General features: G+C 58.1%; 55 protein-coding genes, 2 pseudogenes and 1 riboswitch (1 of these 58 running past the window's edge). Of the genes and pseudogenes, 23 read left to right on the forward strand and 34 right to left on the reverse strand.

Annotated features, from left to right (window positions below):
• A pseudogene (locus H522_RS22505) lies at positions 1-175 on the forward strand (IS1634 family transposase); the annotation flags it as partial.
• Positions 176-343: 168 nt separating this feature from the next.
• On the opposite strand, the pseudogene H522_RS18110 reads toward H522_RS22505, so the two are convergent.
• Both H522_RS18110 and H522_RS0107280 read right to left on the reverse strand, forming a co-directional pair.
• Positions 344-823 (reverse strand): annotated as a pseudogene (locus H522_RS18110) (sigma-70 family RNA polymerase sigma factor).
• A gap of 247 nt (positions 824-1,070) precedes the next feature.
• Positions 1,071-2,675, reverse strand: a complete 1,605-nt coding sequence (locus H522_RS0107280; protein WP_026961825.1) for an APC family permease — start codon at positions 2,673-2,675, stop codon at positions 1,071-1,073.
• A gap of 179 nt (positions 2,676-2,854) precedes the next feature.
• Here H522_RS0107280 and pyrD point away from each other — a divergent pair, with 179 nt between their 5' ends.
• Entirely contained in the window at positions 2,855-3,958 is a 1,104-nt protein-coding gene (gene pyrD, locus H522_RS18115) for a dihydroorotate dehydrogenase (quinone) (protein ID WP_051344007.1), read from the forward strand.
• Between the two features lie 48 nt (positions 3,959-4,006).
• Here the strand turns inward: pyrD and fabI are convergent, their stop codons facing one another.
• Entirely contained in the window at positions 4,007-4,750 is a 744-nt protein-coding gene (gene fabI, locus H522_RS0107290; RefSeq protein WP_420535275.1) for an enoyl-ACP reductase FabI, read from the reverse strand.
• Between the two features lie 241 nt (positions 4,751-4,991).
• On the opposite strand from fabI, the gene H522_RS0107295 reads away from it, so the two are divergent.
• Positions 4,992-5,600 carry a superoxide dismutase gene (locus H522_RS0107295; RefSeq protein ID WP_026961827.1) on the forward strand — a complete coding sequence of 203 codons (609 nt, stop codon included), beginning with the start codon at positions 4,992-4,994 and terminating at the stop codon, positions 5,598-5,600.
• A gap of 67 nt (positions 5,601-5,667) precedes the next feature.
• Here the strand turns inward: H522_RS0107295 and yfbR are convergent, their stop codons facing one another.
• Positions 5,668-6,258 carry a 5'-deoxynucleotidase gene (yfbR, locus tag H522_RS0107300; protein ID WP_026961828.1) on the reverse strand — a complete coding sequence of 197 codons (591 nt, stop codon included), beginning with the start codon at positions 6,256-6,258 and terminating at the stop codon, positions 5,668-5,670.
• A gap of 63 nt (positions 6,259-6,321) precedes the next feature.
• Complete coding sequence (locus H522_RS21465; protein ID WP_155836259.1) at positions 6,322-6,492, reverse strand: hypothetical protein; 171 nt, start codon at positions 6,490-6,492, stop codon at positions 6,322-6,324.
• Positions 6,493-6,686: 194 nt separating this feature from the next.
• Here H522_RS21465 and iadA point away from each other — a divergent pair, with 194 nt between their 5' ends.
• Positions 6,687-8,024: a beta-aspartyl-peptidase gene (iadA, locus tag H522_RS0107305; protein ID WP_035453016.1), complete on the forward strand. Its 1,338-nt coding sequence runs from the start codon at positions 6,687-6,689 to the stop codon at positions 8,022-8,024.
• Positions 8,025-8,044: 20 nt separating this feature from the next.
• Here iadA and H522_RS0107310 read toward each other — a convergent pair whose 3' ends face one another.
• Positions 8,045-9,013: a 2-hydroxyacid dehydrogenase gene (locus tag H522_RS0107310; RefSeq protein ID WP_026961830.1), complete on the reverse strand. Its 969-nt coding sequence runs from the start codon at positions 9,011-9,013 to the stop codon at positions 8,045-8,047.
• 78 nt (positions 9,014-9,091) lie between these two features.
• Between H522_RS0107310 and rnz the strand changes: the two genes are divergently transcribed.
• On the forward strand, positions 9,092-10,018 hold the full coding sequence (rnz, locus tag H522_RS0107315; RefSeq protein WP_026961831.1) for a ribonuclease Z: 927 nt from the start codon (positions 9,092-9,094) through the stop codon (positions 10,016-10,018).
• 2 nt (positions 10,019-10,020) lie between these two features.
• Here rnz and H522_RS0107320 read toward each other — a convergent pair whose 3' ends face one another.
• Positions 10,021-10,686: a sulfite oxidase-like oxidoreductase gene (locus tag H522_RS0107320; protein WP_026961832.1), complete on the reverse strand. Its 666-nt coding sequence runs from the start codon at positions 10,684-10,686 to the stop codon at positions 10,021-10,023.
• A gap of 168 nt (positions 10,687-10,854) precedes the next feature.
• Here H522_RS0107320 and H522_RS0107325 point away from each other — a divergent pair, with 168 nt between their 5' ends.
• Entirely contained in the window at positions 10,855-11,502 is a 648-nt protein-coding gene (locus H522_RS0107325; protein WP_026961833.1) for an SGNH/GDSL hydrolase family protein, read from the forward strand.
• 110 nt (positions 11,503-11,612) lie between these two features.
• Here H522_RS0107325 and H522_RS22320 read toward each other — a convergent pair whose 3' ends face one another.
• Positions 11,613-12,947 carry a C40 family peptidase gene (locus tag H522_RS22320; protein WP_051344009.1) on the reverse strand — a complete coding sequence of 445 codons (1,335 nt, stop codon included), beginning with the start codon at positions 12,945-12,947 and terminating at the stop codon, positions 11,613-11,615.
• 397 nt (positions 12,948-13,344) lie between these two features.
• On the opposite strand from H522_RS22320, the gene sigK reads away from it, so the two are divergent.
• On the forward strand, positions 13,345-14,085 hold the full coding sequence (gene sigK, locus H522_RS18125; protein WP_051344010.1) for an RNA polymerase sporulation sigma factor SigK: 741 nt from the start codon (positions 13,345-13,347) through the stop codon (positions 14,083-14,085).
• A 207-nt stretch (positions 14,086-14,292) separates the two neighbouring features.
• On the opposite strand, the gene H522_RS0107340 is transcribed toward sigK, so the two are convergent.
• The 3 genes from H522_RS0107340 to H522_RS0107350 form a co-directional block, all read right to left on the reverse strand.
• Entirely contained in the window at positions 14,293-14,997 is a 705-nt protein-coding gene (locus tag H522_RS0107340; protein ID WP_026961834.1) for a pirin family protein, read from the reverse strand.
• A 198-nt stretch (positions 14,998-15,195) separates the two neighbouring features.
• Complete coding sequence (locus H522_RS0107345; protein WP_026961835.1) at positions 15,196-16,002, reverse strand: ABC transporter permease; 807 nt, start codon at positions 16,000-16,002, stop codon at positions 15,196-15,198.
• Positions 16,003-16,018: 16 nt separating this feature from the next.
• The gene (locus H522_RS0107350) at positions 16,019-17,632 is read right to left on the reverse strand and encodes a glycosyltransferase (RefSeq protein ID WP_026961836.1); all 1,614 of its coding nucleotides are present in this window, start codon (positions 17,630-17,632) and stop codon (positions 16,019-16,021) included.
• A gap of 213 nt (positions 17,633-17,845) precedes the next feature.
• Here H522_RS0107350 and H522_RS0107355 point away from each other — a divergent pair, with 213 nt between their 5' ends.
• Positions 17,846-20,377 (forward strand): YfhO family protein, encoded by a 2,532-nt coding sequence (locus H522_RS0107355; RefSeq protein ID WP_026961837.1) that lies wholly within the window; start codon positions 17,846-17,848, stop codon positions 20,375-20,377.
• A gap of 122 nt (positions 20,378-20,499) precedes the next feature.
• Here the strand turns inward: H522_RS0107355 and H522_RS0107360 are convergent, their stop codons facing one another.
• Genes H522_RS0107360 through H522_RS18135 form a run of 3 tightly spaced genes read right to left on the reverse strand, consistent with a single transcriptional unit; the run spans position 20,500 to position 25,406 of the window.
• Complete coding sequence (locus H522_RS0107360) at positions 20,500-21,711, reverse strand: S1C family serine protease (RefSeq protein ID WP_162143490.1); 1,212 nt, start codon at positions 21,709-21,711, stop codon at positions 20,500-20,502.
• Between the two features lie 57 nt (positions 21,712-21,768).
• Entirely contained in the window at positions 21,769-23,856 is a 2,088-nt protein-coding gene (locus H522_RS18130) for a dynamin family protein (protein WP_081411961.1), read from the reverse strand.
• Complete coding sequence (locus H522_RS18135) at positions 23,853-25,406, reverse strand: dynamin family protein (RefSeq protein WP_051344012.1); 1,554 nt, start codon at positions 25,404-25,406, stop codon at positions 23,853-23,855. The genes H522_RS18130 and H522_RS18135 overlap by 4 nt, the downstream gene beginning before the upstream one ends.
• A gap of 214 nt (positions 25,407-25,620) precedes the next feature.
• Between H522_RS18135 and H522_RS20440 the strand changes: the two genes are divergently transcribed.
• Complete coding sequence (locus tag H522_RS20440) at positions 25,621-25,995, forward strand: hypothetical protein (protein ID WP_051344013.1); 375 nt, start codon at positions 25,621-25,623, stop codon at positions 25,993-25,995.
• A gap of 125 nt (positions 25,996-26,120) precedes the next feature.
• Positions 26,121-27,170 (forward strand): tetraprenyl-beta-curcumene synthase family protein, encoded by a 1,050-nt coding sequence (locus H522_RS0107380; RefSeq protein ID WP_051344014.1) that lies wholly within the window; start codon positions 26,121-26,123, stop codon positions 27,168-27,170.
• Positions 27,171-27,175: 5 nt separating this feature from the next.
• Here H522_RS0107380 and folB read toward each other — a convergent pair whose 3' ends face one another.
• Both folB and H522_RS0107390 read right to left on the reverse strand, forming a co-directional pair.
• Positions 27,176-27,541 carry a dihydroneopterin aldolase gene (gene folB, locus H522_RS0107385; RefSeq protein WP_026961840.1) on the reverse strand — a complete coding sequence of 122 codons (366 nt, stop codon included), beginning with the start codon at positions 27,539-27,541 and terminating at the stop codon, positions 27,176-27,178.
• Positions 27,542-27,561: 20 nt separating this feature from the next.
• Positions 27,562-28,371 carry a glycosyltransferase family 2 protein gene (locus H522_RS0107390; protein WP_162143491.1) on the reverse strand — a complete coding sequence of 270 codons (810 nt, stop codon included), beginning with the start codon at positions 28,369-28,371 and terminating at the stop codon, positions 27,562-27,564.
• A gap of 188 nt (positions 28,372-28,559) precedes the next feature.
• Here H522_RS0107390 and H522_RS18145 point away from each other — a divergent pair, with 188 nt between their 5' ends.
• Complete coding sequence (locus H522_RS18145; protein ID WP_051344015.1) at positions 28,560-29,012, forward strand: OsmC family protein; 453 nt, start codon at positions 28,560-28,562, stop codon at positions 29,010-29,012.
• A 52-nt stretch (positions 29,013-29,064) separates the two neighbouring features.
• On the opposite strand, the gene H522_RS18150 is transcribed toward H522_RS18145, so the two are convergent.
• From H522_RS18150 to H522_RS0107410, 3 genes are all read right to left on the reverse strand, one after another.
• Entirely contained in the window at positions 29,065-29,952 is an 888-nt protein-coding gene (locus H522_RS18150) for a YihY/virulence factor BrkB family protein (RefSeq protein WP_245578053.1), read from the reverse strand.
• 71 nt (positions 29,953-30,023) lie between these two features.
• Positions 30,024-31,010, reverse strand: a complete 987-nt coding sequence (locus tag H522_RS18155; RefSeq protein ID WP_051344017.1) for an RluA family pseudouridine synthase — start codon at positions 31,008-31,010, stop codon at positions 30,024-30,026.
• 121 nt (positions 31,011-31,131) lie between these two features.
• Positions 31,132-31,365: a NifU family protein gene (locus tag H522_RS0107410; RefSeq protein WP_026961842.1), complete on the reverse strand. Its 234-nt coding sequence runs from the start codon at positions 31,363-31,365 to the stop codon at positions 31,132-31,134.
• Between the two features lie 408 nt (positions 31,366-31,773).
• Between H522_RS0107410 and H522_RS0107415 the strand changes: the two genes are divergently transcribed.
• Together H522_RS0107415 and H522_RS21025 are read left to right on the forward strand one after the other, a co-directional pair.
• Positions 31,774-32,031: a hypothetical protein gene (locus tag H522_RS0107415; protein WP_026961843.1), complete on the forward strand. Its 258-nt coding sequence runs from the start codon at positions 31,774-31,776 to the stop codon at positions 32,029-32,031.
• A gap of 30 nt (positions 32,032-32,061) precedes the next feature.
• Positions 32,062-32,262 (forward strand): DUF378 domain-containing protein, encoded by a 201-nt coding sequence (locus H522_RS21025; protein ID WP_081411965.1) that lies wholly within the window; start codon positions 32,062-32,064, stop codon positions 32,260-32,262.
• Here the strand turns inward: H522_RS21025 and H522_RS18160 are convergent.
• The 4 genes from H522_RS18160 to H522_RS18175 all read right to left on the reverse strand — a co-directional run bounded on the left by H522_RS18160 (position 32,170) and on the right by H522_RS18175 (position 36,500).
• Positions 32,170-32,796, reverse strand: a complete 627-nt coding sequence (locus H522_RS18160; protein WP_051344018.1) for a DNA-3-methyladenine glycosylase I — start codon at positions 32,794-32,796, stop codon at positions 32,170-32,172. The two genes, H522_RS21025 and H522_RS18160, sit on opposite strands and share 93 nt — an antisense overlap.
• 125 nt (positions 32,797-32,921) lie before the next feature.
• Positions 32,922-33,587, reverse strand: coding sequence for a GNAT family N-acetyltransferase (locus H522_RS18165; RefSeq protein WP_051344019.1), 666 nt, complete (start codon positions 33,585-33,587; stop codon positions 32,922-32,924).
• Positions 33,588-33,649: 62 nt separating this feature from the next.
• Complete coding sequence (locus H522_RS18170) at positions 33,650-34,213, reverse strand: hypothetical protein (RefSeq protein ID WP_051344020.1); 564 nt, start codon at positions 34,211-34,213, stop codon at positions 33,650-33,652.
• Positions 34,214-34,325: 112 nt separating this feature from the next.
• On the reverse strand, positions 34,326-36,500 hold the full coding sequence (locus tag H522_RS18175) for an ATP-dependent helicase (protein WP_081411975.1): 2,175 nt from the start codon (positions 36,498-36,500) through the stop codon (positions 34,326-34,328).
• A gap of 414 nt (positions 36,501-36,914) precedes the next feature.
• Here H522_RS18175 and folE point away from each other — a divergent pair, with 414 nt between their 5' ends.
• Both folE and H522_RS0107445 read left to right on the forward strand, forming a co-directional pair.
• Complete coding sequence (gene folE / locus H522_RS0107440; protein WP_035453067.1) at positions 36,915-37,511, forward strand: GTP cyclohydrolase I FolE; 597 nt, start codon at positions 36,915-36,917, stop codon at positions 37,509-37,511.
• Between the two features lie 6 nt (positions 37,512-37,517).
• Positions 37,518-37,907 carry a hypothetical protein gene (locus H522_RS0107445; protein WP_026961845.1) on the forward strand — a complete coding sequence of 130 codons (390 nt, stop codon included), beginning with the start codon at positions 37,518-37,520 and terminating at the stop codon, positions 37,905-37,907.
• Here H522_RS0107445 and H522_RS18180 read toward each other — a convergent pair.
• Together H522_RS18180 and metX are read right to left on the reverse strand one after the other, a co-directional pair.
• Positions 37,888-38,946: a homoserine dehydrogenase gene (locus tag H522_RS18180; protein ID WP_081411967.1), complete on the reverse strand. Its 1,059-nt coding sequence runs from the start codon at positions 38,944-38,946 to the stop codon at positions 37,888-37,890. The genes H522_RS0107445 and H522_RS18180 overlap by 20 nt on opposite strands.
• Positions 38,943-40,187 carry a homoserine O-acetyltransferase MetX gene (metX, locus tag H522_RS18185; protein WP_051344021.1) on the reverse strand — a complete coding sequence of 415 codons (1,245 nt, stop codon included), beginning with the start codon at positions 40,185-40,187 and terminating at the stop codon, positions 38,943-38,945. Before metX ends, H522_RS18180 begins: the two co-directional genes overlap by 4 nt.
• 165 nt (positions 40,188-40,352) lie before the next feature.
• A riboswitch (SAM riboswitch) is annotated at positions 40,353-40,472 on the reverse strand.
• A gap of 100 nt (positions 40,473-40,572) precedes the next feature.
• Here metX and H522_RS18190 point away from each other — a divergent pair.
• The gene (locus H522_RS18190; RefSeq protein WP_051344022.1) at positions 40,573-41,376 is read left to right on the forward strand and encodes a CDP-alcohol phosphatidyltransferase family protein; all 804 of its coding nucleotides are present in this window, start codon (positions 40,573-40,575) and stop codon (positions 41,374-41,376) included.
• On the forward strand, positions 41,373-42,560 hold the full coding sequence (locus H522_RS0107465; RefSeq protein ID WP_026961846.1) for a glycosyltransferase: 1,188 nt from the start codon (positions 41,373-41,375) through the stop codon (positions 42,558-42,560). Before H522_RS18190 ends, H522_RS0107465 begins: the two co-directional genes overlap by 4 nt.
• On the opposite strand, the gene H522_RS0107470 is transcribed toward H522_RS0107465, so the two are convergent.
• The 7 genes from H522_RS0107470 to H522_RS0107500 form a co-directional block, all read right to left on the reverse strand.
• On the reverse strand, positions 42,555-44,129 hold the full coding sequence (locus H522_RS0107470; protein ID WP_035453022.1) for an acetate--CoA ligase: 1,575 nt from the start codon (positions 44,127-44,129) through the stop codon (positions 42,555-42,557). The two genes, H522_RS0107465 and H522_RS0107470, sit on opposite strands and share 6 nt — an antisense overlap.
• A 185-nt stretch (positions 44,130-44,314) precedes the next feature.
• The gene (gene hemQ / locus H522_RS0107475) at positions 44,315-45,061 is read right to left on the reverse strand and encodes a hydrogen peroxide-dependent heme synthase (RefSeq protein ID WP_026961848.1); all 747 of its coding nucleotides are present in this window, start codon (positions 45,059-45,061) and stop codon (positions 44,315-44,317) included.
• Positions 45,062-45,076: 15 nt separating this feature from the next.
• Positions 45,077-46,261, reverse strand: coding sequence for an acyl-CoA dehydrogenase family protein (locus H522_RS0107480; RefSeq protein ID WP_026961849.1), 1,185 nt, complete (start codon positions 46,259-46,261; stop codon positions 45,077-45,079).
• Positions 46,262-46,300: 39 nt separating this feature from the next.
• Entirely contained in the window at positions 46,301-46,636 is a 336-nt protein-coding gene (locus tag H522_RS0107485; RefSeq protein WP_026961850.1) for a thioredoxin family protein, read from the reverse strand.
• Between the two features lie 72 nt (positions 46,637-46,708).
• A complete protein-coding gene (locus H522_RS0107490) occupies positions 46,709-48,010 on the reverse strand; it encodes an MFS transporter (RefSeq protein ID WP_051344023.1) in 1,302 nt (433 codons plus the stop codon).
• Between the two features lie 92 nt (positions 48,011-48,102).
• Positions 48,103-49,620 carry a carboxypeptidase M32 gene (locus H522_RS0107495; protein ID WP_026961852.1) on the reverse strand — a complete coding sequence of 506 codons (1,518 nt, stop codon included), beginning with the start codon at positions 49,618-49,620 and terminating at the stop codon, positions 48,103-48,105.
• A 120-nt stretch (positions 49,621-49,740) separates the two neighbouring features.
• A complete protein-coding gene (locus H522_RS0107500; protein WP_026961853.1) occupies positions 49,741-50,520 on the reverse strand; it encodes an SDR family NAD(P)-dependent oxidoreductase in 780 nt (259 codons plus the stop codon).
• Positions 50,521-50,660: 140 nt separating this feature from the next.
• Between H522_RS0107500 and H522_RS0107505 the strand changes: the two genes are divergently transcribed.
• The 3 genes from H522_RS0107505 (at position 50,661) to H522_RS0107515 (ending at position 53,752) form a co-directional block, all read left to right on the forward strand.
• Positions 50,661-50,990, forward strand: coding sequence for a hypothetical protein (locus tag H522_RS0107505; protein ID WP_026961854.1), 330 nt, complete (start codon positions 50,661-50,663; stop codon positions 50,988-50,990).
• Between the two features lie 368 nt (positions 50,991-51,358).
• Positions 51,359-52,966, forward strand: coding sequence for a glucose-6-phosphate dehydrogenase (gene zwf / locus H522_RS18195; protein WP_051344024.1), 1,608 nt, complete (start codon positions 51,359-51,361; stop codon positions 52,964-52,966).
• Positions 52,967-53,146: 180 nt separating this feature from the next.
• On the forward strand, positions 53,147-53,752 hold the full coding sequence (locus H522_RS0107515) for a cyclase family protein (protein ID WP_035453081.1): 606 nt from the start codon (positions 53,147-53,149) through the stop codon (positions 53,750-53,752).
• 176 nt (positions 53,753-53,928) lie between these two features.
• On the opposite strand, the gene H522_RS0107520 is transcribed toward H522_RS0107515, so the two are convergent.
• Together H522_RS0107520 and gnd are read right to left on the reverse strand one after the other, a co-directional pair.
• Positions 53,929-54,180: a hypothetical protein gene (locus H522_RS0107520; protein WP_026961856.1), complete on the reverse strand. Its 252-nt coding sequence runs from the start codon at positions 54,178-54,180 to the stop codon at positions 53,929-53,931.
• Between the two features lie 35 nt (positions 54,181-54,215).
• Positions 54,216-55,112 (reverse strand): phosphogluconate dehydrogenase (NAD(+)-dependent, decarboxylating), encoded by an 897-nt coding sequence (gene gnd, locus H522_RS0107525; protein ID WP_026961857.1) that lies wholly within the window; start codon positions 55,110-55,112, stop codon positions 54,216-54,218.
• 189 nt (positions 55,113-55,301) lie between these two features.
• On the opposite strand from gnd, the gene H522_RS0107530 reads away from it, so the two are divergent.
• From H522_RS0107530 to mnmA, 3 genes are all read left to right on the forward strand, one after another.
• Positions 55,302-55,856 (forward strand): mismatch-specific DNA-glycosylase, encoded by a 555-nt coding sequence (locus H522_RS0107530; RefSeq protein WP_026961858.1) that lies wholly within the window; start codon positions 55,302-55,304, stop codon positions 55,854-55,856.
• 88 nt (positions 55,857-55,944) lie between these two features.
• Complete coding sequence (locus tag H522_RS20445; RefSeq protein ID WP_051344025.1) at positions 55,945-56,445, forward strand: HAD family hydrolase; 501 nt, start codon at positions 55,945-55,947, stop codon at positions 56,443-56,445.
• A 99-nt stretch (positions 56,446-56,544) separates the two neighbouring features.
• Positions 56,545-57,671, forward strand: the 5' portion of a protein-coding gene (mnmA, locus tag H522_RS18205) for a tRNA 2-thiouridine(34) synthase MnmA (protein WP_051344026.1). Its footprint extends 13 nt past the window's final position; 1,127 of the gene's 1,140 nt are visible here — the first part of the coding sequence; it begins with the start codon at positions 56,545-56,547; its stop codon lies beyond the right edge, outside the window.

Consider the following 57,671-nt stretch of genomic DNA (forward strand, 5'->3'; position numbering starts at 1 on the left):
ACCCACGGGTATCTCCGTGATCGACATGTTCGAGGGGATCTGCACGATGGATATTGAAATTCATGGTGAACGCCATCGAATCACCAATACCCATCTTGAGCCACAGTTGGAACGGGTACTGTCTTTCCTGGATATGGACCTGAGCATCTTTGGAGTTGCGAAAAAATCGGCCTGATGGGCGATTGCGTCAGCACGCCCGGCGTTTCCAAATCCGATCAAATTTCCAAATGATCGCACTTTCATAGAACCATATAAAGGGAACGGCGGAGAGCAGGGTTGCTGTATCAAGGCAAGATATTGAGTTTCCAGTCAAGAGCCGATTCTTAGGCGCGGAATCTGTGTTTCACAGACTCCCATCCCCCTCCAGAAGACGCTTCAACATCGCTCTCCCACGATGCAAACGCGTACGAATGTTTTGATCCGTCGTATTCAAGACTTGAGCAATTTCTTGACTCGTTAATTCGTGGCGATAGAAGAGAATCAACACCTCAGAGTATTTTTCGGGCAATGAATGAACCGCCGCCCATAACGAGTCCCTCTAAAGTTTGCGCGCGACTGCTTGTTCCGGCGTATCGTCTGCGGTCACGAGGTTGAGATACTCTTCGTCCGCCACGACTCGTTGAACCGGCCAGGACCGGAGATGGTCCTTGCATCGATTGGCTGTTATCGTCAAAAGCCACGTCTTTACACTGCTTTCTCCACGAAACGTGCTCATTTTGGCAAATGCACGAAGGAACACGTCTTGCGTAATATCTTCCGCCTGATGATAGTCACGGACATAAGAGTAGGCAAGATTCAGCACATCCTGGCCGTAAAGGTGCATCCACTCGTCAAGTACACGAACCGGGTTGACTTGCGGGGTGTCAGAAGCCTCAAACAAGCGATGCCACACCCCCCGTGTCAACTGATTAGACGTCAACCCTTGCCGCAGTGTTACAAGGTCACCATTGAAGTTTCTTCAGATTGACGTTTCCCAACACCATTGAAGTTTCACAAGACCACGTCCTGCACACAAAAGTGCGGCCCACAGGCAGTGCCCGGGACCGCACGTCGAAAATGACGTCTACGTGTTATACGTTAGCTGCTTTCACGGCTAGATCCTCTTCATCGTCACTATCAATCACGGGTTGAGGCAACGCGCTGGCAACGGCCCAGTAGTAGATGAGGAGCGCACCAATCGCCACAACCAAGAGGTCCCATCCGTACGGGATGATGGGCTGTTTCATGGGACCGAAGGAACCAATGTAGGACATGACCATCATGAAGACGTAGTATACAACCAACCAAATTCCGGCCCGCCACTCGGATTTCAATTTCTGATGCCAACTCGCGTCGCGATCCATGAAGGCAAAGTACAAGACGAGCGAGGCCAACGTCATCCCAATCAGAATGCTGTTGTTATTCCAACCGCCCCAGTAGATGATGAAAGAGCCCGCAATAAAGGCCAGAGGCGCAATCACCGACAGACCCGCCAGCCGAAACGGACGATGGATGTCCGGCGAAGTCCTGCGTAAAGACGCAGCCGATATAGGGCCGCACACATAGGTCAATACCGTGGCGCCGGTCACCGCACCGACCAAGCCGCCCCAGACGCTGTAATTCTCGGGCAATACCCAGACAATCGCCAGAATAACCGAAAGCCACAGAGCGCCGCGGGGAATGCCGGTTCTGCGGTCGACCTTGCCAAACAGCGAGTAGAACAACCCCGTCTTGGCCCAGGCAAACAGAACGCGCGTCGTGCCTGAGACGTAAATGTTACCCGTTCCCGACGGAGATATCACGGCATCGATAAACAAGACATTGGCCAACCACAACATGCCGAGCGAAGTCGCCAGTTCTGCATACGGCGCTTCAGAGAACTTCAGGTGCGCCCAACCACCGGATTTCGCCAGCACGTCTGGCGGAACCGCGCCGATAAACACCAACTGCAAAGCGATATAAAGTAGTGCGCTGACCGAAATGGCGAGGATAATCGCCAAGGGAATGTGCCGCTGCGGATTCTTCGCTTCAGAGCCAAAGTCGACCGCCTGCCGCCAACCCAGAAAGGCAAACGCAATGCCCGATACGGCGACCGCCTGCATAACGCCTTTGAATCCACCCGGACTCGCTCCGCCGACCGAATAGTTGCCTCCGTGAAAGCTGAAAAGGAGTACGATTAACGTTAAAAGCGGGACGATGAATTTGATGGCGGTTACGATAGAATTGACTTTACCAAATACGTTGACACTCCAATAATTCAGTAAAAAAAAGACGACCAAGAGCGCGATCTCTAAAATATACCCCCACACGGAGGGACCACCGCTGCTCGTAGCCAGCGCCGGCAGCCAACGCGAAGCATACCCGCGCACCGCCTCCACTTCCACGCCGGCTACGCTGGAGTATGCCAGCATGGCCGCAAACCCGGTCAAGTAGCCGGTCAAACTTCCATGGGTGTAGTTCGGATATCGAACAAATCCCCCAGCCCGAGGCAGCATACCACCTAATTCGGCATATGTGAGACCAAGTAAAATGAATGCCACTGCTGCGATAACCCACGCCAGCCAGGCGCTTGGTCCAGCATAGACGGCAGCGCCTTGCGCTGCGAACAGCCAGCCAGAACCGACGATGGACCCCACCCCTAGAAATGTGAGGTCGAGCAGGTTCAACTTTTTCTTGAACGAAGTTGACCCAGCCATAGGTTCTCTCCTTTCGAGTAAAAAAAACAGGATGACTGCTTAATACCATCATTATAGATGTGTTATTCAGATAAATCAAACCCACAATCGCATCTCCCATCGAGATTTGTCAATTTCGGTCGTACCACGTATATTGGAACACGAAGATGCGCGTATAAACGTGATCCCAGGAGGCTGTCATGTACTCTTTCCTGCGCCGAGTACTATTCCGGTTGGAACCGGAACTCGCCCATAAAATCACCCTACATACCTTGTCCTTGATGCCCAGTGTCGCCCGGCTCTTTGCGAGCTCCCCTTCCCCAGCCCCACAGCTCTCGCAGACTTTGTGGGGATACAAATTTTCACATCCCGTTGGCTTGGCGGCAGGCCTAGACAAGGACGGGATCGCCATCGATGGATTGTTGGCGTGCGGGTTTTCGTTTCTAGAAGTGGGGACCGTGACACCGCGTCCCCAACCCGGGAACGCCAAACCGCGTCTATTCCGGCTGCGGGAAGATGAAGCCCTAATTAACCGCATGGGGTTCAACAACCAAGGCGCAGCGTCGTTGCGCAAAAACCTTCTGCGCCGGCGCCGGCGCGGCATTATTGGGGTGAACTGCGGCCGCAACAAGACCACACCCAACGAATTGGCCGCAGAAGACTACCTGCTTTCGATGGAAACCGTCTATCCCTTGGCCGACTACATCGTGATCAACGTAAGCTCGCCGAATACGCCGGGGCTTCGCGACCTGCAGGCGGAAGCGTCTTTGCTTCCGTTGGCCGAAACCGTACTGAGGAAACGGGACGAGCTGCATCAAGCCAGTAACGCCTTGGCTGCACATCGCCCACCGGTGCTGGTGAAATTGTCCCCAGACTTGGCGGATGACGCACTCGTGCAACTGGCAAAACGATTGACTGAAATCGGGATTGACGGGTTGATTGCCACCAATACCACCATTCGTCGAGACGGGTTATCGTCGGTGCATCAGAGCGAGAGCGGCGGACTTAGCGGCAAGCCTCTGCGCAGCCGTTCGACACAGGTTGTCTCCCTGTTATACCAAGCGATTGGACAAACCGTCCCCATCATCGGCTGCGGCGGCGTTTCCTCAGCCTTCGACGCGTACGAAAAAATCTGCGCTGGCGCAAGCCTGATTCAGATTTATACGGGATTCATCTATCAAGGTCCCGGGCTTGTCCGGAACATTGTCGAGGAACTTCCCAAGCTACTGGAAAGGGACGGATTTGACCACCTCCGGCAAGCCGTAGGATGTCGGTCGGCCGAGATGGCAGAGAGGGTGGACTAAGTCGCATCCACCCTCTCCGAATCATTGGGTCTGTTCAACACCGACTCGTTAAACCCCGATGATATGATAGCCGGCGTCGACGTGGATGACCTCACCCGTCACGTTGCGAGACAGGTCTGAAAACAGGAAAGTCGCCACATCACCGACCTCTTCCGGATCGGTCGCGCGTCCTAATGGGGCACGCTCGGCCAACACGTGCAGCATCTTATCGAATCCGTGCACACCCTTCGCGGATACGGTGCGCACGGGGCCGGAGCTGATGGCGTTGACGCGAATGTTGTCCTTGCCCAAATCCTTGGCGAGATAGCGCATGCTGGCGTCCAAAGCGGCTTTCGCGACACCCATCACATTGTAGCTTTCCACGACGCGTTCCCCGCCGAGATAGGTTAAGGTAACCAAGGAACCGCCCTCTTTCATCAGCGGCCGCGCTCGCCGAGCGGACGCCACAAACGAATAGGCGCTGATGTTTTGCGCAAGCAGGTACCCGTCCCGAGAGGTATTCACATACTCCCCTTGCAACTCTTCGCCTTTGGCAAAGGCAATGCAGTGCGCCAATCCATGCAAAACGCCGACCCGTTCGCCGATTTCAGCAAACGCTTTGTCCAACTGTTCATCATCGCTGACATCACACTGAACGATTGGGAACTCCTCATTCGGCATGGCTTCGTCCAGAAGTTCTTGAATTTTTCCGCGTTCGCGCTCGCTTAAGCACGTAAACACCAACCGAGCACCATATCGGTACGCCGACTTGGCGACTCCCCAGGCGATGCTGCGCTTGTTCGCGACCCCCATCACCAGGATGTTTTTTCCCTGCAACAGTGTCAAACTGTTCACCCACCTGTACAATTTACTTACTCTTCGCTGGACGCACGGAATCCGTTGTCCACTTCTTTCTATGTATACCATCAATACCGGCCCCGGGCAATTCGGTCTGTCCGCGAGCAAAGTTTCCGACTCGGTGGAAATAGTCTGTCCGTTGCGGTAAGATGGGTGGTGAAGCTTGCACCCATTACACTACATAGGAGGGATTGTCATGGCTCACCAATTGCCACCTCTTCCGTATGCGTTCGACGCTTTGGAACCGCATATTGATGCTTTGACCATGGAAATCCATCATGACCGTCACCACGGAACATATGTGAATAACCTCAATGCCGCCCTTGAGGGGCATCCAGAGTTGCAGGAAAAAAGCATTGAGGACCTTCTGAAGGGCATCAACTCTGTTCCGGAGTCCATCCGCACAGCGGTTCGCAACAACGGGGGCGGGCACGCCAACCACAGCTTGTTCTGGGAGATCCTCAGCCCGAACGGCGGTGGCCAGCCGACTGGAGCCGTAGCGGACGCCATCAACTCCACCTTTGGCAGCTTCGAAAAGTTTAAGGATGAATTTTCGAAGGCAGCCGCTGGGCGGTTTGGCAGCGGCTGGGCGTGGTTGGTTGTCAATGGCGGGAAGCTCGAAATCATCAGCACCCCGAACCAGGACAGCCCGTACATGGAGGGCAAAACTCCAATTTTGGGCCTGGACGTCTGGGAGCACGCCTACTACCTGAAGTATCAAAACAAGCGCCCTGACTACATCGCGGCGTTCTGGAACATCGTCAACTGGGCCGAGGTCAATCGCCGGTACGAAGCGGCGAAGTAAGAGCCCAAACGTTCCCGAGCAAAAGGAGGGAGCTATGCACCGCTCCCCCCATTTGTTTTCTCCCCATCTATTGCAGATACCGATACTCATCAATACTGTGCTCAAACGCCGGCAAAAACCGTTCCATGAAATATTGGACAGCCGGCATACTCTCCGCCATCGCCTGCACTTGAGCCTCAATTTGACGCGCCGCTACGGCAAACTCTTGATTGCCGCGCCGGACCTCAAGTTTGCACTTGCATAACGCGTCCAGTTTGTCTGCGGCATGAACATAAGACGCAACCTGCTCATCCGTGCGGTCGAACGCGGAAGTGTATGCAGCCTGCAGCTCTTGTGGAAGGGTGTCAAGCAACTGTTTTTCGGCAATGTGCTCCAAACGAGCGAACGTTTCGGCTACCTCGTCGTTATATTTCTTCACCGGGGCCACGACATCGGTCAGAATGGCCTCCGAAGCGTCGTGATACAGGGAGGCCGCTATCACCTTACCGACGTCGGTTTTCTGCCCATATACCACTTCATCGATCACGCACAACGCATGTGCAATCAACGCGACGCCAAAGCAGTGCTGCGCCACATCCTCGGTCTGCAAGGCCATCATCCCACTCCAACGCATGGTTGAACGCAGCCGATGTAATAAGGCAAAAAATACACTTTGCATTGTAAACCTTCGCCCCTGTCCGAAATTGAAATGGGAATGAAACAATTCCTAGAGCAACTACGTCTACGTTAGCGAATCCAAATCGCCTTGCATACTGACATGGCCCATCCGATTGGAAGGTTGACGACCAACCGCACCCTGGGTGCCGACGCTCGATCCGGCTACCGCTACACGCCTGGGCATCATTCCGAACACCGTGGTCATCCACAAGGAATTGGTCACCATTGGTTTCACTCGGAAAAACCCCAGGTCATTCCGCGGGTTCAGCAAGTGATGCCTGCACCCGCACCGCAAAATAACAGTATGACCGACGGACGAGGCGACACGTCTTGTCCCCATTGTCAGCTTGCCCGCATCCACGGTTCGATCCGTCCGTACACGGGTAAGCTACACACGATGAACCATCCATTTACAGGAGGGATCCCGGTTTGTCGCTGCTGACCCTCATCAAAGGCGCGACGGTGTATGCTCCGATGCCGTTGGGAGATAAGGATATTCTTTTGGCCGGGCGACAGATTATTGCCGTCGCAGACGACCTGTCACTACACGGCGCGGTACCGGAGATTCAAGAGTTGGACGGGCGAGGATTATATGCCTTTCCCGGATTGATTGATCAGCATGTCCACATGGCCGGCGGTGGTGGCGAGGGCGGTTTTCACTACCGAACGCCGGAAATTGCGCTCAGCCACCTGACCACCGCAGGTGTCACCACCGCCGTTGGCGTCCTCGGAACGGACGGCGTCACGCGCACGACGCGGGAGCTCTTGGCTAAGGCGAACGGATTAGACTTTGAAGGCATCACCACCTACATCTACTGTGGTGCGTATCAGGTTCCGACGCGCACGATTACAGGGATGCCCCGGTCCGACATCGTGCTCATCGATAAGGTGATTGGCGTCGGTGAAATCGCGATTTCCGATTCGCGTTCCAGCCACCCAACCCGGCACGAGATTGCGGAATTGGCCAGTGAAGCACGAGTTGGCGGGCTGCTCGCGGGCAAGGCCGGCGTCGTTCATCTGCACGTAGGGGACGATGACTCGAAGCTGGACATCTTGTTTGAGGTCTTGGCGCAGACCGAATTGCCCCATTCTGTGTTTGTCCCCACCCACCTCAACCGCAATCCCGATTTACTCCGGGAGGCAATCCGCTATGGGAAACAAGGCGGCTTTGTGGACGTTACATCCGGCATCCGACCGGATGAACACGACCACATTTCTGTCAAACCCGCTAAGGCCCTCCGCCAGCTGCTGGACGCGGGTGTCCGCCCGGGGCTGATCACCATGAGTTCGGACAGCAACGGCAGCTCACCCATCTTTGATGACCGGGGAAAACTGGTGGCCATGGGCATCGGATCGATCGCAACCCTGTGGGAGGAGACGCGGGACGCCATCGTCGAGGAAGAGATTCCGATTGAGACGGCTGTCGGAATTGTCACCCGCCACGTCGCTCGCGTGCTCAAACTCGGCCACAAAGGGATGATTCACCCCGGCCTCGATGCAGACCTTGTGCTTACGGACGAGAAGTTTCAGATTCAACACGTGTTTGCTAAAGGGCGTCTAATGGTTGAACACGGAAAACCGGTGGTCTTTGGTACCTTCGAAAACGCATCCGCCGTTCCCGGAGCGCCGGACAGCAAGGCATCCTCCGGCAAAGAAGACCATGGGCGGGGGCGCCACATGCTCAGCCCAGACGAGGGCGATCCGGACGACTTCCCGGACCGAGACGAGCGCCAGCTTAACACTCGACGGCGCCACTACTGCTGCTAATCCGCGAACCGTTGGGAAACCTACGGCGCACGCACGGGGGTTTTTGCTGGTTGCCCATTCAGCACCGCCAACAGGTTGTCTACGGCCAGATGGGCCATCGCGAGGCGCGTGTCAATACTCGCGGATCCGATGTGCGGCAGCAGCACTACGTTATCCAACTGCATGAGCGGATGGTCTAACGAAAGCGGTTCCTCCTGGAATACATCCAATCCGGCGGCAAAGATCTGCCGATTCGTCAATGCCTCCACCAAGGCGGCTTCATCGACAATCGGTCCGCGCGCCGTATTGACGAACACGGCATTCGGCTTCATGCGGCGAAAAGCGTCTCGATTGAACATCCCCCGCGTCTCTGGCGTCAAAGGGGCCAAGGCGACCACAAAATCAGCCTGCGCCAAGAGCTCTTCAAAGCTACAATAGGTCGCCCCATACGCTTCTTCCGCATGCGGCCGGCGGTGTCGGTTGGTATACAGGATGCGCATACCAAAACCTTGCGCCCGGCGCGCCACCGCCTCGCCAATCCGGCCCATGCCGACGATGCCCAAGCATTTTCCATATACGTCCACCCCAGTATAGGCCATCAGGCTCCAGGCCCGCCACTCACCTTGGCGCAGGCTCCGTTCTGCGTCCAATAGGCGCCTGGCGGCCGCCATCAGTAGGGCAAACGTTAAATCCGCGGTCGTCTCGGTCAATACATCCGGAGTGTTCGTCACGTAGATGCCGCGCCGCTCTGCCTCCCCGATATCGATGTTGTCATATCCCACCGCCAGGTTGGCAATGACCTTCAGTTGCGGCCCAGCCGCATCCATCACCTCGGCATCAATTTTATCCGTAAGCAGGCTCAAAATTCCGTCTACACCTTGAACACGCGCGAGCAATTCGGATTTCGGAACGGGCACGTCTTCGTTCGGGTAGAATGAGAGTCGAACGGCCGTGGACAGGCGCGTCAAAACCTCTTCCGGCAGGCGACGGGTCACGTAGACACTTGGCAATTTTTCGTGCCTCCTTTTCGGATTTGTATGACTCCGTCAAGAAACCTTAGAATTTACGGCGGCATTGGAGGAATGGACATGCACATCTACTTTCTCGGCACCGGGGCGGGGATTCCCAGTAAGCGGCGGAATGTGACGTCCATCTGTCTCCGCCTCGAACCTAAACTTGGACAAATTTGGATGTTTGACTGTGGCGAAGGGACTCAGCACCGCGTCCTGGAGAGTCCCATCCGCCTGGCGAAACTGACGAGGGTATTCATCACCCATCTGCACGGGGATCATCTCTACGGCCTACCCGGGCTTTTGTCCAGCCGGTCTTTCCAGGCCCCTGACCGTCCGCTTTGCCTCTATGGCCCTCCGGGTCTCGAACGCTACCTGGAAGTGAGCCTTAAGAGCAGCGGCACCCACCTGACCTATCCCTTGCAGGTGGTTGAGCTAAAGAATGGACAAACGCTGACCGTAGACGGGTTTACAATTCACGTCCAACCCCTCCAACATGGCCTGCCCTGCTTCGGATACCGGATTGAAGAACCGCCCCGGCCAGGACGACTGCGCCATGACAAGCTCGAAGCCCTGAACATCCCTCCCGGACCAGTTTATAAAGAGCTCAAACAGGGTAAAACCGTCACCTTGCCTGACGGGCGCGCCATCAATGGCAAGGAGTTTGTCGATCCGCCCATACCCGGCCGCGTCGTCGCCCTTCTCGGGGACACAAGCCCTTGTTCCCAGGCGGATGAATTGGCCGCCCATGCGGATGTCCTCATCCATGAAGCGACGTACGATGCCCGCGACGCCGCCCTAGCGCACATGCATCAGCATAGCACGAACCTGGATGCGGCCAGGCTGGCAAAACGAGCGCGGGTGAAACGGTTGATTCTCACCCATCTCAGCTCCCGCTATGACGAACGTGCCGAGCAGCGACTACTCGAAGACGCGCGGGCGATTTTCCCCGCGACCGAACTCGCCTCGGACCTCTCCGAATTCGCCGTGGAATTCACCCACTAGCGTCAGCGCGGCGGAACCATCCCCCGGCGAACACGCGACCGAATGGTCCGATAGTAGTCGTCGGTCGTAGGGCCGGTCCCCAACCACTCCGGGTCGTCCCGAAAACGCTGCTCGCGCCAAGGGTCCCCGTACAGGTGGTATCCGTATTGCTCCCAAAAGCCAGGCTTATCCTGGGTCAGAAACTCAATCCCGCGCACCCACTTGACACTCTTCCAGAAATACAAATGGGGGACGACGAGCCGCAGGGGCCAACCGTGCTCCGGAGTAAGTTCGCGTCCCTCGTGGCGGTAGGCAAACAGTACATCATTCTGGAGCAAGTCGTCCAACGTGAGATTAGCCGTGTACCCCTGTTCCCCGTGAACCAAGACGTACTCTGCGGACGGGTCCACGTCGACCAACCGCATCACGTCGCGAAAGGCCACTCCCTCCCACCGGTTATCGTAGCGCGACCAATGGGTGACGCAATGGATATCCGATACAGACTCTGTCTTCGGCAGTGCCAGAAATTCAGACCAAGTCAACCGTTTGGGCGCCTTCACACAGCCAAAGATGTGAAAATCCCACGTGGCCAGATCCACGTGCGGCACCTCTCCCACGTGCAAGACCGGCCACTTCTCTGTCAAAAATTGTCCTGGCGGAAGCCTGTTTGCCTGATTCGCGTTCTCCATGCCGCTTGCCTCCCCAAGAATGATCAATCCGTGGCTAGACCTCACCGGTACGTATGCGCGCGATACGTCCACGCCTGGCCTCTGGCGTAGATTTCCTGTTGCCCCCGTTCACGTGTCGTGATCGTCATCTAGGATTTCAACATTCAATGAGGCCAGGAGGCGAACCGTATGCACTGGTTTACAACTCTCGGGGACTCCATCACCGCCGGTGAGGCAGCCACATCCCCAAGCAAAGCATACCCTGCATTGACCGCCACGCTGCTGAGTCAGACCGGCCATCCAACATCCGGCCACGTGCTTGCAGAACCCGGATGGACAAGTGCCTCCCTGGCCGCCGCTGTCATGGATAATCCACCAGATCCACTCGCGCAGTCTGCCTCAGTCATCATCTGGGTAGGGGGCGATGACTTGGCCTACGCCGGATTGCGTCTGCTTCAAGGGGCTCCGCGTACAGTCGTAGCGGCATCGCTTCGCACCTATGCACTTCACGTCAGCGTGTTGTGCCGCTACATTCACCAGGTGAGTCAAGCGCGAATTTTCCTTTGCACACAATACAACCCGTTTCCCAACTCCCCACCCGCGGTGGAGGCCATCAGCGCGTTAAACCAAGTCACCGCAACGGTCGCTCATCGTGCAAAGGCCGGCTTGGTGCCTGTCCATACCTGGTTTGCGGGCCGTGAGAAAGAGCTTATCGCGCATTATCGCACCGGACGGCTGGAAGACGTCCTGACCACAGCCAACCTGCCCATTCACCCAAACAATACGGGCCATCGCGTGATTGCGCAACACTTGGCTTACATCCTACGACAAGGCTAAGGCGGCCCGGCATCCCGAAAGGGATACGCCAAGCCGCCCTTGCTCCTTGCCCCATGCGATGCCGACTGTGCTGAGTCGATGAGCCGCTGCACTCAAAAACTCACCATTCGTCAATGCACGATTCGCCGAGCGCCTATGTAGTACGAAGCCCAATAACCTGAGAAGATATTCGCGATTTTCACGCCACTGCGCGGGGACTGTGCGCTGACCATATTCCCGTCGCCGATGTAGATGCCGACATGGGATGCGCCAGCGCCGTCCGTGCTAAAGAAGACCAGGTCTCCAGGCTGCAAATTCGATTTTGCCACCGGTTCCCCCATCCCAAATTGCGCGTAGGAGGAATGCGGCATGCTGATTCCAAAACGGTGATAGACGTACATCACCAAACCGGAACAGTCGAAGGCATTCGGCCCAGCAGCCCCCCAGACATACGGGTAGCCTACAAACGATTCTGCGTAGACCGCGATGTCGCTTCCGTTCCCAGACACAAGCGGCTGACTCGGAGACGCTGGCTGTGAAGGCTGAGAGGATGAGCCATTCCCGCCGTCCGAAGACTGGTGATGAGGGGTCGAAGTTGTCGTTGCCGTTACCGCCGACCTCGGAGGCGCTGGCTGTGAAGGCTGGGAAGATGAGCCATTCCCGCCGTCCGAAGACTGGTGATGAGGGGTTGAAGTTGTTGTTGCCGTTGCCGCCGACTCAGCGGCTGTCCGCTGCGCTTCCTGCTTCAACGCGTTAATTTCATCTTTCGTCGAGCTGATTTGATTTTGCAGTTGAGCCTGGCGCAACTTTTGCCAATCCAACCCACGGCTCACCATCAACAACGACTTCTTCTGCTGGTTTTGCAAGGCCACATTCTTGTCGCGCAACTGTTGCAACTGTTGTACTTTGGCGCTCAACTCCCGGAAGGAAGCCTCTTGCTCGCGTTCTTGAGCCTGTAGTTGAACCTGTAGTTGAGCTACCTGGTCGGCCAGTTGCTTTTCGCTCTGAGATACCTGCGAAAGCGCCTGCAGACGAGTCAACAAATCGTCCCAGGAGGTGGACTTGAACAGCACCTCTAAATACGGAACCTGTCCGTACTCATAGGCACCCCGCAGTATCTCTTGCAACTTTTTCTTATCTTCTGTGAGTTGTTTCTTGTTTTCGGTAATTTGGTCCATCAAGCGATCCAATTTTGCGCGGGTCTCATCGACCTGCTTCTGATTCTCTTCAATCTGCTGATTCATCGAGTCAATGTTCGCTTGATATTTGTCAATCTGACTTTGAATCGTATTCGCTTTTTGCTGTTGACGGATAATTTCACTGGATACCTGGCTGGCCTGAGACTGCAACTGGTTGAGTCGCTGCTGCTTTTCGCTCAAGGTGTCCGCCTTGACCTGCGGGATGAGTGCCGACACCGCAACCAGGGCACCGCTCACGGAAACCATCAGCTGTTTGCGTAACCGCAAGACGCCAACCCCTTCTCCCAAGATTCCACCACAACCGGTAGTGGTACGAAATGAATTGGTTCCTTCACGTGACTCGCAAACCTACCAAAGCGAGCAAATTGGGATACCAGGGATATGGTTTCGACGTAAGTCGAGAAATTCCTCCTGCGACCGTCGGGAATTTCAAAGTGTCTCGGTTTCGTCATCGAAATCGACAAATCGGGACAGTAAAAATGGTGATCTCCATGAGGCACACGAGTGTCGAACGATACAACCGGGATGATAATGAAACCGCCCGGAGGATAGTTGGGACCTTAGAAGACATCCGCATGCTGATGTCAACTTGCGCCCAAACCATTCCCCACAAAGCCGCATACACTAACGTATCCTGAGCCCCACACGCGGAGGTGTCGCGCGATTGCTATCGTTGGCCTATACCGCCCTTTCGCTTCTGCGTGACCTGACCCTGGTGACGGGATACGTCAACCAGTCATTCCCACAACCGTTGTCCAAAGAAGAGGAACAAGCCTATTTCGAGCGGTGGCAACAGGGAGACCGTGAGGCCTACCAGACTCTCATCGAACACAACCTGCGCCTGGTGGCCCATGTCGCCAAGAAGTTCGACTCCTCCGGAATCGATCACGATGATTTAATCTCCATCGGTACGGTTGGCCTGATTAAGGCAGTTGAGACGTATCAACCGGCCAAAGGAACCAAGTTTGCAACATACGCGGCGCGCTGTATTCAAAACGAAATCCTAATGCAGTTGCGCGCACTCAAAAAAACCCGTAAAGATGTATCCCTTTACAGCCCCATTGGCACGGACAAAGAAGGGAACGAAATTACAATTTCAGATGTTTTAGGGTCCGAACCGGATGAGACGGAAGAAGAAGTAAATAAACGGATCGAAATCCGGAACATGATGAAGTTGATGGATATTCTCGACGAGCGGGAGCGGAAAGTGATTGAACTCCGGTTCGCGCTCGCGGACGGGCGCGAATGGACACAAAATGAGGTCGCGGAGGAACTGGGCATCTCCCGGTCGTATGTCTCCCGTCTAGAAAAAAGGGCGCTCCTGAAGATGTTTCATCAGGCCTTTACAGGTCAACGCAAACGGCGACCTTTTGTCTATCGGCCACCCTCGGACGGGACGCGCTAACGGAGCATACGTCTGTCCAGTGGGCTGTCCCCAGCCCTATCGTGAGATGGGAAGGAGACAGCCTCCCTCCCTTAAGAACGCGAAATCCTCGGCGGGTTTGACGTTACCCTCATTCATGAACCACGGGCTGCCGTTGTTCACGTTGATAATCTACTCCGCAACAGTTAAAATGCGTGTTTACTAAGTGGCGTTTCATTCGGTGTTTGTTTAACAAAGGTCAATCAACAGAAAATGTGCACCCGCATCGGTTTGAATGTTCAATTCGGTGGTATCTGTAATCCGCGCGGAGTCCCGTTTTTTTAAAGGTATGTTCTGATTTAATGTCAGGTCTCCCTCAATGACAAACAGGAAGATTCTCCGATTTGGCTCTTGACGATACGTCAGTGCCTTAGCTGCTTCTAATTCCGAGAGATACATGGTCATGTCTTGATGGATATAAGCCACGTTTTCCCCTAACGAACGGTTCGACACGATGGGTAATAAGGCATTTTTCATTTTTGCTTCATCGTAAGCGATTTGTTCATAGGAAGGGGTCAATCCTCTTTCATTCGGTTCAAACCAAAGTTGCAAAAAGTTCACTTCTTCGGTGGCCGACGGGTTCATTTCGGAATGCACGACTCCAGTGCCCGCGCTCATGCGTTGAATGTCCCCGCACTTGATGACTTCGGTCGTTCCCGTGCTGTCTTGGTGTTGCAATTGCCCTTTTAATACAATCGACACGATTTCCATTTCGCGATGCGGATGCGGTCCAAATCCAGTTTCCGGAGCCACCGTATCGTCATTCAGTACACGCATGGGTCCGAAACGCGTATTGTTGGGATCATAATAATTCGCGAACGAAAAGCTATGGTATGTCTTTAACCATCCATGATCGGCCGCAAAACGGGACTCTGCCGGATACACTTTGATCATCATCCGTAACCTCCCAACAACACAACTATAGCACCTAGCGCAATCAACTCGTTACGAGCCTACATCGAATCTACCCGTGTTGATTCACGACGCTGTTATCAAGACATGCGAGCGGGCCACAAAAACGCGGATGCAAGCCGTCAACGGGCGTCGAGTCCATCGACGCCTGTGCGCTGCGAGGCTTGTTGCGTACAATGGTCATACATAGTCCATGAGACGGTGGCGAAACTGCATGTGCACCGTGGCCCCCAGCATAAAGACGACGGCTACAAATAGCCAGAAATAAAGGGTGTATTTCCAATGCATAACCGGATACCAGCATGTCCCCAAGAGAGCAGCTCGGTAGCCCTCCACGACATAATCGAGCGGATTGAGCAACATGACTTTATGAAGCAAACCCGGCAGCCCATCCGACGGCCACAACAAAGGCGTGAAATACAGGAGTACCCGCAAGATGGACTGAACAATCTGCTGAACGTCACGCACGACGGTGGCCAGGGTGGCCGTCAGCAGAGACAGAGACACCAGTAGCATGACCAAGGAAAACATAAAGTAGACCAGTTGTAGCACGTACAGTGTCGGCGCGTGTCCGGTCGCCGTAAAGATGACCAGGACAATGCCGAGCAAAATCCAATGCTGATATAGATTCTTCACGATGACAAACGTAGGCACAACGCTAATTGGAAAACTCATTCGCGCCACGGTCTGCAGCCGCGAATGCAGGGCCCGCGTTCCTTGCCCCAACGCCGCGTTAAAGAAGAACCAAGCCACCATGCCGGACAACATCCAGACGAAATAAGGCACATTATCCACGCTGTGCCCGCGGCGGATGCCGATGCCAAACACAAACCAATAAATACCAATTTGAATCAGCGGGTTGATAACTTCCCAGAGAACACCCAGATACGCGTTCATATGCTCGGTCTTGAATTCAAAACTGGACAGGCGGCGAATCAAGTACAAGTTGCCAAGATGCTCGCGAAGCACCGCAACAGATGACCACACGTCTCGTTCACTTCCTTCAACCCTGCGTAGAGGGGGTCTGAACCGAAGACGGCTCCGGTTGGGTTGCCAAACGGACGCTTTGGCTATCCCGGCCTGCCAACGCCGAAAACAGTTGTTCCCACATCGGGCCAATCACCCGCTCCGAATACCGGCTCTCAATGTCCCGCCGCGCCCGTCGTCCCATCTCCCGTGCACGCTCCGGGTGATCCAAGAGCTCGCGAATGCGGTCAGCCAACTGCTGGCGATTGCCCGGAGGGATGAGATAACCCGTCTCCCCGTCGCGAATGACATCCCGAGGCCCATAGTTGATGTCATAACTGATGACCGGCGTCTCATTCCACATCGATTCCAAAATGACCATGGGGAACCCCTCAAATTTGGAAGTCATAATCATCATCGAAGCCCCGCGAAACGCGGTTTCCACCTGGGTCAAATAACGCATCAAGCGGACGTTCTCGCCACACCCCAGTTCAGCCACGAGTTGCTCGAGTTCAGCACGGCAGGGACCCTCCCCGTAAATCTCCAGCACGGCATCGGGCCTTCCCTGCATGGCCTGGTGAAACGCAAGAATGGCTTCTTCAATCGCCTTTTCCGGATTCAGTCGAGTCACCATGACCACTTTCTGAGGATTCCGTCGGACGGAGACGTCGGCCATTTTCGTCACCGAGTGCGGGATAACGAATACGTTCTTACGCGGACCAAACTGCGTGCACACATCCTGAAACTGGGATGTGGTAGGAACGACCAACGCATCGATGTCGTCTAGGTGCTGAAGAATCGGCTGATAACTCTTCTTCACTGGACTCCCCAGTGTATACGGCGCGTTCAGGTGCGTCGAATGGGTTGGAAATATGCGATAGCAGACATCTTTGGCCGTCGCCAACACCTTTGGCGCGGAACCGATGCCGTCGCATATGATGAACGGACGCTGCGGCTGACGTCGACAGAGTTGGTTCAACCAATCGACATGAAAAGAAAACTCATCTCGAAACAACCGTTCCTCCCCGGCGTGCCGGTCGTACAAGGTAATTCCGGCCAGCTGGCCGTTCTCTGTATACCAGCGCCTGAGAAACACATAGCCGTCCGCGGTGCAGTATTCCGCCTTCTTCACCGCCCCGCTGTTTGGATCGAGGTGCTGCCGAATGTGGACAAATCCTTGTCGATTGTACAATAAACGCACAACCGGGCGATCCGCTTCATCGTAGTACTCAATGGCTTGCAGACGCTGCTTTTTATCCCATTGTTTGGTCTTGACCAGGCGTCCCCTATGGTAATACCGAGCTGTGACTGCCCCTCGCGTCTCTTCCCGTAAGACCCGAAAGCCGCGTTCCTCCAACCGCGCTGCTCGACGGTACCGCCAGCGGGTAAACGTGGGATACTGCACGCTCATCTGCGCCCTCAGGTCGTCGTAGATATTTAAAATGCCGACATTCTCTCCAAGCCGGCCCAGTTTACGCAATTGTCGACCAATGCCGATGTAATCCGCTTCGTCCAGAGTGATGAGAGCCACTTGGTGTCCCCGTTCACTCAACATCTTGGAACGGTTGAGCATGACCCGCGTCATACCGCCGGTTTCGACGCGAATCCCATGCATCAACATGAACACCCGATAGATGTTTGCTTCGTTCACGCTGATTCCCTCTCTTTAAGAGACTGTCCGGACATGACCGTACAAGCCCGTCTTCGACCACGACAAGCCTACGGTACAAACCTCAAACGGATTTCAAAGCGAGTGGAGACTGTATGAAGGAGTGTCGATTGGCAGTGACTGGACAATTCCCCCGGAAATCCTGGTAAGATAATCCGAGACGGGACAATGGAGACAACCAAGGAGGTTGGCTTGTTGAGGATACGTCTGGACGTGGTTCGTCACCATGCACCTGCGCTGGTCTTGCTCGTGGCCGGGATAATGCTCGCCTATCCGGAGTGGCTGACACCCGAATCCCCGACTCTGGATGACCTGTCCAACTTAAACATGCCCCAGCGTATGTTCTTGACCTGGGCCTACCAACACTTCATCGTGCCACTGTGGAATCCATACAGCTTTGCCGGGCAACCCTTTTTGGCCGCAGGCCAATCCGGGCCGTTCTATCTACCCAACGTACTCTATCTTTGCTTGCCGATTGCCCGGGCCTGGCAGGCCTCCACCCTGCTGCATGCGATGCTATGTGCGCTCGGCATGTATGGTTTGGCCTACCATCTCACCAAAGGTCGCCTGGCTGCCTTCGTCAGCGCGCTGTCGTTTGCCACCTGCGGCTTCTTTCTCGGCCATCAGATTCACACCCAAATGTTTGACGCGTTTGCCTGGTTGCCCGTGATTGTGCTGCTGCAGGGGCGGTTATGGGTGCATCCAACACTGCCGCGAGTCGCGGCCTTCGCGGCTTGCCTGGCGATGCAGGTGTACGCAGGACATCCGCAGATGGTGTTCTATACCGTCATCGCGCTGGTCATTGACCTAATCCCGCGTGTTCGGAAGGCCACTCTGCGGCAATGGATGAGCTGGCTGGGCGGGGTTGCACTGGCACTTTCGTTGTCGGCTCCCCAGTGGGCAAACACTCTGAATCTCGTGACGTACTCCGACCGAGTGCATGTAAGTGCCGCCTTTTTATTGACCGGATCGCTCTCGCCATGGGCGTTCGTACAGTGGCTGGTGGCGGATTCTGCGGGGGGAGGATGGAGCGGACAACCGTTCTCAGCCGCCCGGTTTTTCCACCTCTATGGCTTGCAGTTTTGGGAAAGCTGGTGCTCCATCGGTCTCATCACGTTTGTGTTCGGCCTCACGGCCGTATTTGTGGGCTGGCGCCGGCACCCGGTTGTGCGGCCGTTGGCGCTCGCGGCGTTGGTTACGGCGCTGTTCGCCTTAGGGGGATACGGGCCCTTCGCCTGGTTCCTGGTCTATGTACCGGGCTTCCACCTGTTTCGAGTTCCCGCGCGTTACATCGGTCTGTGCGACTTTTATCTCAGCCTCCTGGCCGGCGTCGGCTTCAGCCTGTGGCAAGCGGGCGCCAGCCGCCAGTCCTTGGCCCGCGCCTGCCGCTGGGTGTGCTTGGTGTCCGCCGTCCTGCTCCTTGTCGATTGGCTGGCGGGACCACTGCGGGAAGCCCCCGTCCTGGCAGTTCTAACCGCACTGGCCCTGCTTGTCGGGATTGCGGGCTGGATGTCTGCGGTCGAATTTCAATCGGACACAGGTCGCCTGTTCGGCAGGCTGGCCGCGGTCGGTGCGGTGTGGGACACTGTGTTGCATGGGTGGCTGACCGCCCCCCTCATGGAATCGCCGCACGCTTCGTATCAAACCACAAGCCCCGTCGTTCACTTCCTGGAGCAGCACCTGTCCACACAGACCGCCTTCCCTAGGGCGGCATCACTTGGTGCCACTGATGTCCAGTTAGACCGAGGACTGGCCTATCGCATCCCGATGGTGAACGGGTATGACTCCCTGGAACCCGCCTGGTATGCCGAAAACATCGACTTGACTTGGAGTGATGTCACATTTCTCAACCAACCGCGCGCCTTGGCAGATGCCCTGGGTGTCAAGTACATCGTCACTCCCGCGAGGGACGAAGTCTTGAACACCCGTTCGGCGAGAGGGCGTGAACGCTGGCAGGGACGACTTTCCAAGCTCCCTGCGGGACCCGTCTCGCTGGCGATTCAACTTTCCCATCCCCCCTCCGTCCCGACTGGGGGATGGGGGCTGCAAACCTGGATGTCGGTCACCTTGACCGCCGGTCGTCACAGCAAAACCTATTGGATAAACGGGTTACCCGAGTCGGAATACCTGATTGATTTCCCGAAAGACTGGCCGCACCGTATCCCCACGCAGGTCCAAATTGTCGACCAGGCATGGAACGCGGAATTTACGCTCCAATCACTGACCTTGTACGGGAGTCAACAGGCGCCAATCATCTACCCCATTCACCAGACCCTTGCGGCCCCGCCCTGGAAGCCGGTGTTGACCACACGCCGTCAGGTCATCTGGGCCAACCCAGACGCCGTCACACGGGCGTGGTTCGTGCGTACAAAGGACGCGGCGCTGCTGCAGCGTACGCCCACAGGCAAGCTTGTCGATTGGGGTCTCAACCAGCAGGTCTGGCGAATGGCCGCTCCGTCTTCCGGGTGGTTTATCCTCTCCCAGATGTTCGATCCCAACTGGCACGCGACGGTCGATGGGAAACGTGTCCCCATTACCCGGGTCGGCCGGGTACTGACGGCCATTCCTGTGCGCAAGGGCGCGCACGAAATCACGCTGACCTATCAGCCGGTCACCCTCATCCCAAGCCTCGCGGCGGGCGCTGCCGGGCTTATCCCGTGCGCGCTTGGCCTGGCCTGGGCATTAGGCAAACGCAAAGGGCCACAGCGGGTACGACGTTCACCTTGAACATATGAAAGGAGCTGTCCCGTCCCCCATCGTGCGATGAGTGTTAGGACAGCTCCTGCCGCTGTACATCTGCCGATGTGCTCGCCGGACGACCTGTTTCCCGGTTCCTGTCAAAACCCGTTTTACGATTGACTACTCGGCCACTTACCCAGCGTGACGGGAACCGTCAACGATTTGCCGTGACGCAGGACCCCCAGCTTGACAATCGTTCCGACCTTGTACTGGGCGATGGCCGCCGTCAAGTCCGCCACGGAGCCGACCGACTTGCCGTTGACCGAGACAATGATGTCGCCATCCCCTTTGGGTTTCTTAGTTGGATTGGAGCTGCTATCCGGTCGAATCCCCGCCTTCGCAGCCGGGCTCCCTTTGCTGACCTGCATCACCAATACGCCTTGGGCCACTGGTAAATGAAATTCGGCTTGGACCGTCGGATCAATATCCAAGGCGCTGATGCCGAGCCACGGGTGCTCAATCGGCTGACCGGCCAACAGGCGCGGCAATACCTGGCGCAACCGGTCAATCGGAATCGCAAAGCCCACGCCTACTGACCCCTCGACCGGACTTTCAATCGCCGTGTTGATGCCAATCACCTGTCCCTTGGCGTCGAGCAGCGGCCCGCCCGAGTTACCCGGATTCAATGCCGCGTCGGTTTGCACAAGCCCACTCAACACGTGCCCGTCCTGCGTAGGCATGGAGCGGTTGAGCCCACTGACAATGCCTGCGGTGACACTGCTCGTCAGTTGGAACGGGTTCCCAATCGCGACCACCAGCTGGCCTGGCTGCAGGTTTTGCGCCGATCCGAAAGGCAGCGGTCGCAGATTGGAAATCCCGCCCACACGGACCACCGCCAAATCGTCCAACGCGTCTGTTCCCACGACCAGGCCCTTGTACGTGCGCGATCCGATGGTCACCGCGACCCACTTCTGGCCGTTGACCACGTGGTTATTGGTTGCGAAGTCTCCTTTATCGTCTATCAGAAAACCGGTTCCCACATCCGCCTGTGGCCGTGACTTCCCCGACTTCGACTGAATGGAGGTGATGGTCACGACACTGTTGCGGGCGCTGTCATAGATGCGGGTCACAATATTGCTTTCACCAATATCGGGAGGCAAGTAACCCGTGCCCGATCCGCCCGACTGATTGTTCATCCTTGTGGATGGGACCTGCTCCCCGCCCGTTTCACTGGTCCTATCGACGCCGACCGGCAGCCAGAGACCCGCGGTTACTATGCCGAGCACATAAGCGGCAGCCAGGCCTAGAACCACCCAGCGCCAACCTCTGCGGCGCGGGCGGGGCGATTCCCAATCGTCAAACCCATCCCATGATCCCGACACGTACATCCCTCCTGCGCTCATCATACCGCAAACGGCCGGGATCGGAAAATCTGTGCATCACGCGCGGCTGCCTACGTCGTGCTGGGCCCATTCGGCCAGGTCAGCGGCCAATTTCTGCCACTGGACGAGCTGTTCCCGCTCGCTTGCCGGCTCCGCTTGGGCCCGCGTAGCTGCTTGGAGCACCGTTTCGGCAAGGATCCGATACTGTTCCGACAAGGTGCTTATGGCCGTCGCCAGCATCGGATGGGTCAAGACCGTCAAGTCTTCGGGCACCACCTTGGCAGCGACCTCGGCCATCGCCGTTAGCATGGCGTCCTGCCCGCCGCCCTCAAAGAACGATTTCGCGGAGTGAAAACTTTTCAAATGCGGCATGAACGGTTCCGGGCGCAGGGCGGATCGATACGGTTGCTCGGCCAAGTGCAGCGGGCGCATCTCCGGCAACGCATCGGCCAAATCCGACCTGCCGAGCGCTTCCAGTTCCTGTGCCCACGCCCGACGGTCACGGGCATACGTCTGCTCCGCATAGGCAGCGATGCGCAGCGCCAGCGTCCGGCACTCAAGCTCCACCTGGCGTTGGAGCGATTCGACCAGTTCGAGTAAAGCACCCGACAACGCCTCTTGCACGCTGCCCGGTCCCTGAAAGCGCCCCGGGTAGAACGCTTCCCGGAAGAGCTGCGCAAACCGGAAGCGAATCCGTTCCCCTGCGTGAAACGCCAACTCACTCGCCTCACGCTCAAGTCCGCGGCTGGCATCGTCTTCTCCCGCAGCCGCAGCCTTCCGCAGGTTCTCCAACCGCATCCAGGTTTCTTGCTGACGGGCGGCAAGCGCCTCCCGTTCCGCCTCGGACCGGTCGTACGCCTGTTGCAGCTGGTGCACGCGCGCCAGGGTACGCTCCTGTAAATCACGGAAGGTACGCCGCACCGCGTCTTCGGCCATGCGCTGGCTCTCCGTCTGCAGGAAGGCGATTAGGTCCTGTTCCAGCGGCAGGATGCCAGATTGTTCAAGCACCGTACCCGCGTCCGGCAGGTCCGCGTCCGTGCGAACCTGCAGCCGGGTCCGCAACAGTTCGCGCAGTCCTGGATGATCCGGTCGTTCCCCGAGCTTCCTGGCTGCGAACGCCAGCTGACTGGAGACCTCATAGATGCGCGGCTGACGGATGCCGAGTTGTCGCAGTTCGGACAGCACGCGCTCGCGCACCGCCAGCCGTTCTTCGTCCGACTGGGCGAGATCGACAGCATTGAGGACGACAAACAGCTTGTCCGCGCCAACGAGGTCCTGGACCTCGGCCAACTGCAAGAGAAAGTCTTTCTCCGCTCGCGACATGGCGTGTGTGTAATAGAGCACAAAGAGAATCGCGTCGGCCTGGCGCATATACTGAAAGGCGACGTCAGTGTGGCGGCGGTGAACAGAATCGACGCCCGGCGTGTCGACCAGCACCAGGCCCGGCAACACGCGACCGCCCAGAGCGGCGTCTGGATGCCAGAGCTGTACCCGTTGCACAAAACAGGCGTACTGCTCCTCGGCGCAAAACCGGCTGGCCTCGTCGACGGACAGCGTCCACTGGGTTCCTAACCGATCTGCCAGTTGTTCATACCCGTTGGCAAATGCCTTTAAGAAGGAGAGCGTCTTCCGCTTGCCAATTGGTACATCGCGCGGCTTCAAGGATTTTACAAGTCTTGCCGCGTCGTCCAGGTCCTCGGCTTGGCGTTGAATGGCGGCCAAGGCCAGCGAGACGTCTTCCCACATCTGGTCGGCGGTTTTCGTCTCCACCAGGGCCACGGGCATCCCGGACACCTCGGTTCCCACGGATGCCGTAGACGGCGATAGGCTGTCCGCATTCACGTCAGAGCCCCGACGAAGTTCGGTGATCGCCGCCGTGGTCGGATTGGGCGAAACAACCAACAACGATTCACCGAGCAGCGCGTTGATGAGACTGGATTTGCCCGTGGAGAACGCCCCAAACACGGCCACCAGCCGCTCCGCGCGCTGCAAGCGGCCTTGCAAATCGGTCAACTCCCGCCGCCATGCTTCCGTATACGGGAGGTTCTCAAGGCGTTCTCTCAGGGCGATTATGCGCGCTTGCAAAGGCTCACGCTCTACGCTGGGCACACTCGCTTCGGTCATCCCACCTACATCCTTCCTCATTCCGTTTGCCCCCCCACGCCTGACATCGCAGGAGACGGCTGAACGCCCCTCGGCGTCGCCAGTGTCAAGCCTTCGTCCGCATCATCCGATGTCGTTAGCAAGTCCTGCAACTGTTGTTCCTCAGCAAGGCGCTGTGCCCTCAGTTCCAGCCAGGCGTTAAGGACCGTGATATCCGCCTCGATTTGCTGACAGCGGTCCAAGACATCGGCCAACCGGACCTTGAGCCGCTCACGGGCCGCCTCCTGCCAGCGCTCCAGCAGGGATTTGACCTGGGCTCGAAAGTCCGCTTTGAGCGCTGCCACGACATCTTTGACGTATTGATAGGGATACGAGTCCGAGATGAGAGCGCCCTCTCGCACCATTTGCCGCAGCCAACCGTCCTCGATGCGCACAGAGAGTTCATCCACACCCTGCAGAAGAACCTCGTTGACCCCCTCTTGCCCAGATGCAAACTCGCGCAGCAAACGGATTACTGGCCACTGCATGTATTTCTCGGTGCGCTCGGCCAGCTCGGCGCGAAACGCGGTCAGACGCTGCTGCCGCTCCTTCTCGGTACGCTCGGCCGAGCGCAGCCAGCCGACCCGAAAATCGGGACGCATGCTTTCAACAAACAACCGTCCCTTCTCTGTCGTCTCATACGGAGCAATTTGGGCCAACTCAATTTCGCGCAAGACTTGCGAGAGAAACGTCGCAAACGCGTCACACAAGGTCTGTTCTTGCCCCTCTACCTCTGCCTTTAAGGTAGAGAGGTGGTGCATGGCGTCCTCACGTTTGCCGGCCACGTCGACGTCGGTTTCCACCGTCACGCTGTCCGGCAGCCCCAAGCAGGCACGCACCTGGTCATTCAACTGGCGTTGCTTGAATCCATATTTCCAATCCAGGTGCTCCGCAATGAGCTCCCCCGCCCTGTCCGTCAGCTGTGCCGGACTGGCTGCCGCGGCCAGGCCCCTCAGCCACTCCATCAGCTCCGGCATCTGGTTGCGTTCGTGCTGACGAGATGTCACGAAGAATAATCGTTCATAGTGAAGCTCCCAATCCGCAAAGGTCGATTCAATCCGTTCCGCAAACGTTTCAAATGGGATTTCCCATTCCACATGCTTGTCAATTTGATTGACAATCAGCACCAATCGCTTGCCTGTCCCAGAAAACTGGTAAGCCCACTCGAGATTGGCGTCGCTCTCTACGTGCTGATAGTCCATAACGAGGCATACCACATCGGCCTGATACAACGCCGACTGAGTGGCCCGCTGATGCGCCTCATCGGTGGAGTCGATGCCCGGTGTATCCAGGAGCCGCACGCGCCCGTCCGTCCCAGGCAGCAGAGCGCTTGTCACCTCGGCTGTTGTCGGAACCGCTCCCGTGGCCATGCGTTGACTGCCAGTCAACGCGTTGATGAGACTCGATTTTCCTGCCGAAAACAACCCAACGAACGCGACAACGGTATGCTGCGGCGACTCGGCCCGCTGTATGAGCTGTGCCAACTTCTCCGCCGTGGCCACATCGCCGGCAGCTGCGATGTGTCGACGCAGTCTTTGCATTCCTATGGTCATGGCTTTCTCCCCCACTTCAACTCCTTCAAAGTATCACAGCTTGCTCGATGGCGCCACGAAAAAGCCGAATTGGTATGAAAAACCGCCTGCACCGGACAACCGTCGGGCCAGCGCGGTCGACGTTGACATACGCTGTGGCCAAAGCGCAACAAAGTGCGTGTCCAGACAGGGAATTCCGGGTTTCTACTCGAACAGACGGAGGGGAGACACGCCGATGCAGCTAGACACGTTGGTAAAAGTGGGGAGTTTAGCCTTCGAGATCGCCCAGGATGAACGGGTGCGCGAGCTCGTGACGATGGTGCATCAAGGAGCCAAACGCCGCGGGTTTCCGTTTCCCGGTGCTTGGCCGCCCTCAGGCGCATTCCCACCAGCCGCATCGTCGGCATCCGCGCCGCCCAAACCCGCTCAAGCGCCGCAGTCGGCCGCTTCCGTCACGGCGGCAAAGCCGCAGCCAGAAGCGACGAAAGTGCCCTCGGGTGTTCCTGCGTTGGCGCTGCCGACACTGGATGTCTCGCGCTGGCTCAACCGGAAAACGGCCTATCAAGCGATGGATGTGGCTACCCGGATTGGCCGCTTGCTCGTGCGTTAAGCTTTGGGTATGACCTCATCCGTTGGGGGAAGGTACCTGAACGCACCTTTTGGGCATCCTATCCGTGCATCTGGCTGTTGCCCCGGTCAGGGACGACGCATTCAGGTGATGGAGGTTGAGAGTCCTTGCTCGCATTGTCGGAAACCAGCCCTGGCTTCCTCTGTCACTTGTTTCGGCGCATTCTTCCTCAGGCTCGGCAGGAGATCCAGCGTTGGACGCAAGCCGCCCGTGCCATTCCGGACCCTGAATTACGCTGTCAAGCCTTGGCCAGTTTGACGGACAAGCGTTTTCACGCCGACGGCGGCTGTGTGTATGCCGCCTTGGCCCCGACCGGTCCCGCCAACCTCGTACGGCTCATTGTCGCACTGCAGACCATCAGCGACTACCTGGACAACCTGTGCGACCGGTGTGGAGAACTGGATGAGGAAAACTTTCGCCAACTGCACCACGCGATGCGCGATGCCGTCCAGCCCGAAGCCCCACTGCGCGCCTATTACGCGCTCCAAACGTGCCAAAATGACGGCGGTTACCTGGCCGCGCTTGTCCACACGTGCCAAGAGGAGGTCAGCCGCCTGCCCGGGTATGCCCACGCCAAAACTCACATTCTGTGGTTAATTGAGCGTTACTGCGAACTCCAGCAGTATAAACACATCGCGCCTAAGCTGCGCCGACAGCGCCTTATCCGCTGGTTTGAGCAGTATCAAAACCGGTTTTCAGACGTATATTGGTGGGAATTTTGTGCGGCGGCCGGATCGACCTTAGGGGTGTTTTCACTCTTTGCGGCGGCCCAACGCCCGCTTCATCCCAGCCGCGCCGAGGCCTTGTTTCAGAGTTATTTTCCGTGGGTCTGCGGCCTGCATATCCTTCTGGATTACTGGATTGACCTTGCGGAAGACGAGGAGCATGGGGATTTTAACTTCGTCGCCTGCTATCCCACCTGGTCGGAGGCGTACCGACGACTCCAGCAGTTCGCGAAAAAAAGCCATGAATCGGTCCGACAGGCGGGCGGCCGACTGCATCATCACATCATCTCCGGGTTATTCGCCATGTACCTGTCGGATCAAAAAGTCCGAGCGACCCCCTCTATCCGCCCTCTGCGGCGGTTCATCTGGCGTTTAGGGCCGAAAACGTGGATGTTTTACAGTGCCTGCCAAATCTACAGGCTCATTCGTTGACCGAATCACGCATCGCGACGCCGCACGATGCGAACGGCGACCGCGTCAAACACTCCGGGTATCGGGGCCCCCGGCTTCTCGACCTCCACGCACACTTCGCAAACCTTGTCGTATCGCCGAAGAATCGTCTCGCCGATCCGCTCGGCTACCGTCTCAATCAGGCGAGCCGGCGGGCCTTCGACAACCTGTTTCACGTCACCGTACACTGCCGCATAATCGACCGTCTCCGAGATTGAATCCGATTTCCCGGCCGCACCAAGCGAGAGCCGCAACGTCACATCTACCCGAAACCGCTGCCCCAAGCGCCGTTCTTCGGCCAAGGCGCCGTGATAGCCGTAAAAGTGCATGCCGGTCAAGCGAATCTCGTCCATTCTAGCACCCCCGCTGCGATTCACTGCCATAGGGCCATGTCTCCATCCCAAAGCTGGCGCGTCGGTGCCCGGTATGGAGCTAAATCCGGCCGTTCGAGCATCCGGAGGAAGTTCATGGCAGGCAGTTCTCCCAACCGGTGCTTCGCCGTGAGCGTCCGCAACCGTTCCCGCATGCGGTCCAAATCGGCAGACGCATTTCCCCCGCCTTGGTCGATGCCGTAGAGGACGGAAGCGACAGGAACACGCACCGGTGGGGACAAAGTACAAAGCCTGAGCCAAAAATCCCAATCCCAGTAATGGTCCACCGATTCATCGAAGCGGCCCAGCCGGACATGCACCTGTTTCCGATACAGGACCGTAGAAGGGATAATCGGATTGTAGCGACGGAGAAGTTCAGGCGCGCGCCGCCACGCAAACGGGTGCCGACCAACCACCGTCAAGCCTCTGCTCTCGTGACGAAGTTCGACCAATTCCGCATCGGCGTGCACCCAATCGGCCCGATGAGACTGTAAAACGGAAAGTAAAGAAGAAAGGTGAGTCGGCAACCAACGGTCATCGTCATCGCAAAAGGCAATCCATTCGCCCTTGGCGGCCGTGAGCGCCAGGTTGCGAGCAAAAACCTGCCCATGGTTTTGCGGTAAATCCTGAAACCAGATCTCAACGTCTGGATGCTCGCGCTGGAACTCTTCCACGACCGGGACGATACTGTCACCGCCATCATTCACCACACACACCTGCACCGGCACAGCCACAGTCTGACGGGCGATAGACCGAAGGCAAGCACGCAGCTGCGAAAGCCGGTTGCGGGTGGCCATAAGAACGCTTATCAATCCCACTCCGCCTTTCACGGACCTGCACCGAATTGACGATGCTAGAACGTGCTGCATCGTCCTGTGCCCATCATACACCAAGGAGCCGGTTTGTCGTATCCAGTCATGGAATTTCTCCGTACACCGCGGTACAATATAGATAGAACATTCTATATATTTGCCCTCTTAAACAAGGAGGCGGGATCGCCGTGACAGAGAGATTGACGTACACCGTGTTCGGGACCTGGTCGGGAGATAAAAGCGGCAATGGAACCTTGCGACTGGGGGAGAATACGACCGTGCACTACAGCATTCCCCAAAATCTAGGTGGCAGTGGCCAGGGAACCAACCCGGAGGAACTCTTGTTATCCGCAGCCGCCGGCTGTTATACGCTGACACTGGCGATTCTCCTGCAGAACCGTCACATTCCCTACCATCGGATTGACATTGAGACGCAAGGCTTTGTGGAAAATGAGGGTGGGTTGCGATATGACCGAATTGTCCACCAGCCGGTGATTTACGTAGACAATTTGACGGACGAACAGCGCATTCTTCGCCTTGCAGAACACGCCGAATTGACGTGCATGGTATCCTCGGCCTTGCGCGGAAATGTGGATGTCATCGTTCGTCCGCGCGTTGTCTGTGGAGCGGCCAGCCGTTGACTCGTCCGTTCAGTTGGGTCTTTATCGCGAGGTCCATTTCTCGCCAGATGGGTTAATCCCCGCCTGCGGAAAGCTCGTCGTCGAGCGCCTGTAGGTTCGCGGAAACCTCTGCGCCAAACAGCATCGCCAAACTCGCCAGGTACATCCACAGAATGACGAGCATGACCACCGTCAACGTGCCATAAATCAGCTGGTACATGACCAGGTGGGAGGCGTACCAGGTAAAGACCGCGCGCCCTGCGTCGACGGCGACCGTCGTCACCAGTGCGCCCGGTACGAGATAGACGAAATGGCCCTGCCGGGAAGGGAGATATCGGTAAACAACCAAACAGCCGACAAACAGTGAAAGCGGAAAGAGCACGCGGGAGACGGCGTGCAGCATCTTCACCCAATCGAAAAAGGCCGCGTGCCGAACCAGCGTGTACTTCACCAACGGGGTCAGGGCCATGACCACTTCCGACCCCAAGGTGAGGAGCAGCAAGATCAACAACATCGCGAAGGCAATCAGGCGACGCTTGACAAAGGAGCGCTGCTGCGAATTCCAGACCACATCCAGCGCTTGCTGTACGGCGATAAAACCGCTGGTCGCCGACCAGGTCAAAATCACGGCGCTGACGATACCCACATTGACGCCCACCCGGGTCAGGTGCGGCAGGTTGCTCGTGATGTAATTGCGGGGCCAGGCCGGAAAGTAAGGTGTTACAAATAATCCCACAACCTTTTCCACCTGCACCTGCGGCAGCAACAAGCTGGCCCCGTAAATCAGCAGAAGCAGCAGCGGGAATAAGGAGAAAAAGGCATAAAACGCAATCACCGCGGCGAGCGAAGCCAGGTCATGCTGGGCCACTGAGACAACCAGGCGCCATAAGAAGCGGCCGGCTACTTTGTGAAAAGACGGTGACGGTGGCGTCTCCGTTTCGTCGCCCAAACGCCAAAACATCACAACGAGATTCCCCTTGTGCTGGTTTTCCTGTCCTCTCCGCGGTCACCCCGTGCCGATTGTCCCTTACATCAGGCATGCACATCGGTGAAAAGATTGCCGACAAGCGATTCCTGTAGCACATCGGCATAGTCCGGCAGCATCTCGTGCCAAGACTCTGGAAACGGGGCAATCGCCCGCAGTCGCTCCCGCGTATACGGGTGGATGAAGGTCAAACGGATGGCATGCAGCGCGAATCCGCGCGGCCAGACGCGCCCATCTGGGCTTGTTCCACCCCCGTACAGCGTGTCCCCGACGATGGGACACCCGAGCGCGCTGAGGTGAACACGAATCTGATGCGTTCGTCCCGTTTCCAACCGGCAAATGACGAGCGTGTACCAGCGACCGTCCAGGTTTCGTTCATCCACGACCTGGTAATCGGTGATGGCGGTTTTCCCGTTTCGGGCCACCCGGTAGCGCCCTGCGTGATGGCGATCCCGCCCGATGTTTTCGGCAATTCTGCCTCTCTTCTGGGGCATGCGGCCATGCACGCAGGCCACATAGGTACGCCTGATCTGGTGTACACGTAGTTGTTGATCGAAAACCCGAGCGCTGTAAGCGTGTCCCGCATATAGAAGGCAGCCGCTCGTCCCGACGTCGAGGCGGTGCACGTGTCGGATCTTCCGTTCGATTCCCTGCAGGGCCAGCCAGTGTGCAACCCGGTGGCCAAGCGTATCGACGTCCATCGGCGTTCCTGGGTAGACGAGCACCCCGGAGGGTTTATTCACCACAAACAGGTGTTCATCCGCGTATAGAACGTCCGCGACCGGGGCGCTTTGCCATCCCTCTACGCCGTAGGACTCAACGATGCCACCCAACAAGCGGATTTTGGCGTTCCCACAAGCATCGCTGGGAGCCGCACGGCGCGAACCGACATAAACGCGGCCATTATGGAACAGCGTACGGACAAAGCCTCGCGGTAGGTGAAGGGTATCGGTCAGGAGGGCACACAGAGGCTGGCCCGCCAACTTGGCATCCGGCTGGACGACGAGCGTGTCACCTTGGATGTGTACCTCCACCCTCTGACTATCTCCCTTCTCGCTTGGATGCACGCGGCTTGAAAAAAACGGTGCACAGGCACCGCTCTCTGTACTCATCCTCTATCATAGACAAAAGCGAGGCCATCCAGAACAAGGCCTCTCAATACGCTTCGACGTTTTCCACCTCGGGGGCCACCTGTTTAATCGCGCGCTCTACGCCCAGCTTGAGAGTCATGACACTCGCCGGACAACCGACGCATTGACCCGTTAAGGCGACAAACACCGTTTTCGTAAGTTCATCGTAGGAAACAAACTCCACATCGCCGCCATCCTGCTGGATAGCCTCGCGGATAGAATCGAGTGCTTCACGTACCCGTTGTTCGACATCGCTCATCGGTCTACCCTCCCCGTTTCCACCTCAGCTTATCTTACTCCCGTGTTACCTGACAAGTCTAGAGCCACCAACCCACATCGAATCGTCTGCACAGATACAAGTTCCTGCGGCACTGTGCGTTCGCCCTAACGCCACGGCCGAATACGGTATAGGATGAAACGTAAGATGGGCGAAACAAGGGGGCGCATTTTCATGGATCGCACGGACCGCCTCAAATGGATTCCCATGCTGGCAGAGGCGTACTCACGCGCCCTGAAACAGGTTGCTGAACAAGAGGCTGCCGCACGCGCAGACGTTGCCGGAAGTAAGCGAGCGTCCACCACGGGTCACGGGCGCAAAGGCCCAGCTGCTGGCAGACGACATAAATCATCCGCCCATAGCGCCCGCTCACACCTTAGGAGACGTGCATTGCCAAGACATCCGCGGCCGACCGTCTGGGTACCGCGGTCGCCCGATAAAGCGCGTCCGACGCAAAAGGTCCCGTTTCGCTCGGTTCTACGCGAACTCCGCGAAACCAAACGCCGACTCGACAACCTGCAGACCTTGCATGAGCGTTTGAATCACTTCGAGAACCAGTTACAGAACCGATTTGAGGAACTTCTGCAGCGTCTAGACGGATCGGCCCAGCCCACCCCCAGCGAACCGGATGAACACTCGCGGAGATGAACATACTGGGCGCGAGGGGGTGCTGGGCAAATGAATAACGTGGCGTTGACCTTGGTCATCATTGGGGCGGTCAACTGGTTGCTGGTAGGGTTGTTTCAATTCGATGCTGTGGCAGCCCTGCTTGGCGGTGTTGACTCCTTACTCAGTCGGATTGTCTACGTCATCATCGGGCTTGCTGGACTTTACGCCATTACACTCCTCTTTGATGCGCCACGGCTGCGCGATCGTTGACGGGGTCGACGCCAACCAGCAGCCGGACTCATGCGGTGGGGGTACGAGCCCAGTCGCATAGGCGATGCTCTGGGCCGTCGTGGCCCCGACACCGTGGAACACGGCTTGCAGGCGCTCGCATATCGCCGCCTCGTCCATGTTCGTCAAGCCCGCAAAAAAGTTCTCAAGGGAGCCAAACTCACGCGCTAGGTTGACGGCAACGCGAGCGTTTTTAATGGCCGCCTCAATCTTCCGCCGGTTGCGGATAATGCGCGAATCAGAGAGCAACCGTTCCACATCGCCGGCACCAAATTCGGCCAGACGACCTGGGTCGAACTGGCCGAACACTTCTCGCATGGCGTTTCGCTTTTGCAAAACAACCCGCCAGCTGATGCCTGCCTGAAACGTTTCTAAGATGACCACTTCCAGCCAACCGGCATCGGTCGTGGGAGCGCGTCCCCATTCATCGTCATGATAAGCAGCGAGAAGGTCAGTCGTTACCCATGAGCAACGCCGACGCTGGGGGATGTCCGTGTCTGAGTTCTGGAAATCCACGCACCGCACTCTCCTTCCGAATACCCGCAGGCCGCTAGAGGGCCCGACGCTTTCCTTTTTCGAGCACATCCACCTTTTCGGCATGGGTATTTTGCAGCAGGCCGCTACCACAAGGCCAGGCCGCATCAAGCCTCGCCGTGCATCGCGGCCCCGACCTGTCCATCCGGTACTCCTACGATACCCGCCCCGCCGATTCGCTTCTGGAAGCAAATCGTATTTGGCGGCAAGCGAAACACCTCAGTAAAACCGAGTTTGCGAGTGAATTCTACGCTGCGCGTGTTGTTCGCCTGAACGAATACTTCGAGCGTATGAACCCCCATGGCGGCAGCTTCACTCTCCAGTTTTTTCATCACGGCGGTGCCGACCCCGTCCGACTGCTGCGTACGGTCAATCACCAGGGCACTGATGTGCATTTTTCCATCTGGGTCAACCAGGTAGGAATAGTACCCAATCCGCTTGCCCCGGTGCTCAACCACCGTGGTTGGCGCCCCGGATTGAATGTATCGACGAAACTGCTCCCGCGGAAAGGGCTCCGCAAACGCCTGCTGATGTACCTCACCCAACTGTTCCTCTGTCAACTGGACGATAAATTCATCGTCCGCTTCTGTACGCGGACGAAACGTTAAAGCCGCAGCCGTCTCCATGGAACGTTGCGGCTTATTCGTCTTCTTCCCGTGGACACCCTGCTCGGCGATGCGGCGGGCAGTCCGCACCGCCTTGCGTCTACTCACCGTCGGCTTAGCACGGCGACGGCGCCTTTTCCACACTTGGCTTCCCTGCTCCTGCTGCACAGTCAACGCCTCCTTTTCAACTGCGCGTTCTGTGCCAGCTTATGCGAGCAGGCAGGCGGGTGTCATTGACGCTGCCGCTTCGCCTTTCCCTTCGCCTTGGTCTCGGACGATGCCGAGGTGCCAGTGCTTCCTTGCCCCGGCTTCAGCGGCCCCTTCGTCCCAGCGCCTGCTTTTTGCGCCTTGACCTTCTTCGCCCCGCGGTGGAACCACTTCTTCCACGCCCCCGGTTCCCGCGTCGGAATGACCGGCGGCGCCACCACATAACCGATGTAGTTTCCGGCCACATCCATCTTGTAGCGATGATTCGGTTGGATTTTATCGTATTGATCTTTGGTCGTGTGGAACGTTATGGTCTGCATCTTTGACATGTGGATGCCGCGCACCGACTGGGATAGGCTGACGCGCCCCACCACCTGATAGGTTTTCACCGGAATGTAGCGAAACCAGCCCGTCTTTGGCTTCTCCCGGATCACCCGTTTATGCAGAACAAAGATTTCACGCCTCTCCTTGGCGACGTTATACTGAGCCTCGAACTTCTTCTGCCGCTTGCGCGTCCACCAGAATAGCCAAGAATACAGCCCTATGAAAACGACAAACAGACCACCTATCACGTACCAAGAGACCAACTCGTTTTCCCCCTGCTAGCCACGTCACAGCTCCGACGGGCGCTGTGAGTCCGATTGACAAGTTATTACTCATTGTAGCATGTCGCCCGCCCTAAACAAAGGACCATCCAGACTATCGCTTTGGATGCGGATGACCATCCGTCAGCCGCTTCCCTTCCGCAGCAGCCTGTGAACGAACCGGCCGCGCGTACCGTTTCGGGAACGTCTTTAAGCCTACAGACGGGTGAAACATTACCTCGAGCTCTTCCTCGGTACGTTCTCCCCCTGCCGCCTTCACGGCCAGCACCACGCCTTCGCCGTACTGCGGATGACGAACGTGATCACCCACCTTCCAATCATACAGGTCCGCGTTGGTCAGACTGATGCGCTCTGTGGTCTCCGGCGGCAGCTCGGCCAGAAAGCGTGAGGGTTCCCGCAGCGTGGTCTGGCCAAACAAGGTCCGCTCTGTGCAGTAGGTGATGTGCAGCTTGCGCATGGCCCGCGTTATGCCGACATAGCAGAGGTTTCGCTCCTCCTCGATGCCCTCGTCGGTGTCCAACGAGCGGGTGTGTGGAAACACGCCTTCCTCCAGGCCAATCATGAAGACCACGGGAAATTCGAGACCTTTGCTGGCGTGCAGGGTCATCAGGCGAACACTGTTGTCCGGTTTGCCTTTCTCCTTGTCCACGTCGCTGAGCAAGGATACTTCTGCCAAAAACTCTAAGAGCGTCCCCTGCCTGCGCCGGTCGAACGAGCGAGTGACCGTGAACAGCTCGTCGATATTCTCCAGCCGCTGCTGGTCTTCGGTCTTCCCACTGTCCTCATACATCTTGCGGTAGCCCGTGGCGTGCAGGACCTCAGCCAAGTATTCACTAACCGGCATTCCTTCCATCCACAACATCAATTCCTGCAAGGTGTCATAGAGCTCTTTAGCCGCCTCGGCAGCCGCTTCGGAAAGGCCCGCCGTCCGGCCGTGCGGCAGGGCTTCGAGCAGGGTCATCCCCTCTTGGTGAGCGAATTCCAAAAGCTTGCCGACCGTTTGCTCCCCCAGCCCGCGTCTGGGCTTGTTGATAATGCGTAGGAGCGAAATCTCGTCGCGCGGGTTGGTCAAGACCCGGAGGTAGGCAAAGATGTCCTTGATTTCCCGCCGGTCATAGAAGGTCAGGCCACCGACGATGGTATACGGGATGGCCTGTCCCATGAGGGCTTCCTCAATCGCGCGCGACTGCGCGTTGGCGCGATAGAGGACCGCACAGTCACCGTACTGGCCGCCGTTCTGGACGTGGGCCAAGATTTGATCCGCCACGTAACGCGCTTCATCTTCACCGTCCGTCAAAGCACAAACCACGACCGGATCACCCTGGCCATGGACGGAGCGCAGGGTCTTCTCCTTGCGCCGTCGATTGTTGCGGATAAGAGCGTTGGCCGTGTCGAGGATCATCGCCGTGGAGCGGTAATTCGTCTCGAGCGTGATGACCGTCGCATCCGGATAATCCCGTTCGAATTCCAGGATGTTGCGAATGTCTGCCCCTCGCCAGGCATAAATGGCCTGGTCCGAATCCCCCACCACGCAAATGTTGCGGTACTTCTCGGCAAACAGGCGTACCAGTTGATATTGGGCGTGATTCGTATCCTGGTATTCGTCCACGTGGATGTAGCGAAACTTGTCTTGATACTTCTCCCGCACGTCCGCGTGCTGACGCAAGAGGTGCACCGTGTTCCCAATCAGGTCGTCAAAGTCCATCGCACCCGCGGCAAACAGGCGGTCCTGATAGATCTCAAACACATCCGCGGCCACGGCCTCGGCCTGCGATCTCGCGCGTTTTTTCGGGACGGCCTGACCGGGCCGGACGAGGGCGTTCTTCCACTGAGAGATTACAGCCTGAACCGCACGGCTGTCGAATTTCTTTAAGTCGTAGTTGGCGTCGAGCATCGACTGTTGGACGAGCGCCTGTTGGTCCTCGCTATCTAGGATGGTAAAGGTCGGTGGATAACCGATACGCTCCGCTTCCCGCCGCAAAATGCGGACACACATGCTGTGGAAGGTACCCATCCACAAGTCGTCCGCAGCCGCACCGACGAGGGCGCGAACGCGTTCCTTCATTTCCTTAGCCGCTTTGTTCGTAAACGTAATCGCCAAAATGTGATGCACCGGCACCTGTCGCTGTTCAATCAAATAGGCGATCCGGCGCGTAAGCACGCTGGTTTTTCCGCTTCCGGCCCCGGCCACAACCAGAACCGGGCCCTCTGTGGTCGTCACCGCCAACCGCTGCTCGGGGTTAAGACCTGTAAGCAGCTTGTCCGCCATGCCCGCGGAGGACGCTAACAAGTCTGCGGACACGTCGACGCTGCCCGTTGTTTGACTCCCCATGTTGAGACTCCCTCCGCTTCTGGTCTATCCCTTCCGCCTGCCGTCTGCGTCGTACAGACGGTTTGGACCGGATTCAACCACTCCATGGTAGTCATTTTGGCGTCTGGCCGCAATCATCCCTAGAATGGCGTACTTGTTTGGATTTGATGGTATAATGAAACCTACTCTGCGAGCGGCATCTTATTGGACAACCGGACTGTACCCCCATTCCCTTGTCTGACCGCTCTGGGATCGCCATAGGCGCGTATGGACCCAGACCCGCATGCCGCAAAAGGAGAGACAGCGACCTTGACCGATTTTGGACTGGATACCTTTTCATATACTGCGTCTACTGCATCCGTGACTTCGGACATGGGCGATGGGACTCACGAGATTGATGGGGCGAATCGGCAGCCAAACCGTGAAGCCATTGCCCACCATGTGCGAGAAATCCTGCGCCTTGTCGGCGAAGACCCGGAACGGGAAGGACTTCTCGACACGCCCATGCGCGTGGCGAAGATGTATGAGGAGCTGCTGGCCGGTATGCGCATCGACCCGGCCTCGGTCCTGAACACAACGTTTGAAGAACGCAGTGACGGGCCGGTCATTGTGTCCAACATCATCTTCTACAGCCTCTGCGAGCACCACATGTTGCCTTTTTTCGGTACGGCGCACGTGGCCTATCTGCCGTCGGATCGAATCGTCGGGTTGAGCAAAATTGCCCGCCTGGTGGATGCGCTCAGTCGACGGCTGCAGGTGCAGGAACGGCTGACCGAACAGATTGTCGCAACCATCGAAAAAGTGTTGGCGCCACGGGGAGTCATCGCGGTGGTGGAGGCTGAGCACCTTTGCATGTGCGCCCGCGGCGTGCGCAAACCCGGTTCGTCTACGCGGACCCTGGCGGTGCGCGGGGCCTACGCGGAAAACACCGAGCTCCGGCGGGAGTTTTTGCAGCTCATCGGGAAGTGAGAGACGGTGAAAAAACAACTCCTGCTGGCACTACTCATCATCGCCGCGCTGGCGGCCTTCCGGTTGCACACCCCACCTGACGTACCCCTGCCGAAAACGGCCACGGTACACGGAGACACGGTGACGATTCCCGTCAGCAGCCACGTCAACCCGAAGGCCGAGGAATACGCAGGTTTAACGAGAAACGCCAACCACCACTACGCGGTGGTGCTCAAAAGCGGTAACACAATGAAAGAATTTCCGACCGGGGAGGAACTGAAGAAAGACAAAAGCGGCATCGACTACCGCGCAGGCGGCCAGATTCGCCTCTCCGGCCGCACGTATCAGGCCGACCGCCTGCATGTCGACGCAGGCGGCAAGCAAGGATACATCGTGTTCAAACAGGCATCAGGTTAAGCCGGTTGTCCCAACCGGCCGTTTTCCCGCGTTCAGCCATCTCCGCACGCGGGCAGCGCGACGGACGCGCGCGCAACCCCTGCAGCAGGTCCTCGACAATGGCGCTCGCGGTCGGCAAAGCTCCCGCACCAGGCCCCATCAGGGTGACTGAGCCCACCAGGTCACCCTCAATCGAGAGCGCGTTGGCCACCCCGTCGACGTGATACAGCGGATCGTCCACGGCGAGGGCTATCGGCTCCACCGTCGCCAGCACGGGATTTCCAGCCGCATCAAACTCGGCCTCGGCGACCAACTTCCACCGTTTCCCCTGCCGCTTGGCTTCCCACACCTCCTGGGCACTTAGGACATCAATGCCGCGCTTGCGAATCAAGGCCGGCGGTAGAGGTTGCCCGGTCAACGTCCAGATCAAGACCTGCAGCTTGTATAACGCGTCGTCCCCGTTGACATCCTGGGATGGATTCGCCTCTGCATAGCCGAGGGACTGGGCTTCCGCCAACGCCTCGGCAAAACTTTGGCCCTCCGTCATTCGGGTGAGGATGTAGTTGGATGTTCCATTGACGATGCCGCGCAGCCGGCGCACCCGATTGGCGAAGAAGTATGTATTCAGGGTATGAATGGCCGGGATACCTGCAAGCACGCTCGCTTCGTAATGCAGCGTCGCCCCGTGACGGTGCGCGCATTCCATGAGTTCCGGGCCATGAAGGGCCAACAGCTGCTTGTTGGCGGTGATGACCGGCTTACCCGCACAAAGCGCCGCGAGGATGGCCGATCTCGCCGGTTCAATCCCGCCCATCACCTCAATCACCACGTCTACCTCGCCATCTTCCACCACCGCTCGCCAGTCGGTACACAGTTGCCGTCGCTTGACCTCGGGGTGGCGCGTCTTTCCCGCGTCACGCACGGCGATGCGGTGGATGACCGGGACAACGCCCGCATATTGATGAATACGCTCTCGGTTTTGGGCTAGGGCCTCTACGACGCCACCCCCAACCACGCCACAACCGAGGAGCCCAATCCGTACGCACGCTTGTCCGGTCATGCCTGCCAAACCCCTTTCAACACCTGTCCTAATTTCTCCGGCTCCGCCAAAAACGCGTCATGCCCAAAATCGGAGGATACCACGTGGAAATCAAGGCGGACTCCCACGTCCTGCGCCAGCTGCGCCGTATGTTCGAGCGCAGACACCGAATACAGATAGTCCGTGTCGATTCCTACCAAGAATACGGACGCCTTCAGATTCTCGAGTGCCTGCAGGAGGCCGCCGCGGCCGCGGCCGATGTCGTGCGAGTCCATCGCTCGCGTCAGGTACAGATAGCTGTTGGCGTCAAACCGGGCATCCAGTTTTCGCCCGTGGTGGCGTAAATACGACTCCACCTGGTACAGCGGCTGCGTAAAGGCCGCCAGTGGACTGCTTGCGCACGCCTCGTTCTCGAAAAACGTCCCGGTCTCCGCCGAACCTGGGCGATCCGTTGGGGCGGGCGGGGTCACTTCTTCGCGTCCGAAGCGCGCCTCAAACAGTGTATCTGTCCGATAGGTCAACATCGCGATAGACCGGGCCAGTCCTAGGCCATGGGTGGGTCTTTTGCCCGTGCCGTAGTAATTGCCGTGCTGCCAAGCGGGATCGCCCACGATGGCCTGGCGCATCACCTCGTTATAGCCAATAGCAAGGGCAGAAAACCGAGCATCGGCGGCAATGATGGCACTCCGGAGCACGCGTTCGGGGTCCAAGAGCGGCCATTCCCAAGCCTGCATGCCTCCGAGCGATCCGCCAACGACGAGTTGGACTCTGCGCACCCCCAGGGCGTCTAAAAGCCGCATCTGCGCTTTGACCATGTCGCGCACGGTAATCAGCGGAAACCGCAGCGCATACGGACGGTCATCGGGTCCTATAGTGGCTGGCCCGGTCGAACCACTGCACCCGCCCAAGACGTTGCTGCAAATGACAAAAAACCGTGTGGTGTCGAGGAAACAGCCAGGACCTATTAGGCCATTCCACCAGCCGGCCTGGCCCTCGGCACCTGCCGCGGCGTGCGCGTCTCCGGTCAGGGCGTGGCAGACAACGACGGCATTGTCTCGCGCAGCGTTCAGTCGTCCCCAGGTTTCGAAGGCGACCTGAACCATCGGAAGGGTTTGGCCGCACTCGAAGGAAAAGTCACCAAGGGTCACGACCCCCGACTGGTGTTCAACGCCGCCGGCCGCTATCCCGGCCTGTTTTACCTCTGTACGGCAACCATCCTCATCGCTCTCTGCCGTCGCAAGTCCCGGCTGTTTCTCAGTCACTGCAATCTCTCCCTATCTCTTCTCGCTGCATGAATGGCCCCTGCAGGTTTCCTGCTGTACGGCTGTAGACGCCATCCACTATTCGATCCGATGCAAAACGCACATGCGAAAGGCGACCGCTCGAGAGGAGCGGTCGCCTGGTATACAAACGTATTCCCAGCGCTCCTCTCATCTCTCAGGACAGCGCTCTGTCCTGCAGGAATTGGCACCTCTCCAGAACCAGACCCGCGTTCTGGTGGTTGCCGGGCTTCATAGGGCCAGTCCCTCCACCGCTCTCGATAAGAGTTGCTGAATATCCGTATAAAATTTTTCGTTTGGCTCAATATACCACTGGACAGATAAACATGTCAATGATGACGGTTGATGCCCTCAGGGGGAAGGCCATGTGACCACCCTAACCGAAGTGAACCGCTGCGCCAAACGTCCGGTGGACGTCTGGACCAACTACCTCTACTATCCGCTGTCCATACGCTTAGTGTGGCTGGTACAGCGCTGGCCGCGCATCACTCCCAACACCCTGACCCTCGCATCGCTGGGTCTGTGCGTTATTGGCTGCCTCGGACTGGCGAGCAATACCCCAAACTATTTTCTGGCCGGCCTGCTGCTGGTTGAGGCGGCCTACGTCGTCGATTGTGCAGACGGACAACTGGCACGGTTACGACAACAGTATTCCGCCATTGGCGGTTGGCTCGATCAAGTGGCGGATCGGGTAAAGGAGGGTGCAATTTACCTCAGTCTCGCGGACGGTTGGATGCGTCAGCACCCAAACTCGGACGCATGGCTATGGGCGATGGTCGCCTTGTTCAGCTTGTATCTGCTCGAATACTTGGGTCAAATCCCAATGTTCCGCAACCCAGGCAGCAAAGAGCCGCTGGTTCCGACGGGCCAGCCCGGCGACGTGCCGTTCGATGGCCATGCGCGTCCACATCCAGACGCCGTCGCCCGTCCCGTGGACCTTTGGACGCGGGCCCAACGCCTACGGCGGTATCTGCCATTTTCCGCCTACAACATCGGAGAACAGTACTTCGCATTGCTCGTGTTCGGGGCCCTGGGTGCCGTACACCCGTTTCTCTGCTTCTCTGCCGTGTTCGGGTTGGCGATGTGCGTCTACCGTCCCATCATAACGGCCATCAAGTTCCAACGCGCGCGCAACCTGCCGACCGCTGAGGCAGGGGGTGAGCGCGAATGAACGCCAAGGCAACGCGACTCCCCCCCCATTCCCCTGCCCCAACCACCGCCGTGATTGCCGCAGTGCGCTGGGACGAGGTGTTTGCACGCAATCAACAGGTCGCCCGCCAGCTGGCCCAGCGCGGATGGGACGTCTTGTACGTGGAACCACCTGTGACCTGGCTCAGTCCATTGCGCCACTTGACCGCCCGCCGGCACATGCGCCTGCATTCGACGCTGCGGCGGGTCCCAGTCAGTACAGAACACGTCGTCCGTGTCCTATCCCTGCCGCCATCCCTGCCCTTTGGCCTTCGGCAGCGCTGGTTGAACCGGCAAAATCAACGGCGGATGGCAGACGCCATCGCCCAGGCGGCGCAAGGCCCCCTCGTCCTTCTCAGCTATCTGCCGGGTGCCGTCGACCTGATTCCACACTTGCAGCCGCAGGTAGTCATCTACGATTGCGCCGATGACCACGCATCCTTTCCCGGTACCCATAACCCCAACTTGGTGCGCCGTCTGGAAGCCGAGTTGACAGCGGCCAGCCACGCGGTGTTTGCCACCGCACACAACCTGGCCGACCGTTTGCGTCGCCTCCGTCCAGACGTTATGGTGCTGCCAAACGCCGCCGAGGTGGACCGCTTTCGTCGCGCGGAAACGCTGTCCCCGCACCCCATGCTCGACCACATTCCCACGCCACGCGTGGGCTTTGTCGGCGGCATCGGTGCTTGGGTCGACCAGTCGTATATCGCCTCCCTGGCGGCGCTTTGCCCCAACTGCCAGATTGTTCTCATCGGGCCGGCGTTGACCGATGTCAGCCGCCTGCGCCGCATCGCTAACGTCCATCTGTTGGGCCCGCAGCCCTATCCCGAACTGCCACGATTTCTGGCTGGCTTTACTGCGACGTTGTTTCCCTTTGTTCCGTCTCCCTTGACCGAGAGTGTCAATCCGGTGAAAGTCTATGAATACATCGCCGCTGGCCGCGAGGTGATTGCCACGCCGAATCGGGAAACCGCCGCGATGGAACGTCTGTTGTGGCTGGCCGCATCGCCCGCAGAAGCCGCTGCCGCGCTAGGCCGCATTCTCACCGGGGAAAAACGATGCCGTGGTCCACTCCGTGAGCAGTTTTTGGCCGAGAACTCGTGGGCAGAGCGGGTCGACGTCATCGAACAGGCCATCCGCGTCCACCTGGCTACCGCGCTTTCATGACCCGAAGCTCGCACGCTTAGCCATTTCCTCCCGTTGTCGCAGCTCCACGCGGCGGATTTTGCCGCTGCTGGTTTTCGGCAGCGAAGTGAGAAACTCAATCGCCCGCGGGTACTTATAAGGAGCTGTCAGCGCCTTGACGTGGTCCTGCAACTCGCGCACGAGCCCTTCGTCCTTGGCATCTTCTGCGTTACGCAGGACGACAAACGCTTTCACGATGTGCCCCCTATCCGCATCAGGGCTGGCTACGACGGCGCACTCCGCGACTTTGGGGTGCTTCACCAGTGCGTCCTCCACCTCAAACGGACCAATCGTGTACCCGGCCGAAATGATGATATCGTCCGCCCGACCCTCAAACCAAAAGTACCCGTCTTCATCCATTCGTCCTTTGTCTCCCGTCAGGTACCAGTCCCCTCGAAACGCCTGGATGGTACGCTCCGCGTCATTCAGATAGCCCTGAAAAAGGCACGGGAAGCTCTTGTGTACGGCAATGTGGCCGATTTCACCTACTGGCAACGGTGTGCCCTGGTCGTCGACGATAGCCACCCGCATCCCTGGAAACGGTTTCCCCATCGATCCGGCCCGCACCTCGGTATCCTGCAGGGTGCCGACTAACAAGCTGTTCTCGGTCTGTCCGTAGCCATCCCGCACGGTCACCCCGAATGCGCGCCGAAAGGTATCAATTACTTCGCGGTTGAGCGGTTCCCCGGCTGAACAGGCGGATCGAAGACAGAGGCGATACGCCTTTAGGTGTTCCACCTTGGCCATGGCCCGGTACTCAGTGGGTGTGGCACAGAGCAAGGTCACGCGGTGTTCCTGCATCAGAGACAGGTACTCCTGCGGCTGAAATCGACCCTGATAGACGAACCCGGTGGCTCCGTTGCCGAGGACGCCGACAAACGGACTCCACACCCACTTCGCCCACCCCGGCCCGGCGGTCGCCCAGGCGACATCCGTCGGCTTGGCGTCAAACCAGTGGGTGCCGGCCACCTTGAGGTGCTCGCGCGGCCAGGTGTAGGTGTGCATGACGCCTTTGGGTCCCCCGGTCGTCCCGCTCGTGTAGGATAAGAACGCGATGTCCCTGTCGCGAGTCTCCGCGCAAAAGTCGTCTTCACAGCCCAGGGTGGCGATGTCATCCAGTGATTCCCAGTCCGGCGCCGCTCCGCCTACGACAAAAAAGTGGGACAGACTGGCGCACTGCGGACGCACCTTATCCACCTCGGCGACGAGTGCGGCGTCCGCGATGACGGTACTCGCCTCGGCGTGTCTAACCCGGTAGGCAATGTCTGCGGCTCGAAGCATTTCCGAGCCGGGTAGAATGGTCACTCCCAGCTTCAAGAGCGCGAGGTATACTGTATACGGAGCGATGCCGCGCGGTAGCAGCACCAAGACCCGTTGGCCGCGGCGCACCCCGATGCGATTCAAACCTTGGGCCAATCGGTTACTCTGGCGCCGCAGCTGGTCATACGTCAGCGTCGTCACCCGCTTGGCCGAGTCTACACATATGACTGCCAATCGATCAGGGTTGCGCGCGGCGATTTCATCCACTTCAAGCGCAAAATTGTACGACATTGGCCCTTCCTCCCTTGTGAAACCGATATCCTCAATATATATGACTATTCGCAATACACCCCCGTATCCCTGCTGGAACACGGGGGTGTGAGGAAGGAACCTAAACCGTTTGTGATTCGGGGCCGCCACCGGCAGCCGAAAGGCGGCGGTCCGCGACCGCAGCCGTCCCCTCGGCGAAAGGCAGACTAAACCGTCAGCATACGCGCTAAATCTGCATCATCCAAGCGGCTGCCAACGAAAAACGGGCCAAACTCCCCGAAGCGAGCGCTCGCCTCGTCAAACCGCATCTCGTAGACCAGTTTCTTGAACTGGAGCGGATCGTCCGAAAAGAGGGTGACACCCCACTCCCAGTCATCCAACCCGGTCGATCCGGTGATGATTTGCTTAACTTTACCTGCGTATTCGTGGCCGATGCGGCCATGGTTTTTCATCAGCTCACGCCGCTCTTCGATCGAGAGCATGTACCAGTTGTCGGAACCCTGACGGCGTTTGCTCATCGGATAGAAACACACGTTCCGCGTCTGTGGAAGTTCCGGCTTGAGACGGCCTTGCAGGTACGGATCGGAATCCACATCGACCCCCGGCTTGGCCAGGTAGGCGCTCAGCTCCACCACTGACAGGTAAGTGTATGCCGGCGCCGTAAAGTCAGCAAAACGCGTCTTCTGGAACCGGGTCTCCAAGTCTGCCAACTCTTCGACGGTCGGTCGCATGTGGATAAACATCAAGTCGGCCTTCTGTCCGACAATCCGGTACTGCCCGTAGGCGCCCGTTTGATGCGGAATGACGTTTCGGTACGCTTGGGTGAGCCGCAGCAGCTCGTCCACTGCCTCCGCCCGCTCGTCATTATCCAACGCCTTCCAGGACGCCCAGTCGATACTCCGCAAATCGTGCAGGGTATACCACCCGTCCAGCGTTTGCACGGCTTGATTCATGCGTCTCAAACCCCTCTAATTCGTTTCTTCGACCTCGGCCAGCGCATTATTCGCCAACATCTGGTAGGTGATGTCGTCCGCCGGGGGGTTGTGCAAACCGGCCCGCACATCCCGATACAAGCGCTCCAGCGGCAGGTCGCGCCAGATACTGCGGCCGCCCACAATGCGCATGGCCAAATCGACCACCTCAATCGCCGCGTTGGTCGCCTGTGTCTTGACCGCGCCCAACTGTGGGCGAAGCTGTGCCCGTGTGGCAGCGTCCCCCTCGTCCCAGCGCCGCGCCAAGTCATACATCAACGTACGGGCAGCTAGGAGCTTCAGTTCGATTTGCCCCATTTTCTCCTGAATGTGCGGGACCTTGGCAATCGGGTGCGGTAAACTGTTCGGCTGGTAGGTGGCCGCATAGCGGACGGCGAAATCACGCGCAGCCAGCGCAATGCCCAAATAACAGGCCGGGATGTGGAGCGTCCAGCCGCTGCCGTCACTGTTGCGGCGTGACCGCTCGCCCGGCTTTTGCCGACTGACCAAGCGTTCTTCTGGCACAAACACATCCTTGAGGAGGATGTCGTGGCTGCCGGTGGCCCGCATGCCCATGGTGTTCCAGGTCTCGACAATCTCAATGTCCTCGCCGGTGACCAAAAACTCCCCGACGTCCTCGCTCTCGGCAATTCCGGCTGTCACCAGCACCCAATCGAGCGCCGGCGACAAGGAGCTAAACGTCTTCCGCCCGCTGATGCGGTAGCCACCGGCAACGGGCTGTGCCGTCGTCTGCGGTCGCCCGCCACGGCTCGGACTACCCGTGGCTGGTTCACTGGCGCAGCTGTTAATGAGCGCCCCCCGCTCCACCACCGACCGGCACACCTCGGCAAACAGCGGCTCCGGAAAGGCGCGCGTTGTCCGCAAGCTGAGCATCATGCCGACATGCCAGCCAATCGCCAGTGCGGTCGATCCGTCCCCTCGTGCCAGCTGCTCCTGGTGCAACAACATCTCATACAGGGAAATTTCCAAACCCCCAAATTCCTTAGGCGTCGTCCACGCCACATACCCAGCGTCGCGCAGCGCGTTGATGTTCTCGTGCGGAAAACTCGCGTCGGCATCATGGGTGGCCGCCCGCTCCGCAAACTGTTTCGACAGCGCGCGGATGATTTCATGGCGCTCACGCTGTTCCGGGGTTCGGATAAACCAGTTGCCACTATTCACCCGCTCGCTCCTCCTCCATCCTTAACTGTTGAGCTTCCCTTAACTGTTGAGCTTCGCCAGTGCGTCGTCCAAAAAGTCCGTAACCTCTTGCTTCGTCTTCCGTTTGCCATTGACAAAACGGCTGACGACCTGACCATCCCGGTAGACGATAAAGCTCGGGATGCCTAGGACGTCCAGGGTCTCACATAAATCGAGGAACTTGTCCCGGTCAACATGGTAGAACCGAAACTTCCCTTCATAATCGCGCACCACGTCTTCGATATACGTATCCATGTACCGGCAATCCGGACACCAATCGGCCGAAAACACCATGACGGTCGGATTGGCCTCGCGCACCAAAGTAAAAAACTGTTCCATGCTCTCAATCGCCTGCATTCGATCGACCTCGCCTTTCCCAGATTGATTCCGATTATGTGTTACGCTCATCGTGCACGCCAAGCCCTTCACTCACACTGTGGCAGGCACTTTCGACTTTGCCGCACGCAACCCCTGTGGCAGCAACAGACTGCCGACGACGCCAACCAAGGAAAACAGGGTTGGCAGGAAAAACGCAATCCCGTAGGCGTGACGGGCGCCCTGACTCCCGGCACCCGCCGTCCCGCCGAATGCATCAATGACCATGCCGAACAAGACGGGCAGTAAAACAGCGCTCAAAAAGCCACCCGTGTTGGCAAAGCCAGAGGTGACGCCAGAGCGGTGCGGATCGACCTGATCCCGAATGGCCGCGAACGTCAAGAGACTGCTGCCACAGCCAAACCCGACGACAAACATAATGAGCCCCGCCACAACGAGCGGCGGCTGCCCGCGCCACAGGGCAACCGCGAGCCAAGCCAGAGCCGCCAAGGTCTGCGTCACCAGATAGGGGCGCCGTCGGTCATGCAAACGGTCGCTCAGCCACCCCATGAATGGACTTGCAACCAGCGCCCCGACGAAAGCAATGAGCGTGAACCAAGCCGCCTCTGCGCGCGGCAGCCGGTAAACGTCCATAAAGAACGGAACCACCCAAAGGCTGACCATCGCCAGATAGGTTCCCATCGCCCCAAAGTGGCAACAGAAGGTCGCCCATGCCAACCTGTCGCGTACGACTCCGGACAGCAACCGCCACATCGGGACCTTTTGCACGCGCAGGGCACTGGCCGACGCCTTGGCTCGACGAGCCGGTCCGGCGCCCATCAGCACGACGCCATCGAGCACCCCGGCCGCGACCAAGAGCGCCCCAATAACGGTGAACGGAATGTGCCACCCTGCCGTGGCAATCCAGGCGGCAAGCGGAATACTGGTCACCAAGGCGCCCAGATTCCCAGCCGTGTTGACCACCCCGAGAACCGCCGCAAAGCGCCCTTTGGCGAACCACTTGCCGAGAATCAAGACAATGTTGACCCAGATGAGTGCATCGCCGAGTCCGACGATAGCTCGACCCAAGAGCAGCCAGCCGAAGCTGTGGGCCGACGCAAACAACAGCGTCCCCACCCCGTCGCACAATACGCCTGTGACGAGCATTCGCTCGGGTCCCGACTTGTCCCCGTATAGACCCACGGGAATCTGCAAGAGCATGTACAGGAGGTACTGAATGCTCGTGATGGTCCCCAACAGCGCCGCAGATACGTGAAAATCGGCTTGCAGCTGATCCGAAATCACGCCCGGTCCGGTGCGCTGTGTGAACACCAGGAGATATGACACGCCAATGCTCGCCAACACCAACCAGCGCCACTGTGCGGCCAACGCCGCCCCCACTGCCGAGTCTTTCATGTTCTTGGATGCCTCACCACGTTGGATTCAAGCGATACATTCTGACTCTAGTACAGGGCGGCGGCGATGTCAAAAGTCGACAAGGTTCAACCTTATAGGTTATACAGGGCGCTGAACTTATCCTTTAAATATCCAATCAAGTACTTCGCGTCAATCGCTTCCCCGGTCACCTGTTGGACAATCTCCTTGGGCTCCAGCATCTTGCCAAAGCGATGGATGTGCTCGTTCAGCCACTGTTTAATGGGAAGCAGATTGCGTCTACGGACCTGCTCCATGTAGTCGGGGATGTCCTTGGCCAGCGCGTGCGCAAACTGGGCGGCATAGATGTTGCCAAGCGCATACGACGGGAAATAGCCGAAGCTGCCGCCAGACCAGTGCACGTCCTGCAGTACGCCTTCCGCGTCGTTGCTGGGTGTGACGCCGAGGTACTCCTGCATCTTCTCTCGCCAGACGGCCGGCAGATCCGCTACCTGCAGTTGCCCATTGATGAGCCCCTTTTCAATCTCGTAGCGGATCATGATGTGGAGGTTGTACGTCAATTCGTCCGCTTCAGTGCGAATCAAAGACGGACGCACATCGTTCACGGAGCGATAGAAGTCGTCCAAGGAAATATCAGCGAATTGGGATGGGAACAGTTCCAGGATGTAGCGGTAGTGCGCCTCCCAGAAGGGGCGGGAGCGACCAATCATGTTCTCCCAAAAACGAGACTGCGATTCGTGAATCCCCATCGAGGTGCCTGAGCACAGCCCGGTGCCAATCAGCTCATCCGATACCCCTTGCTCGTACAGCGCATGTCCGCCTTCATGGATGGTGCTGAACAGGTTGCTGCGCAGGTCCTCCGTGAGAAACTTCGTCGTCACCCGGGTGTCGTAGTGGTTGATGGTGGTCTGGAACGGATGCACCGTCTCATCTACGCGCCCGGCCGTAAAGTCATACCCCATTTGCTCCAACAGGTAATGGGAGAGTTTGCGCTGAAGCGCCGTGTCGTAGCCCCGATAGAAGCGCTTGTCGTCGAATCGGCGGCCGGTCGCAACAATGCGGTTTAGCAGGTCGACCGTCTCCTGACGGAGGTTGTCAAAGATGGGATCAAGCTGAGCCACGGTCATTCCCGGTTCATACTGGTCAAGCAGGGTGTCGTACTTGTCATCCTTGTAGCCCCAATAGTCCACAAACTCCACTGTCATCGCGACAATCTGCTCCAGATAAGGCCGGAACAGGGCGAAGTCGGCCTTTGCCTTAGCCTCTTCCCAGACCGACTCCGCCTTGGACACAAGCACCACGTAAGCGTGATAGCGCTCCGGCGGGATCTTGCGCGCCCGGTCAAACTCCTTGCGGAACTCCCGGACCATCGCGCGCGTCACCGGATCGAGCCCGTTGTATACCCCCGGATCTCCCAGGGTGTTCAGGTACTCTTCCATTTGCGGCGAGGTACTCATCCGAAATACCGCCGACGAGAGCGTGCCAATCGCTTCCGAACGCAGCGGTACCCCTTTTTTCGGCGCGCCAGTGCGCAAGTCCCAGTACATCAGCGAGAGCGCCTCTTGATAATGTTCCATCTCCCGTACGTATTGCCGAAACGCTTCCACCGTTTGCGAAACCGCTTGACTCATCGTCCCACCTCTATCTATGCATTTTTATCCCTGTTATCCATTATATCCCAAACAGCAGGTTCCTGCACTTTGCCAACTGCTACTACCCCCCTGCCGCTTGCTCCGTCCGGCTATCCTCGCTCATCCCTGGCGCGCGACCTTCGTCGGTCCACACTGGTCGCGGGCGGTGATGACCATCGCGTCGATGTTCACATGCGCCGGCCGCGTGGCGGCAAACACAATGCAGTCCGCAATGTCTTCCGCCGTCAGCGGCGTCATGCCTTCGTACACCGCGTCCGCCTTGGCCGTGTCGCCGTGGAAGCGAACGAGGCTGAACTCCGTTTTGACCATTCCCGGGTCTATTGTCGTCACCCGTACGGGTTTCCCCAACAGCTCCTCACGCAGCGCCTCAGTAATCGCTCGGACGGCAAACTTGCTGCCGCAATAGGCCGATCCGCCCGCATACGCGACGCGCCCGGCGATGGAGCCGAGGTTGATGACGTGCCCGTCGCCGCTTTCAATGAGGCTCGGCAAAAACAGGCGCGTCATGCGCAGCAGCCCGAGGACGTTGGTGTTTATCATCTCTTCCCATTCGGCATCGTCCTTCGCCTCGGCGACCGGCGTCTTACCGCGAGCCAGTCCCGCGTTGTTAAGCAAGACGTGCACCTGTCCGAAATGTTCCTGCACCTGCCTAGCAAAGCGCTCCGCCGAGGCGACGGAGGTGACATCCAATTCCGCCACAAAGGGACGCTCCCCTGTAACCTCCGCCAGCTCGTTTGCCAACGTATGTAAACGATCCACGCGTCGCGCCCCGACGGCAACTCGAAACCCGGCTTGGGCCAGTGCCCGGGCGCTCGCTGCACCAATCCCCGAACTGGCGCCCGTGACCACGGCCACCCGTCCATTGCCATGTAAAGCCATACTACCGCCTCCTCCGCATCCATCATACCAATTTTCCTACGAATTTCAGACCCGCTGCAGCAAACCCCTGGCGCGGTTCCCACATACACTGCTCTGAAACGGTCGGTTGGGCCGACCATTCCTTTGAAGGAGTGATTTTTATGCCCTGCCCCGAAGTCAAGACCGGTCATGTGGAGATTCCGGGCGAGGACTATATCCGCATTCAGCAAAGTGTCGACCAAGGGCGCAACCTGTGGCGGCTCGACCCCATACGCACGGTGCAAATGGTCGGGAGTCAGCACCTGGGCTTCCGGCCCAGCGATGTCTATACGTTCGTGGAGCGCTATCGGGATCCCGGATCTGGATTGCAGCACGCCACGGTCCGCGTTCAACACGGACCGTGCCGCTATATCGTGACCCTCTACCAACCGGTCAAGCAGGGAGCACGTGGCATTTGGGTGGTACACCATGTGGAGGATGTCACAACCTGACTCCGCATGAACGTACCCGTGGGTGGTGTCTCCATCATCGGGGATGCGAAAAACTGGTGCCGGACGTCGAGACTGGTTACAATATATTTCAGACACAAAGTAAAAAATGTGCGTCCGGCTTTCCGGACAACCGCTAAGAGTGCATGTCCGGAAAGGGGTTAGGTAAGCCCCAAGCAGTGCGAGGAAGCTAGCCCAAAATGCGTACCGAGCGTACGTCTTTTGGTACGTGAGGGAGCATTTTGGGCGCTGACGAAGCAATGCGCCGGGGGGCCTGGTCGCCAGTGGCGACCGTTTAGGCCGGGCGACAGCCCCGGAGTTCTGACCCCTTTCCGGACAACCTCACCCTATCTTGCAAGGAATGGAGAGCTATGATGAACAACCCTTCGCTTTCATCGCAAACTCAGTCCGGTACGCCAGAGCACGTGTTCATCCTGTTTGGTGTCACGGGAGACCTGGCGAAGCGTAAATTGATGCCGGCCTTGTACGCTCTTTACCGCAACCATGATCTCCCCGCCAATTATGCGGTGGTGGGTGTCGCTCGCTCGCGCATGGATGATGCTGGCCTACGCCAGTTGCTGGTTGATTCCCTGCACCAGTACGCGCGCTATGACATGGACGAAGACAAAGATTTCGAAGCGTTTGCCAGCCGCTTCTCCTACTGCCCGGTCGACGTCAGTCAACCGAGTCAGTTCGTCCGCTTGAAAGAGCACGTCGAAGCGGTCGAGGCACGCTATGGCTTGCATGCTCAGAACCGGATGTACTATCTGGCCATGGCGCCCGAGTTTTTTGGCCCCATCGCCACCCAGCTGCAGGCATCCGGCCTAACCAATACCCGCGGGTGGAAAAGGCTTATCATCGAAAAACCGTTCGGTCACGACTTTGCCTCCGCGCAGGCGCTGAACGAAGAGCTGCGCAAGGCGTTCGACGAAGAGGAGATCTACCGCATCGACCACTACCTAGGCAAAGAAATGGTGCAAAACATCGAGGTTATCCGGTTTGCCAACTCCATCTTTGAACCGGTGTGGAACAACCGTTCCATCGCCAGCGTGCAAATCACCTCGAGTGAAACCGTCGGCGTCGAGGACCGCGCCTCCTACTACGAGAAAGCCGGCGCTCTGCGTGACATGGTTCAGAACCATATGCTGCAGATGGTCATGATGATTGCCATGGAACCGCCCAGCCGCCTGAAGATGGAGGCCATCCGCGACGAAAAGGTGAAGGTTCTGCGCTCCCTGCGCCGTTACAACGCCAATGAAGTACGGCACAATGTCGTGCGCGGTCAGTACCAATCCGGTTGGCTCGGGGACAAAGCGGTGCCCGCGTATCGCGAAGAGCACGGTGTAGCACGAGACTCGAAGACCGAGACGTTTGTCGCCGCGCGTCTGTACATCGATAACTTCCGTTGGGCGGGCGTTCCGTTTTATATCCGTACAGGGAAACGGATGAGCGTTAAGGCCACCGAAATCGTCATCCAGTTCCGCTCCATGCCCAAAAACCTGTACTTCAACCGGTCTGGCGATTTAGGTCCAAATCGCCTGGTTATCCGGGTCAACCCAGCCGAAGGTCTGTCGCTTCACCTCAACGCCAAACGCCCGGGTACCGACGAGACCATCGTGCCGATTCAAATGGAGTTCAGCCAACAGACCGACGCGTCGCCGGAGGCGTACGAACGACTCTTGTTTGATGCCATGTGGGGTGACTCCACATTCTTCACCCGCTGGGATGAGGTCTCCCTGGCTTGGAAATGGGTCGATCCGATTGCTCAAGCGTTCGCCGCGGATGCCGAATTGCCATTGCACCCGTATGCGGCCGGCAGCTCCGGTCCGTTGGCCGCAGACGCCTTGCTGCAAGAGGATGGGTTTGCCTGGTGGCCGGTGTATGGGGAAGACCGTCCGGAACCGATGCCGAATCAGGTCGAAGGAAACCCAAAAGCGATTCCGGATCGTCAAACGGTTGAGGCGGTAACCCGCGCATAAAGCAGCCAGATTGAGCCGGGGGCGGCAAGGGCCGCCCTCGCACTTGTTCATCGGCTCTACCGTGCCGATTCCTCGTTGGCAACGCCATCGCTTCGTCGTCTACACCGCTCCAAATTCTGTGAAAGGGATGGAGAAAACGTGTCAATCCTGGCCGCAAAGTTTCGGATTCACGACATCAGCATGCCGATACGCCGTGGTATGCCGGTATACAAGAATAAACCGGAGAAGCAGCCCGAGTTTGAGACAACTTCCGACTTTCAGACGGGAAGTGCACACGAGACGCGGCTGCACCTAGACGCTCACACCGGAACCCACATTGACGCGCCTCTACACATGGTGGAAGGCGGCGCCACGATTGAGTCCATTCCGATTGCCGATCTCGTTCGTCCCTGCCGGGTGGTTGACTTGACCCACGTCAACCAGGCCATTCGGGCTGGGGACCTGGCGAAATGTGACATTCAGCCGGGCGAATTCTTGCTCTTCAAGACCCAGAACTCGTTTGATGATGAGTTCAACTTCGAATTTGTGTATGTCGCGGCCGACGCGGCGCAGGTATTGGCCGATAAAGGAGTAGCCGGGGTGGGAATCGACGGCCTGGGTATCGAGCGGGCCCAGCCCAATCACGAGACGCATAAGACTCTTCTGGAAAAAGGAATTCATATCTTAGAGGGACTGCGCCTTGCCGACGTCGCCCCAGGTCGCTACTTGATGGTGGCAGCCCCGCTACGACTGGAAGGCATCGATGCGGCGCCTGCGCGGGTGGTTTTACTCGAAGACGCATCCTGAGAGGTTGCCTGCAAAGAGGGTCCCCAGCCTGTCGCCCGGCCCTGCACCATTCCGGGCTATCGGCGGCCTGGTCACCAGTGGCGACCAGGCCCAGGTCCCCAACAAGTCTTCATGGCCACCGGTTGGGATTTCACTCAATGGCGAATAAGTTCGCTAAAAAATCAACCGGCGGTTTCTTACCGCCGGTTGATTTCATCTTCAATTCTCTGCTCAATCTCTTCGTCCGTAAGGTCGAACTCGCGGGATAAGCGCCGCGCCAGCTCGCGCTGCTCACGGTAATACTGACGCAGCTGCTCCCGGCGCTGGTCCGGATCTCGAACCCAAGGACGCCGGGCGAAGAGCCGGTACAGCCCATAACTCAAGCCGGCCGTGACCAGCAGCATCAGCAGGCTGACCAAGGGAGGTCCGAAACCAAAACCGATAATCATCCCGGATTCACCCCTCCGAACTCACAATTGCACCGTCAGTCCGCCTTTTCCACCGCGTGTCCACCAAACTCGTTGCGCAGCGCGGCGACCACCTTGCCGGTGAAGGTATCGTCCGACAAGGAGCGGTAGCGCATCAACAGGGATAGCGCAATCACCGGCGCCGCCACCTGCAAATCCAGCGCCTCCTCGACCGTCCACTTGCCTTCCCCGGACGAATGCATTACACCGCGAATAGACGCTAGTTTCGGGTCTTTCTCAAAAGCGCTCTGAGTCAACTCCATAAGCCAGCCGCGAATCACCGACCCGTGTGACCACACCCGCGCCAACTCCGCGTAGTTGTACTCAAACGGGCTTTTCTCCAGTACCTCAAATCCTTCGCCGATGGCGGCCATCATCCCGTACTCAATGCCGTTGTGCACCATCTTGGCGTAGTGTCCGCTGCCAGCCCGTCCGGTGTAGAGGTAGCCGCCTTCCACCGCTGTGTCTCGGAACAACGGTTCAATCGTGGCAAACACGTCCGGATCGCCACCAATCATGTAGCACGCCCCGTGGCGGGCGCCTTCCATGCCGCCTGAGGTACCGACGTCAAAGAAGTGAATCCCAGCCTTGGCGAGGTCCTCCGCGCGGCGCAGGGAATCCTTGTAATGTGAGTTTCCAGCCTCAATGACGATGTCGCCAGCTGTGAGACCTGTTTTCAGTTCACCAATGACGTTATCGACAAATTGATGCGGAACCATAATCCAAACGATGCGCGGCGTAGGCAGTTTATCGAGAACCTCTGGAATCGACGCCGCCGTCTCCGCGCCCGCGTCCCCCATGCGTTGGGTCGCTTCCGGGGATACGTCGTACGCGACCAACTGGTGACCGTGATCTATCAGGTTCAATCCCAGGTTGTAACCCATCTTCCCGAGTCCCACAAGGCCTATTTTCATCTCTCATTTCTGCTCCTTTCTCCACTCCGGCTGGCATCTATTGTACCACTCTCGGTGCCCGGTCCAAACGCGCGAGGCTGTCCTTGACGAAGCGACCAGCGGTGTCTAACAATACAAAAGTTGAACGCCGCAAACGAAACACGCGGGGCGGAAACGGATAAGGATAGACCCGGACAAGGAGGGACCCTCATGCCGACGCTGGAACTGCTGGCACCCGATATGCTTGTGCTGTTTATCGGATTCAACCCGTCACTCGCCTCGGCGGCGCGTGGGTTTAACTATGCGGGGCGCAGCAACCGGTTTTACCACGTCCTTCACCTGTCCGGACTCACAGATAGACGATATCGTCCAGAAGAGAGCCCGCGCCTCTTGCACGATTACGGATATGGATTTACCAACATTGTCATTCGTCCGACCAAGAGCGTAGCCGAAATCCAGCCGCAGGAGTTCCACGAGGGCGGGCGCATTCTGGCTCGGAAACTCGAGGAGTACCGCCCCGTCTTCGCCTGCTATGTGGGTAAAGGCGTTTACCAACAGTTTTTGCGCCAGTTTCCGCAAAAAAGGCCGAAAGATGCAGTTGCCTGGGGATTTCAGCCGCAGTCGCTGATTGCGGGTGTGCGCGATTTTGTCGCCCCCTCCACGAGCGGTTTGGTGCGCATGCGCCTGCTAGAGCAGGTGGCCATCTACCGAGAATTGGCGACCGCGGTAAAAAACTGGCGGCAGGGAGCCAACCCGCGAAGTTAAGTGCCCCAGTTCGCCCCGCATGCCCCTCGTGAAACCGCGTCTCCCGGGCGTTTTGACGCCCGCACACACTTGCGTTAGAGTGATGCTTATGAAGACCTTGGTGTTTGATCTCGAAGGCACGCTAGTGGATTCGAGCCGCCGCTACCGCCATTTTGACCCTGATCACGGCCTAAAACCTGGACATACGCAGTCCGAGTCCCAGGCACAAGCGAGCCTGCTGATGCCAGGGGCGCGTCAGGTCCTGGAAACCCTCCGAGAACGAGGGCACACCCTGACTATCGCCAGCAACTGCGGCCAGGCTCACCTGGATTGGCTGCTGGACGCAGAAGGGCTGCGGGACTTGTTTGTCCACCCACTGTGCCTGGAATCGGTGCGCGGTCGCACGAAAGCCGACACCCTGGCGGCCCATATCGCCCGTTTTGGGCGATCCGGCATGGTCATGATTGGGGATAGGCCGTCCGACATCCGGGCCGCAAAGGCGCACAACCTGGATTCGGTTGGGTGTGCGTTCACCTTGTCGGCGGCAGACCTGCGCGGCGCGACCTACATCATTCATGCGCTGACCGAGCTGTTGGACCTGTTTCCTTGACTGACGGAACAGATCTGAACCTGAATGAACCCGAATCGTGACCGGTGGTCACGTTTTCAAATTGCGTGTCCGAATAACCTCCTGAAGGAAGGATGAACGATGGTGAAATCCGCACGCCAGACCCGCGTCGTAGTTGGCATGTCGGGCGGCGTGGACTCATCCGTGGCCGCCTGGCTTTTGAAACAACAAGGATACGACGTGATTGGCGTCTTTATGAAAAACTGGGATGACACAGACGAATCCGGGGTCTGCACGGCCGCCGAGGATTTCGAAGACGTCCGGCGCGTCTGCGACCAGATTGGGATTCCCTATTACAGTGTGAATTTTGAACGCGAGTACATGGACCGGGTGTTTTCCTATTTTCTCGAGGAGTATCGCAAAGGGCGCACCCCGAATCCAGACGTGCTCTGCAACCGTGAGATTAAGTTCAAAGAGCTGTTGGCAACCGCCCTGCAGCTGGGAGCCGACTACCTAGCCACCGGACACTACGCGCAAATCCGCCGTACGCCGGCGGGCAGCCAGTTGCTGCGCGCCGTCGACACCAACAAAGACCAGACGTACTTTCTCTACATGGTCGGCAAAGAAGCCCTCGACAAGACCCTGTTTCCTATCGGTGGACTGGAGAAGACCCGCGTGCGGGAGATTGCGGCAGAGGTTGGACTGGCAACCGCGAAAAAGAAGGACAGCACCGGCATCTGTTTCATTGGGGAACGGAACTTCCGTCAATTCCTGAGTCATTATCTCCCAGCCCAGCCAGGGGAGATGCGAACCCTATCCGGAGAGCACGTCGGCACTCACCAAGGTCTCATGTACTACACCATTGGCCAGCGCAAAGGCCTTGGCATCGGCGGCCGTGGCAGCGGAGAGCCATGGTTTGTGGTGGACAAAGACCTTGAGAATAACATTCTCTACGTCGAACAAGGCCACGACCACCCCGCCCTGTTCAGCGTGGGCCTATTGGCCAGCGACATGCATTGGATAGCTGGACACCCGCCGGCGGATCGCTTCTCCTGCACTGCAAAATTCCGCTACCGGCAGACCGATGTGCCGGTTAAGGTGGAACAGGTGGACGTATCCACCTGGTGCGTGATGTTCTCGGCGCCTCAGCGCGCCATCACCCCCGGACAATCGGTGGTGTTTTATGACGGCGAGGTCTGCTTGGGCGGCGGGATCATCGACCAACCCTTGCGCTCGCGCGACCAAACGCAACCCACGCGTCAAACCGT

The organism is Alicyclobacillus herbarius DSM 13609 (genome assembly GCF_000430585.1).
GTDB lineage: Bacteria > Bacillota > Bacilli > Alicyclobacillales > Alicyclobacillaceae > Alicyclobacillus_G > Alicyclobacillus_G herbarius.

Excerpts from the sequence above, each read along its gene's own strand:
- H522_RS0107280 (WP_026961825.1), bottom strand. The coding sequence starts at position 2,675 with ATGGCTGGGTCAACTTCGTTCAAGAAAAAGTTGAACCTGCTCGACCTC.
- pyrD (WP_051344007.1), top strand. The coding sequence starts at position 2,855 with ATGTACTCTTTCCTGCGCCGAGTACTATTCCGGTTGGAACCGGAACTC.
- fabI (WP_420535275.1), bottom strand. The coding sequence starts at position 4,750 with ATGGGGGTCGCGAACAAGCGCAGCATCGCCTGGGGAGTCGCCAAGTCG.
- H522_RS0107295 (WP_026961827.1), top strand. The coding sequence starts at position 4,992 with ATGGCTCACCAATTGCCACCTCTTCCGTATGCGTTCGACGCTTTGGAA.
- yfbR (WP_026961828.1), bottom strand. The coding sequence starts at position 6,258 with ATGCAAAGTGTATTTTTTGCCTTATTACATCGGCTGCGTTCAACCATG.
- rnz (WP_026961831.1), top strand. The coding sequence starts at position 9,092 with ATGCACATCTACTTTCTCGGCACCGGGGCGGGGATTCCCAGTAAGCGG.
- H522_RS0107320 (WP_026961832.1), bottom strand. The coding sequence starts at position 10,686 with ATGGAGAACGCGAATCAGGCAAACAGGCTTCCGCCAGGACAATTTTTG.
- H522_RS0107325 (WP_026961833.1), top strand. The coding sequence starts at position 10,855 with ATGCACTGGTTTACAACTCTCGGGGACTCCATCACCGCCGGTGAGGCA.
- H522_RS0107340 (WP_026961834.1), bottom strand. The coding sequence starts at position 14,997 with ATGATCAAAGTGTATCCGGCAGAGTCCCGTTTTGCGGCCGATCATGGA.
- H522_RS18130 (WP_081411961.1), bottom strand. The coding sequence starts at position 23,856 with ATGAGGAAGGATGTAGGTGGGATGACCGAAGCGAGTGTGCCCAGCGTA.
- H522_RS18135 (WP_051344012.1), bottom strand. The coding sequence starts at position 25,406 with ATGACCATAGGAATGCAAAGACTGCGTCGACACATCGCAGCTGCCGGC.
- H522_RS20440 (WP_051344013.1), top strand. The coding sequence starts at position 25,621 with ATGCAGCTAGACACGTTGGTAAAAGTGGGGAGTTTAGCCTTCGAGATC.
- folB (WP_026961840.1), bottom strand. The coding sequence starts at position 27,541 with ATGGACGAGATTCGCTTGACCGGCATGCACTTTTACGGCTATCACGGC.
- H522_RS18150 (WP_245578053.1), bottom strand. The coding sequence starts at position 29,952 with ATGTTTTGGCGTTTGGGCGACGAAACGGAGACGCCACCGTCACCGTCT.
- H522_RS0107410 (WP_026961842.1), bottom strand. The coding sequence starts at position 31,365 with ATGAGCGATGTCGAACAACGGGTACGTGAAGCACTCGATTCTATCCGC.
- H522_RS21025 (WP_081411965.1), top strand. The coding sequence starts at position 32,062 with ATGAATAACGTGGCGTTGACCTTGGTCATCATTGGGGCGGTCAACTGG.
- H522_RS18175 (WP_081411975.1), bottom strand. The coding sequence starts at position 36,500 with ATGGCGGACAAGCTGCTTACAGGTCTTAACCCCGAGCAGCGGTTGGCG.
- folE (WP_035453067.1), top strand. The coding sequence starts at position 36,915 with ATGGGCGATGGGACTCACGAGATTGATGGGGCGAATCGGCAGCCAAAC.
- H522_RS18180 (WP_081411967.1), bottom strand. The coding sequence starts at position 38,946 with ATGACCGGACAAGCGTGCGTACGGATTGGGCTCCTCGGTTGTGGCGTG.
- H522_RS0107465 (WP_026961846.1), top strand. The coding sequence starts at position 41,373 with ATGAACGCCAAGGCAACGCGACTCCCCCCCCATTCCCCTGCCCCAACC.
- H522_RS0107470 (WP_035453022.1), bottom strand. The coding sequence starts at position 44,129 with ATGTCGTACAATTTTGCGCTTGAAGTGGATGAAATCGCCGCGCGCAAC.
- hemQ (WP_026961848.1), bottom strand. The coding sequence starts at position 45,061 with ATGAATCAAGCCGTGCAAACGCTGGACGGGTGGTATACCCTGCACGAT.
- H522_RS0107485 (WP_026961850.1), bottom strand. The coding sequence starts at position 46,636 with ATGCAGGCGATTGAGAGCATGGAACAGTTTTTTACTTTGGTGCGCGAG.
- H522_RS0107490 (WP_051344023.1), bottom strand. The coding sequence starts at position 48,010 with ATGAAAGACTCGGCAGTGGGGGCGGCGTTGGCCGCACAGTGGCGCTGG.
- H522_RS0107495 (WP_026961852.1), bottom strand. The coding sequence starts at position 49,620 with ATGAGTCAAGCGGTTTCGCAAACGGTGGAAGCGTTTCGGCAATACGTA.
- H522_RS0107500 (WP_026961853.1), bottom strand. The coding sequence starts at position 50,520 with ATGGCTTTACATGGCAATGGACGGGTGGCCGTGGTCACGGGCGCCAGT.
- H522_RS0107505 (WP_026961854.1), top strand. The coding sequence starts at position 50,661 with ATGCCCTGCCCCGAAGTCAAGACCGGTCATGTGGAGATTCCGGGCGAG.
- zwf (WP_051344024.1), top strand. The coding sequence starts at position 51,359 with ATGATGAACAACCCTTCGCTTTCATCGCAAACTCAGTCCGGTACGCCA.
- H522_RS0107515 (WP_035453081.1), top strand. The coding sequence starts at position 53,147 with ATGCCGATACGCCGTGGTATGCCGGTATACAAGAATAAACCGGAGAAG.
- H522_RS0107520 (WP_026961856.1), bottom strand. The coding sequence starts at position 54,180 with ATGATTATCGGTTTTGGTTTCGGACCTCCCTTGGTCAGCCTGCTGATG.
- gnd (WP_026961857.1), bottom strand. The coding sequence starts at position 55,112 with ATGAAAATAGGCCTTGTGGGACTCGGGAAGATGGGTTACAACCTGGGA.
- H522_RS0107530 (WP_026961858.1), top strand. The coding sequence starts at position 55,302 with ATGCCGACGCTGGAACTGCTGGCACCCGATATGCTTGTGCTGTTTATC.
- H522_RS20445 (WP_051344025.1), top strand. The coding sequence starts at position 55,945 with ATGAAGACCTTGGTGTTTGATCTCGAAGGCACGCTAGTGGATTCGAGC.